The 46722-nt window shown below is 70.5% G+C and carries 42 protein-coding genes, 1 tRNA gene and 6 pseudogenes; 31 read left to right on the plus strand and 18 right to left on the minus strand.

The genetic code is table 11. The features are described from left to right. Positions 1-59: transfer RNA gene (locus tag AB0M76_RS39640), tRNA-Met, on the minus strand. A 358-nt stretch (positions 60-417) separates the two neighbouring features. On the opposite strand from AB0M76_RS39640, the gene AB0M76_RS39645 reads away from it, so the two are divergent. Further along, complete coding sequence (locus AB0M76_RS39645; protein ID WP_365957597.1) at positions 418-807, plus strand: hypothetical protein; 390 nt, start codon at positions 418-420, stop codon at positions 805-807. Positions 808-978: 171 nt separating this feature from the next. Here the strand turns inward: AB0M76_RS39645 and AB0M76_RS39650 are convergent, their stop codons facing one another. From AB0M76_RS39650 to AB0M76_RS39665, 4 genes are all read right to left on the minus strand, one after another. Then, a complete protein-coding gene (locus AB0M76_RS39650; RefSeq protein WP_365957598.1) occupies positions 979-1665 on the minus strand; it encodes a peptidoglycan recognition family protein in 687 nt (228 codons plus the stop codon). Positions 1666-2833: 1168 nt separating this feature from the next. Beyond that, positions 2834-3706, minus strand: coding sequence for a xanthine dehydrogenase accessory protein XdhC (gene xdhC / locus AB0M76_RS39655; protein ID WP_365957599.1), 873 nt, complete (start codon positions 3704-3706; stop codon positions 2834-2836). A 1-nt stretch (position 3707) separates the two neighbouring features. Next, a complete protein-coding gene (gene xdhB / locus AB0M76_RS39660) occupies positions 3708-6107 on the minus strand; it encodes a xanthine dehydrogenase molybdopterin binding subunit (protein WP_365957600.1) in 2400 nt (799 codons plus the stop codon). Continuing rightward, positions 6104-7597 (minus strand): FAD binding domain-containing protein, encoded by a 1494-nt coding sequence (locus AB0M76_RS39665; RefSeq protein ID WP_365957636.1) that lies wholly within the window; start codon positions 7595-7597, stop codon positions 6104-6106. Before AB0M76_RS39665 ends, xdhB begins: the two co-directional genes overlap by 4 nt. Positions 7598-8168: 571 nt before the next feature. Here AB0M76_RS39665 and AB0M76_RS39670 point away from each other — a divergent pair. Beyond that, positions 8169-8345 (plus strand): annotated as a pseudogene (locus AB0M76_RS39670) (hypothetical protein); the annotation flags it as partial. Between the two features lie 181 nt (positions 8346-8526). On the opposite strand, the gene AB0M76_RS39675 reads toward AB0M76_RS39670, so the two are convergent. Next, the gene (locus tag AB0M76_RS39675) at positions 8527-8799 is read right to left on the minus strand and encodes a hypothetical protein (RefSeq protein ID WP_365957601.1); all 273 of its coding nucleotides are present in this window, start codon (positions 8797-8799) and stop codon (positions 8527-8529) included. A gap of 659 nt (positions 8800-9458) precedes the next feature. Here AB0M76_RS39675 and AB0M76_RS39680 point away from each other — a divergent pair. Continuing rightward, positions 9459-10052, plus strand: coding sequence for a ribosome-inactivating family protein (locus AB0M76_RS39680; RefSeq protein ID WP_365957637.1), 594 nt, complete (start codon positions 9459-9461; stop codon positions 10050-10052). Positions 10053-10403: 351 nt separating this feature from the next. Further along, a pseudogene (locus AB0M76_RS39685) lies at positions 10404-10514 on the plus strand (IS5/IS1182 family transposase); the annotation flags it as partial. A gap of 176 nt (positions 10515-10690) precedes the next feature. Here AB0M76_RS39685 and AB0M76_RS39690 read toward each other — a convergent pair. Beyond that, positions 10691-11170: an SRPBCC family protein gene (locus AB0M76_RS39690; protein WP_365957602.1), complete on the minus strand. Its 480-nt coding sequence runs from the start codon at positions 11168-11170 to the stop codon at positions 10691-10693. 57 nt (positions 11171-11227) lie between these two features. On the opposite strand from AB0M76_RS39690, the gene AB0M76_RS39695 reads away from it, so the two are divergent. Beyond that, positions 11228-11809 (plus strand): TetR/AcrR family transcriptional regulator, encoded by a 582-nt coding sequence (locus AB0M76_RS39695; protein WP_365957603.1) that lies wholly within the window; start codon positions 11228-11230, stop codon positions 11807-11809. Positions 11810-12109: 300 nt separating this feature from the next. Here the strand turns inward: AB0M76_RS39695 and AB0M76_RS39700 are convergent, their stop codons facing one another. After that, positions 12110-12805, minus strand: coding sequence for a helix-turn-helix domain-containing protein (locus AB0M76_RS39700; RefSeq protein ID WP_365957604.1), 696 nt, complete (start codon positions 12803-12805; stop codon positions 12110-12112). Between the two features lie 128 nt (positions 12806-12933). Here AB0M76_RS39700 and AB0M76_RS39705 point away from each other — a divergent pair, with 128 nt between their 5' ends. From AB0M76_RS39705 to AB0M76_RS39750, 10 genes are all read left to right on the plus strand, one after another. Continuing rightward, the gene (locus tag AB0M76_RS39705) at positions 12934-14670 is read left to right on the plus strand and encodes an amidohydrolase (protein WP_365957605.1); all 1737 of its coding nucleotides are present in this window, start codon (positions 12934-12936) and stop codon (positions 14668-14670) included. Positions 14671-14718: 48 nt separating this feature from the next. Beyond that, positions 14719-16383 (plus strand): ABC transporter substrate-binding protein, encoded by a 1665-nt coding sequence (locus AB0M76_RS39710; RefSeq protein ID WP_365957606.1) that lies wholly within the window; start codon positions 14719-14721, stop codon positions 16381-16383. Continuing rightward, a complete protein-coding gene (locus tag AB0M76_RS39715) occupies positions 16380-17354 on the plus strand; it encodes an ABC transporter permease (RefSeq protein WP_365957607.1) in 975 nt (324 codons plus the stop codon). The genes AB0M76_RS39710 and AB0M76_RS39715 overlap by 4 nt, the downstream gene beginning before the upstream one ends. Beyond that, entirely contained in the window at positions 17351-18268 is a 918-nt protein-coding gene (locus tag AB0M76_RS39720; RefSeq protein ID WP_365957608.1) for an ABC transporter permease, read from the plus strand. The genes AB0M76_RS39715 and AB0M76_RS39720 overlap by 4 nt, the downstream gene beginning before the upstream one ends. Further along, the gene (locus tag AB0M76_RS39725; RefSeq protein WP_365957610.1) at positions 18268-19329 is read left to right on the plus strand and encodes an ABC transporter ATP-binding protein; all 1062 of its coding nucleotides are present in this window, start codon (positions 18268-18270) and stop codon (positions 19327-19329) included. The genes AB0M76_RS39720 and AB0M76_RS39725 overlap by 1 nt, the downstream gene beginning before the upstream one ends. Further along, positions 19326-20177 (plus strand): ATP-binding cassette domain-containing protein, encoded by an 852-nt coding sequence (locus AB0M76_RS39730; protein WP_365957611.1) that lies wholly within the window; start codon positions 19326-19328, stop codon positions 20175-20177. The genes AB0M76_RS39725 and AB0M76_RS39730 overlap by 4 nt, the downstream gene beginning before the upstream one ends. A 416-nt stretch (positions 20178-20593) precedes the next feature. Further along, entirely contained in the window at positions 20594-20800 is a 207-nt protein-coding gene (locus tag AB0M76_RS39735; RefSeq protein ID WP_365957612.1) for a hypothetical protein, read from the plus strand. Between the two features lie 159 nt (positions 20801-20959). Then, complete coding sequence (locus AB0M76_RS39740; RefSeq protein WP_365957613.1) at positions 20960-21418, plus strand: DUF5133 domain-containing protein; 459 nt, start codon at positions 20960-20962, stop codon at positions 21416-21418. A 376-nt stretch (positions 21419-21794) separates the two neighbouring features. Continuing rightward, positions 21795-22118 (plus strand): plasmid stabilization protein, encoded by a 324-nt coding sequence (locus tag AB0M76_RS39745; RefSeq protein WP_365957614.1) that lies wholly within the window; start codon positions 21795-21797, stop codon positions 22116-22118. A 34-nt stretch (positions 22119-22152) separates the two neighbouring features. Beyond that, entirely contained in the window at positions 22153-22506 is a 354-nt protein-coding gene (locus AB0M76_RS39750) for a PRC-barrel domain-containing protein (RefSeq protein ID WP_365957615.1), read from the plus strand. 70 nt (positions 22507-22576) lie between these two features. On the opposite strand, the gene AB0M76_RS39755 is transcribed toward AB0M76_RS39750, so the two are convergent. Then, the gene (locus tag AB0M76_RS39755; RefSeq protein ID WP_365957616.1) at positions 22577-22864 is read right to left on the minus strand and encodes a hypothetical protein; all 288 of its coding nucleotides are present in this window, start codon (positions 22862-22864) and stop codon (positions 22577-22579) included. A gap of 387 nt (positions 22865-23251) precedes the next feature. On the opposite strand from AB0M76_RS39755, the gene AB0M76_RS39760 reads away from it, so the two are divergent. Next, positions 23252-23476 carry a hypothetical protein gene (locus AB0M76_RS39760; RefSeq protein WP_365957617.1) on the plus strand — a complete coding sequence of 75 codons (225 nt, stop codon included), beginning with the start codon at positions 23252-23254 and terminating at the stop codon, positions 23474-23476. A 291-nt stretch (positions 23477-23767) separates the two neighbouring features. Here AB0M76_RS39760 and AB0M76_RS39765 read toward each other — a convergent pair whose 3' ends face one another. Together AB0M76_RS39765 and AB0M76_RS39770 are read right to left on the minus strand one after the other, a co-directional pair. After that, the gene (locus AB0M76_RS39765) at positions 23768-24304 is read right to left on the minus strand and encodes a hypothetical protein (protein ID WP_365957618.1); all 537 of its coding nucleotides are present in this window, start codon (positions 24302-24304) and stop codon (positions 23768-23770) included. A 369-nt stretch (positions 24305-24673) separates the two neighbouring features. Beyond that, positions 24674-25837, minus strand: a complete 1164-nt coding sequence (locus AB0M76_RS39770) for a cytochrome P450 (RefSeq protein ID WP_365957619.1) — start codon at positions 25835-25837, stop codon at positions 24674-24676. Between AB0M76_RS39770 and AB0M76_RS39775 the strand changes: the two are divergent. The 6 genes and pseudogenes from AB0M76_RS39775 to AB0M76_RS39800 form a co-directional block, all read left to right on the plus strand. After that, positions 25784-26014: pseudogene (locus AB0M76_RS39775) on the plus strand (aldehyde dehydrogenase); the annotation flags it as partial. The gene AB0M76_RS39770 and the pseudogene AB0M76_RS39775 overlap by 54 nt on opposite strands. A gap of 106 nt (positions 26015-26120) precedes the next feature. After that, on the plus strand, positions 26121-26672 hold the full coding sequence (locus AB0M76_RS39780; RefSeq protein WP_365957620.1) for an isochorismatase family cysteine hydrolase: 552 nt from the start codon (positions 26121-26123) through the stop codon (positions 26670-26672). Positions 26673-26771: 99 nt separating this feature from the next. Continuing rightward, positions 26772-27401, plus strand: coding sequence for a DNA polymerase ligase N-terminal domain-containing protein (locus tag AB0M76_RS39785; RefSeq protein WP_365957621.1), 630 nt, complete (start codon positions 26772-26774; stop codon positions 27399-27401). A gap of 11 nt (positions 27402-27412) precedes the next feature. Then, a complete protein-coding gene (gene ligD / locus AB0M76_RS39790; protein WP_365957638.1) occupies positions 27413-28417 on the plus strand; it encodes a non-homologous end-joining DNA ligase in 1005 nt (334 codons plus the stop codon). Positions 28418-28449: 32 nt separating this feature from the next. Further along, a pseudogene (gene ligD, locus AB0M76_RS39795) lies at positions 28450-29348 on the plus strand (non-homologous end-joining DNA ligase). Positions 29349-29364: 16 nt separating this feature from the next. Continuing rightward, on the plus strand, positions 29365-29973 hold the full coding sequence (locus AB0M76_RS39800; protein ID WP_365957622.1) for an endonuclease: 609 nt from the start codon (positions 29365-29367) through the stop codon (positions 29971-29973). Positions 29974-30336: 363 nt separating this feature from the next. Here the strand turns inward: AB0M76_RS39800 and AB0M76_RS39805 are convergent, their stop codons facing one another. After that, entirely contained in the window at positions 30337-30558 is a 222-nt protein-coding gene (locus AB0M76_RS39805) for a hypothetical protein (protein ID WP_365957623.1), read from the minus strand. Positions 30559-31231: 673 nt separating this feature from the next. Between AB0M76_RS39805 and AB0M76_RS39810 the strand changes: the two genes are divergently transcribed. Beyond that, complete coding sequence (locus AB0M76_RS39810) at positions 31232-34183, plus strand: HAMP domain-containing protein (RefSeq protein WP_365957625.1); 2952 nt, start codon at positions 31232-31234, stop codon at positions 34181-34183. Positions 34184-34216: 33 nt separating this feature from the next. Here AB0M76_RS39810 and AB0M76_RS39815 read toward each other — a convergent pair whose 3' ends face one another. From AB0M76_RS39815 to AB0M76_RS39825, 3 genes are all read right to left on the minus strand, one after another. Continuing rightward, the gene (locus AB0M76_RS39815) at positions 34217-36484 is read right to left on the minus strand and encodes a SpoIIE family protein phosphatase (RefSeq protein ID WP_365957626.1); all 2268 of its coding nucleotides are present in this window, start codon (positions 36482-36484) and stop codon (positions 34217-34219) included. A gap of 75 nt (positions 36485-36559) precedes the next feature. After that, complete coding sequence (locus tag AB0M76_RS39820) at positions 36560-36976, minus strand: hypothetical protein (protein WP_365957627.1); 417 nt, start codon at positions 36974-36976, stop codon at positions 36560-36562. Next, positions 36969-37373 carry an STAS domain-containing protein gene (locus AB0M76_RS39825; RefSeq protein ID WP_365957628.1) on the minus strand — a complete coding sequence of 135 codons (405 nt, stop codon included), beginning with the start codon at positions 37371-37373 and terminating at the stop codon, positions 36969-36971. The genes AB0M76_RS39820 and AB0M76_RS39825 overlap by 8 nt, the downstream gene beginning before the upstream one ends. 149 nt (positions 37374-37522) lie before the next feature. On the opposite strand from AB0M76_RS39825, the gene AB0M76_RS39830 reads away from it, so the two are divergent. Beyond that, positions 37523-37861, plus strand: a complete 339-nt coding sequence (locus tag AB0M76_RS39830; protein WP_365957629.1) for a helix-turn-helix domain-containing protein — start codon at positions 37523-37525, stop codon at positions 37859-37861. Positions 37862-38190: 329 nt separating this feature from the next. On the opposite strand, the gene AB0M76_RS39835 is transcribed toward AB0M76_RS39830, so the two are convergent. Then, complete coding sequence (locus tag AB0M76_RS39835; RefSeq protein WP_365957630.1) at positions 38191-38397, minus strand: hypothetical protein; 207 nt, start codon at positions 38395-38397, stop codon at positions 38191-38193. 3 nt (positions 38398-38400) lie between these two features. After that, on the minus strand, positions 38401-40191 hold the full coding sequence (locus AB0M76_RS39840; protein WP_365957631.1) for a thiamine pyrophosphate-requiring protein: 1791 nt from the start codon (positions 40189-40191) through the stop codon (positions 38401-38403). 984 nt (positions 40192-41175) lie between these two features. On the opposite strand from AB0M76_RS39840, the gene AB0M76_RS39845 reads away from it, so the two are divergent. The 4 genes from AB0M76_RS39845 (at position 41176) to AB0M76_RS39860 (ending at position 44688) form a co-directional block, all read left to right on the plus strand. Continuing rightward, positions 41176-41706 carry an SRPBCC family protein gene (locus tag AB0M76_RS39845; RefSeq protein WP_365957632.1) on the plus strand — a complete coding sequence of 177 codons (531 nt, stop codon included), beginning with the start codon at positions 41176-41178 and terminating at the stop codon, positions 41704-41706. Positions 41707-41801: 95 nt separating this feature from the next. Next, positions 41802-42788, plus strand: coding sequence for an LLM class F420-dependent oxidoreductase (locus tag AB0M76_RS39850; RefSeq protein WP_365957639.1), 987 nt, complete (start codon positions 41802-41804; stop codon positions 42786-42788). A gap of 13 nt (positions 42789-42801) precedes the next feature. After that, the gene (locus AB0M76_RS39855; protein ID WP_365957633.1) at positions 42802-43473 is read left to right on the plus strand and encodes an HAD family hydrolase; all 672 of its coding nucleotides are present in this window, start codon (positions 42802-42804) and stop codon (positions 43471-43473) included. Positions 43474-44442: 969 nt separating this feature from the next. Then, on the plus strand, positions 44443-44688 hold the full coding sequence (locus AB0M76_RS39860; RefSeq protein ID WP_365957640.1) for a DUF6479 family protein: 246 nt from the start codon (positions 44443-44445) through the stop codon (positions 44686-44688). 54 nt (positions 44689-44742) lie between these two features. On the opposite strand, the pseudogene AB0M76_RS39865 reads toward AB0M76_RS39860, so the two are convergent. Beyond that, positions 44743-45123 (minus strand): annotated as a pseudogene (locus AB0M76_RS39865) (hemerythrin domain-containing protein); the annotation flags it as partial. A 363-nt stretch (positions 45124-45486) separates the two neighbouring features. Here AB0M76_RS39865 and AB0M76_RS39870 point away from each other — a divergent pair. From AB0M76_RS39870 to AB0M76_RS39880, 3 genes and pseudogenes are all read left to right on the plus strand, one after another. After that, a pseudogene (locus AB0M76_RS39870) lies at positions 45487-45543 on the plus strand (hypothetical protein); the annotation flags it as partial. Between the two features lie 127 nt (positions 45544-45670). Then, a complete protein-coding gene (locus AB0M76_RS39875; RefSeq protein ID WP_365957634.1) occupies positions 45671-45904 on the plus strand; it encodes a hypothetical protein in 234 nt (77 codons plus the stop codon). Positions 45905-46481: 577 nt separating this feature from the next. Then, positions 46482-46722, plus strand: a 241-nt coding sequence (locus tag AB0M76_RS39880; RefSeq protein WP_365957635.1) for a hypothetical protein, incomplete at its 3' end; no start/stop codon positions are given.

Consider the following 46722-nt stretch of genomic DNA (forward strand, 5'->3'; position numbering starts at 1 on the left):
GACAGGATTTGAACCTGCGACCTCTGGGTTATGAGCCCAGCGAGCTACCGAGCTGCTCCACCCCGCGTCGGTGAACCCCACCCTACGGCACCGCCCGGCATGGTTCGACCAGATTTCGCGCAGGGTGAGGTTCCCCCGAGGTGCGGCTCCGTGCCAGGGCAAGGCGCACGCCGCGCGATGGTGATCGTCGCCTGGGTCTGCCTGTGGAGTGGTGCGTCGGGAGGGCCAGCCGTCGAGGTGCGTCCTGCGGGTGCGCTCATGCCCCAGACGCTCTCGGCCCGCATTCGGTCCACTGTGCTGGCTCGGCTGCGCATGGGTGAGGGGGTTCAGGCGGTGACGGGGGACTTGGGGGTAGCGGTCCGTGCAGTGTTTCGTGCGGCCCGGACGGATACGGGGCCGGCGCTTGCACTGGCGGGTGTGGACCCGGACGGTGTCGAGGCGGTGGGTATCGCTGGGCGGACTACCTGCGGCTCCTGGTTCCTGGGTGCCTCGCCCAGCCTGGTCTCCCAGATTCTCTTCGACGGCTCCGGTCAGGCCAACGCCTGGCGCAGCGAAGAGCCGGCGTTCGCGGCCGCATGTGACGCGGTGGCGGCCGCAACCGTCCAACCTGCGGAGCACCGTCCCTCCCGCTTCACGCCGGAGCGGCGTCGGCAGTTCCTCGGGTACCTGCGGGCCGGGACGGCAACGGCGAAGGCCGCGGCGGAGGTCGGCATCACGACCGCGACGGTCTATCAGCGCCGCCGCCGCGATGCCGGCTTCGCCGAAGCCATGGAGCGGGCCACCGCCACCCGCATCACCCCGGAATAGCCGACGGCCACCAGCAGCCCCGGTCGGCCAGCGGCAGATACCATGGCCAGCCCCCGGGCGCTTGGTACTGGTTGCCGTCTTGTCGTAGCCGGTGGCCAGTCCACGCCACGCGTCCCGGCGGGGTCGCGTCGCTCGACGGTCAGCTTGGCCCCCCCGCCAACACTGCGACGCCTACCGGGGGAACCTCACACGGACCGCGCTGAGTATCGCCCCCGTCTGGGCGGACCGGAGAGGGCCGGGGCATGAGTGGCCGCCCCAGTCCCGGCCGCCCATGCTGTGGATGCCGAACCCCTGGCCCAGCGGTGTGGAGGCGGGCTCGAGGGGCCACCCGTGCTGCGCCATGCCCCAGGCGTAGATCCGGGCGACGGCGTCCACCTGCTGCGCGGTGAGCGGCCGAGTCGCGAATCCCGAGGTCTCCACCGAGAGCCACGACGGGTTCCCGGCGCCCTGCGCCCAGGCCCGGTCGTGCGCGGAGACGTACTGTTCGATCTCGCCGGACTGCGAGACCCAGAAGTGCGAGGAACACTCCACCGCCGGGTCGCTGAAGCGATCGTGGAGCGAGTTCTCGCCCTCCTGCACATGCAGGACCAGACCCCGCATCTCTCGGATCCCGCCCGGAGTGAAGTTCACCGCCAGCGGCCTGTGGGTGACGTCCGGCATCCACGCCTGCCCCCGTTCGGGAGTCGTTTCGGCGGGTGGCCCTGCCCCACCCTCGTCCTGGGTTTCCGCTCGGCCGGTCCCGGGGCCCCTGCTGAAGTCGACGGCGGCGCCGAGAGCGGTGGCGATGAGTCCACCGCCGGTGCAGGCCAGGGCGGTGCGGCGCGACACCAGTCGCGGCTTCGGTTTGCGGTGGGTCACGCGAGCGGCTCCGTACGTACGGGGCAGGGATCGGAGGTCTCGCCGCGAGGCCCGGATGCGAACGCCGGTCGGTACGGCCCGGCAGGCCGGTTCGGCTCCCTGACCCTGGCGCGTCGGGAACGGAGCATCGGTAGATCCTTTGCTGGGCTGAACGTTCTCCACCGGAATACTTGCCGACCTTTGGTGTCGGAATGGGACCGGATGATGACCGTTTCGTGACAGCCGAACGGGTGCGCGCTCCGCTCGACGTGCGGCCGCAGCGAACCTTCGGTACGTCGGAGCGCAAGTTTCGGTACAGAGGAGAACGACGTCCTGTTGACGGAGTCGCTTGACGCCGGGGCGACTGGAACTACCTGGTGGGCAAAGGGCTGTTCGGAACGCCCAGGAGAGGTTGTCGTCGAAGACGCCCAGTCGATGGGCATCGAAAAGTATCGACTTCGGCTTCTCTTCGGCGTTCGCTTGGGCTGCGATGCCGACTCCGTTACGCTCGATCGTCCCGGATGAGGCCGTCCACCACCTTGTGGTCGAACCTGCTGATCCGGCGGGTCCCGAGTGCGGGGAAGTGGTGCTGGAACAGCGAGTCCAGGTGGCTGAGTGACACCGCGGCGAGATGGCGCCGGCGGGGCTTCCACTCGACGGCGTAGTCCCGGAACCGCTTGGGACCGTTCTTCTCGACGCGCGTACTTCGCCTGCTTCGCCGGGGCGGCCTTCTTCGCTTTGAAGACACCGGTCAGTCTGTCGATGGCTTCGTCCTGCCTCACGAAGCCCGACTCTTCGACCTGCTTTCCGCCGGGGCCGCTGTATCGGACCTTGTAGCAGTGCCGGCATCGCGCCCAGCGGGCTGCGGAATGTCAGCAGTCCTTGTCGTACGCGGCCAGGAGGGGGTCGAACAATTCTGCGAGGACTGGACGAACGGCACCGCGCTACGGCGCATTCAAGGGTTACGACGGCCCTCAGATCCCTGCCTCAGAACTCCCGCCAACCCGCCCGAAGCCCCGGGGGAGTGCGCGCTGAATCGGTGGTGCGCGCGGCCGGGGGCCGGGCGGGCAGGACACCTCCGATTCTCCGCTGCCCGGGGTGGCTCAGGAACGGTGCCGGGCAATCAGGGGCAGCGTTCTCATATCCGGGCCTGGCGAGGGTCGCCCAGGTGCCGCGGGTCCGTGCTGTCTCACGCGCTGCCGGCGACCGGAGCGTACGGCACCGCGGCAACCGGATTCGGCACTGCCCGGTGGCGGTCCTGTTCGAAGGACCGGAGCAGGTCCGCCGCGACGCTCACCGCGATCGTGGCGGGTTCCTTGCCGGTGATCTCGGCGATTCCGATCGGGGTCTTGATCCGGTCGATGGTGGCGGCGTCGTGGCCGCCCTCGGTGGCCAGGCGTTGCCGGAACCGCGCCCATTTGGCGGACGAGCCGATCAATCCGATGGAGCCGAGACCGGCGGTGCGCAAGGCGGCGTCGCACAGTGCGGCGTCCTCGGCGTGATCGTGGGTCATGATCAGGACGTGGGTGCCGGGTGGTAGCTCCGTGAGCACCTCCTCCGGAAGCAGTGGGGTGTGGTGCACGTGGATCTGCGCCACCGCATCCGCGAGCACGCCGAGTCGTTCGTCGGTGAGCATGTCGGGGCGGGTGTCGATCAGGTGCAGGTCGAGGTGGTGGCGGGCCAGGATGCGTGCCAGTTCCAGTCCGACGTGCCCGACGCCGAAGACCGCCACCGCTTGGACCACCGGCAGCGGTTCGAGCAGTACGGTGACGGCTCCGCCGCAGCACTGCACACCGTGCGGGCCGGTGACTTTGTCGTTGAGGGCGAATTCCATCAGCTCCGGCTCCGGCTCCGGACCGGCCGTGCCGTTCAGCTCGCGCGCCCGATCGATGGCCACGGCTTCGATGTTGCCGCCGCCGATAGAACCCCAGGTCTCGGTCCGTCCCACGACGAGTTTGGCACCGGCCCGGCGGGGTGCGTGGCCGCGCACGGTCGCGACGGTCACGAGCACGCCGGGTTCCCGGCCTGCCCGCAACCGTGCGACCGCGGCCACCCAGCTCATGTCAGGCATTGCTCAAAGAGCTTGCGTCGGCGGGGACCTCGCTGCCGTCGGGGACGCGACCGTCGTGCCGCACGCCCCCCTTGCGGGCTGCTTCGATCGCCCAGTACACCGCCTCCGGTGTCGCGGGGGAGGCGAGTTCCACACTGACTCCGGAGGGCCCGAACTCCCCGGCCGCCTGCCGCAGCGCTTCTCGCACCGAGAAGGCCAGCATCAGCGGAGGCTCACCCACCGCCTTGGACCCGTACACCGCACCCTCCTCGGTGGCGTTCTCCAGCAGCCTGACGTTGAACTCCTCGGGCATCTCCGAGAAACTCGGCAGCTTGTAGGTGCTCGCCGCCTGGGTCAGCAGCCGACCGCGGTTCGGCCCGTCGCCGGCGTCCCACCTCAGGTCCTCAAGCGTGAGCCAGCCCGCGCCCTGCACGAAACCGCCCTCGACCTGACCGATGTCGATCATCGGCGAGAGGCTGTCGCCGACGTCGTGCACGATGTCCACCCGCCGGATCCGGTACGCGCCGGTGAAGCCGTCCACCTCCACCTCGGTCGCGGCGGCGCCGTAGGAGAAGTACTTGAACGGCGAGCCCTGGAAGGCCTTCGCGTCCCAGTGCAGCCCCTCGGTCCGGTAGAAGCCGGCCGCCGACAACTGGACCCGCTGGAAGTACGCGGTGCGCACCAGGTCGTCCCAGGCGAGCTCCTTGTCGTTGCCGAGGACCCGTGCGACGCCCTCGACGATGCGCACGTCCGAGGCGTTCGCGCCCAGCTGGGTGCCGGCGACCTGCCGCAGCCGCTCGCGCAACTGCTCGCAGGCGTTCTTCACCGCCGCACCGTTGAGGTCCGCCCCGGCACTGGCGGCGGTGGCAGAGGTGTTGGGCACCTTGTCCGTGCGCGTCGGGGCGAGGCGCACCTTGTGCAGCGGGATGCCCAGCGTGGTCGCGGCCACCTGCAGCATCTTGGTGTGCAGGCCCTGGCCCATCTCGGTGCCGCCGTGGTTGATCAGGACCGAGCCGTCCTTGTAGATCAGCACGAGTGCGCCGGCCTGGTTGAAGGCGGTGAGGTTGAACGAGATGCCGAACTTGATCCCGGTGAGTGCGAGGGCCCGCTTGGCGTGCGGGTGCGCGGCGTTGAAGGCCGCGATCTCGCGCTTGCGATCGGCGATGCCGGCGTCGTTCTGAACCTGCTGCCAGACGGTGGAGATCCGTTCGGGGTGGGGGACCGGCTGTCCGTACGGCGTCGATTGGCCCTGCCGGTAGAAGTTGCGTTCGCGCAACTCCATCGGATCCAGGCCGAGCAGCGGCGCGCACCGGCCCATGATGTCCTCGATCACCAGCATGCCCTGCGGTCCGCCGAAGCCGCGGAAGGCGGTGTTGGAGACCTTGTTGGTCTTGGCGATGCGACCGGCGATGCGCGCGTGGGGAATCCAGTAGGTGTTGTCGATGTGGCACAGCGCGCGGGCCACCACGGGCTCGGACAGGTCCAGGCTCCAGCCGCCGTCCGCGGTCAGGGTCGCGTCCAGGGCCTGGATGCGGCCCTCGGCGTCGAAGCCGATCTTCCACGTGGCGTGGAAGCCGTGGCGCTTGCCGGACATGGTCAGATCCTGGGTCCGGTTGAGGCGCACCCGAACCGGCCGACCGGTCAGCTTGGCGCCGAGCGCGGCGACAGCCGCGAACCCGTGCGGCTGCATCTCCTTGCCGCCGAAGCCGCCACCCATCCGCAGGCACTGCACGGTCACCTCGTGGCTGTGCAGGCCGAGCACGTGCGCGACGATCTCCTGCGTCTCCGAGGGATGCTGGGTGCTGCTCTGGACGAACATCTGCCCGCCCTCGTCGACGTGGGCCAGCGCCGCGTGCGTCTCGAGGTAGAAGTGTTCCTGATCGGAGAACTGGAACTCGCCGGTGAACACGTGCGCGGAGTCGTCGAAGCCGGCATCGACGTCGCCGGTCAGCATCAAGGGCCGGGCCCCGTGAAAACTGTTCGCCGCGATCGCTTCCTGCAACGTGATCACGGAGGGCTGTTCGTCGAGTTCCACCTCGACGGCCGCCGCACCGAGCCGGCCCGCCTCCAGGGTTTCGGCGATCACCCAAGCGACGGCGTGGCCGTGGAACATGACCTCTTCGGGGAACAGCGGTTCGTCGTGCTTCATACCGGCATCGTTGACGCCGGGAACGTCGGCACCGGTCAGCACGCGGACCACACCGGGTACGGCGAACGCGGGCTCGGTGCGCAGCGCGGTGATCCTGCCATGGGCCTTCATGACCTGGACCGGGTAGGCGTGCAGTACGTCCTTGGTGCGATGGACCAGGTCGTCGGTGTAGAGCGCGGTGCCGGTGACGTGCAGGTTGGCGCTCTCGTGTGGCATGGAAACGCCGACGACGGGCATTTCGGGGCGCTCGGACAGATGACTCATGACGACACCGCCTCGGTGGTTTGCGCGTACAGCTTCAGCAGGCTCTGGCCGAGCATCGCGGAGCGGTATCCGGCGCTGGCGCGGTGATCGTCCATGGGTGTGCCCTGGGCCTGCAGCACCCGGGACGCGGCCTCGACGGTCTCCGCCGCCCACGGCTTGCCCTCCAGGGCTGCCTCGGTGGCGAGGGCGCGGATCGGGGTGGCGGCCACGCCGCCCAGGCCGATGCGTGCCTTGCGCACGATCCCGTCCTCGATGTCGAGCGCGAAAGCGACCGCCACGCTGGAGATGTCGTCGAAGCGCCGTTTGGCGATCTTGTGGAAGGCCGCGACGGGCGAGAGCGGCAGCGGGATGCGTACCGCGCGGATCAGCTCGCCGGGACGGCGCACGCTCTGCCGATAGCCGGTGAAATAGTCGGAGAGGGGGACTTCGCGCTCACCGTCGGTGTCGGTGAGTACCACGGATGCCTCCAGCGCGAGCAGCACCGGTGGGCTGTCACCGATGGGTGACCCGGTGCCCAGATTGCCGCCGAGGGTCGCACTGTTGCGGATGAGCCGGGATGCGAACTGCGGGAACAGCTCTGCCAGCAGCGGGACGCTGCCGTCGAGGCGGCGTTCGATCTCTGTGAGCGTCTGCGCCGCCCCGATCTCGATGTGGTCGGATTCGACTCGCATCTCCCGCAGTTCGGGCAGGCGGTCGACCGCGACCGCGCAATTCGCCCGGCGGGAACGGATGTTCACCTCCACACCCCAGTCGGTACTTCCGGCGACGACCACCGCGTCGCTCCGCTCGCGCAGTAGCTGCAGCGCATCGGCCAGGGTGCTCGGCCGCAGGAACGCGCTGTCGTCCCGGGTGTATTCGGTGGAGACTGCTTCGGGCGGGGACTGCTCGCGACGCTGCGCCAAGGGGTCGTTCTCGGCGGGTGTACCGACGGCGAACGCGGCATCGCGAATCGGGCGGTAGCCGGTGCAGCGGCACAGGTTTCCGCTCAGCGCGTGCAGATCGAAACCGTTCGGACCGTGCTCGGTGCCGGTGCCGGTGCCGGTGCCGGTGCCGGCGCCGGCGCCGTCGGCCGAGTCCGGGTGCGCGCAGCGGCCGGGTCGGTAGTACTCGGAGGCCATGCTGCAGATGAATCCCGGTGTGCAGTAACCACATTGGGAACCGCCGCGGACGGCCATCTCCTCCTGCACGGGGTGCAACGCGGCCGGCATGCCGGACTCGCCGGCGGTGGCGAGACCTTCGGAGGTGATGACCTCCTGACCGTCGAGCGCCGCGACCGGGACCAGGCAGGCGTTGACCGCCACCCAGTCAGTGGGCTTGTTTACCCCGGGACGGGCCACCAGGACGGAACAGGCGCCGCATTCACCCTCGGCGCAGCCCTCCTTGGTGCCGGTGAGACCACGCTCACGCAGAAAATCCAGCACTGTGGTGTGGGGCGCAGCCGGTGAAATCGGTGTTTCTTTCCAGTTGACCGTGATCCGCGCCGCTACCATGGCGCACTCGCATTTCGGCGCGCGGTCGATGTGACTGTCCAAGTCGCCATTTCAGGAGCTTTCTCTTTCGATGGTCGCAGCTCGATAACCCCGAGCGCAACAAATCGGCACGCAAGGACGTGCCGTAGATGGTGACAGAGATGGGAAGGTGCCGGGGCCGCAATCAGGCACGCCGGGAAGGGGGCTGCTCAGCAGCCGTGTGCAACACGACCGGGAGCCCAGGCGATCTGGTGTGCGAGGCGAAGCAGTTCGGAGATGGTCGACATCCGGCTTCGCCTCCTTCCAGTAGTAGCTCGCGAGTCGGTGCGGTCGAAGTTACGTTGCCGCAGGTTCATCGGTCAAGCGGATGTAGGTCGATTCCATGAACGCAGGCCACTTCGTGCGGCGGATATTCGTACGCGAAACCAGTCGTGTCCAGACCTGATCCGTTGGTCTACTGACGTCCACCCGGGCCGGGTATCGGATCCAGCGGGTCAGGGCCGCTCCTGTCCGCACGCCGTCGGAGGTGCAGGGCTTCAGATTCGTCTTCCCCACCCCAGGTCCTGTCGATGTCCGGGGCGGCCTGGTGGACCGCCGAGAGGCGGGCTTCGGCCGCATTCTCGCCGTGTACGGCGGGATCTTTGTCGCCGGGTCGATCGCCTGGGGCATGGTCGCCGACGGCTACCGCCCCGGCAGCTGGGTCGTCATCGGCGCCTCGGTCCGCCTCGAGGGCATACCGGTGATCATGTACGCGCCCCGCGGGAACTGACCCTGCCCGGTCGCCTCGGACCGGCCAACTGGAGTCCGTGGTCAGCTCTGGTCGGTCGGAGGCTCACTCAACTGGCAAGTAGATCAGACCCTGGACGAGCTCGGGCAGGCTGTCGTGCTGCGTCACCTGAGGTGCGTTGGGTCAGGACTTCAGGGTCTCGGCAATTGGGATGCGGCTTTGGTCAGTCGTCGCGTTCATCGCGTTCGTCGCTTCCGGCCACGTAGGCGACGAGCGTGCCGGCGAGCACGGCCCAGGCCGTTGCGACGGGTCCTTCTGTGGTCCAGGCGAGGAGGCCCAGCAGCAGGGCGGTGAGGGCTCCGGTAGCGAGGGCTCGTGGGTTGGTGAGGAACCTCCAGTGCTTGCGTCCGCTGCCGGGTTGGCGGACTTCGGCGACTGCCGTCCTGATGACGAGGGCAGCCACCACTATGGCGATGCTGAGCAGGGTGATCGCCATGGCGTCTCCGATGCGGTCAGTTGTGCGGTGTGGCGGCTTGTTCTGCCTCGTTGCGTTGGTAGATGTCGGGGGACGCCGTCGGCATCCGCGTCGACGTTCTCTTCCTCGTAGGGATGACTGTATTGACATGGAGTGACGTTTGGCCTTGACGGGCGCTGCCACGACATCGGCACTTCGCAGTTGACACCGGCCCCTTCACTCACCTGATGTTTCCCCTGATCACGACCGGCCACCTGACGCGGGCCGACGGGCGGCGAGCCGGACCGCCGGCGGGCGGGCGAGTGCGCCGTGTACCCGACGGACAGGCCGCTGGCCGTCGCGTCGGACAACCTCGACACCGACCCTGCTGTTCCTGCCCTGTGGCCTGGCAGTCCGGCTCACCTGCACCTGGCAGCGGCCCCGGGTCCCGGGAGCAGACATCAGGCAGCTTCGTGTCCGGGGCGGGGTCCGGCCACCGGAATCACGCGCTCAATTCTTAGCATCAGAGGCCAACTATTTGCTCGGCCGCCACCAGGACGACTACAAAGGACGGGACCGATCCGAACCCTGCAATGGGGATTATGACGAAGGCGGTGGATACGCATGCGTGAATGCAGCAGGATCGAACCGATCGGGGTCAGATTACTTCAGGGAAGGCATATTTCTGGCGGCCTCCCCTGATGTGGGCAGCCGTGCTGAAACCTGTGTCGTTTTCTCCGGCGCACGCATCAGCGGACGAGTATCGGCTCCTGACGTCGACCATCCGGTCGAGGGCAGAGGATGCTCAGGGATTTTTCGGCGGGGCCTCGCGACGGCCGGGAGAAATTGCTTACCTGCCCCTGCACATTCAGCTTCGAGGTTTGTCCATCGAGCTGTACATTGAGCTCCGCCTACACAACACAGGCATGCGCATCGTCGGATTCCGCAACACTTTCGAGAACGGACAGGTCCCGCCGGAAGCGTTCGTCCGCCACGTGCGGGACTCCATTGCGCCACCGGGGATCCGCCGAACCGAAGTCCTGCCGTTCGGTGGAGGCCGCTCCGACCTGGAGACGGCCGCCGCCGTGCGGCGTTTGGGGATCTTCCTGGGGCGCCGGCCCCTGGGCGACGCGGTGATCTGGCTGCACCGGAACCGCGATCCGAAGTGCACCGCACATGGAATGCTCGTGCTCTCGGAAATGATCTGTGAGGCCGCCCGATTCCCCGCCCTGGCCGATGCGATGTCGCGTATCTGGCTGACCGGCGGCAGGCTGTCGGCCGCGGCACCCGCCTGAAATTTCTTACGCGGGCGCCAATCCACAGGCAGGCACCGAAGAAGGAGCAAGCCCCTCGCCAGGAGTTCGTTTCAATCCCGTACGATCCGCGATTCCGGTCCTGGGGATCCACGGAACAGGATCGAATGTGATAGCCAAGCGCACCGGTCGCCTCGTGTTTATCGCCGCCGTACCAGCTGCCGTGGCCCTGCTCGGCCTTTCCGGAACAGCTCTTGCGGAGGGCGGAAGTCGTACCAGATCGAGGAGTACCTGAGACATCAGGATCGCATGACGGACGGAAGGCGGCCCTTTGATGCGGAACCCTTCATCGCCATGCCCGGAGACGGGAGACATCGTATAGGCGGCCCGATCATGCCGAAGCTGTGGGAAGTCGAAGACGAGTTGTGGGCGGTGATCGAGCCGCTGGTGCCCAAAGTTGAGCGTCGGGCCCGGCATCCGGGACGGAAGCGGCATCCGGACCGGCTGGTCAAGGTCGGTCCGGGCGCCATCCGTCGCGCTGCGCGCCGCGCGGCCGGGCCGGGTGGCAACACCTCGCGTCCTCCGAGCGGGGAACCGCCCGGACGTCCCCCGGTGCGTTGCCGGTCGCAGCAACGGGTCGTGTCTCTCGGACCTTGCCGGGAGCGAGGGTCCGGGCCCCGTCAGTGTTCCTTGGGGGCGATGGCCATGAGCAGCCGGACATACGGGGACCAGCGGGCGCGCCGGGCCGGGTGCTCGGCACGGTCGAGGCTGTCCTCCAACAGTGCGTCGTGCAGCCAGCGGTAGGCCAGCGGCCAGCTCAGCCGGGCGATCCCGGTGACCCGCATGGACAGGGTGTGCCGCAGCACCGTGCGCTCGTCGTCGACCGGCAGTACGGCGTACTCGTGAAAGCCGTGGAAGCCGCGAGGACCGCTGAAGGTGAAGCGGACCCAGGTTCCCGGGACGTACGCGGCGACCGTGTAGCGGACCGGGCCGTGCCCGCCTTTCGCGCCCGCGGACAGCGGGCGGTCGAACTCCATGGGAGACCAGGTCCGGTGCGGCCAGAGCCGGTCGGCCGGCCCGTCGGAGAGGGAGTCGAGGAGGGCGCCGGCCTCGGCCGCCTTCATGGGCAGCAGGCGTTCGTGGACGTTGTGGACGGGCATGGAGCTCCTTCAATTGGAGAGCAACCTCTAATTGAATTGGAGAGTACTCTCTGATTCATGCCGAGACCACCCCGCTTCGACGCCGACGAGCTCCTCGACGCCGCCGTCCTCCTCGCGGCCGCTGGCGGCCCGGCCGCAGTCACCATGTCCGCCGTCGCCCAGGCCGTCGGTGCGCCCAGCGGATCCGTGTACCACCGGTTCCCGGGGCGCTCTGCGCTCCTCGCCGAGGTGTGGCTGCGTACCGTCGAGGACTTCCAAGAGGGCTACCTCGCCGCCCTCGACGGCGACCCCGACCCCCGCAGGGCCGCCCGCGCCGGCGCCCGACACGTCGTGGCCTGGAGCCGGGCCCACCCGCGGGAGGCGGCGCTGCTCCTGTACGGCGCCGAGGAGTTCGGCCGGGCCGGCTGGTCAGAGGAGCGCCGGGAACGCGCGGACCGAGGCAACGAGCGGGTGTTCGCCCGCCTCGGCATGGTCGGCGCGGCCTTCGGCCTGACCGGGCCCGAGGGCCGGGACCGGATCGCCCTGGCCCTGATCGACCTGCCGCTCGGGGTGGTCCGCCGCCCCCTGCGGGCAGGCCGCCCGCTGCCCCCGTACGCCGAGGACCTCGCCGAGGAGTCCGCGGCCGCCCTGCTCGGCTGAACGGCGTTGCAGAAGGCTCGGTTCGGGGCATTTGCCGGTATGGGTGGGGTGTTGCGTGCGGGCACGCCAAACTCACCCCTGCCGAGCGCAGCGCCTACGGCCACGACCCCGACGGTGAGGCGTCCATCCGGACCGCAGTCACCAAGTGGCAGCAGCACATCCACGACCGTCTGAAGGCCGTGCCCCGGAACATGGTTGTCAACAGTGTTGCGCCCATGGCTGCGTGTGGACCGAAAGGCGGGGCGAGGGCGACGGCACCGCCACCCCCGACCCGCCCCCGAGGGGCCTGCGGGCACGCGCCTACGCGCCGCGGAGTGCTTCGACCCGCTTCTCGATGGCGGTGATCAGCGCCTCGACCCTGGCCGCGAAGATCTGCTCGTCCGTCACCTCGGCCAGCTCCGTGCTCAGTCGGGTGATGTTCGGGAATCCCTCGGCGTCGACCAGCCGGTACTCCCGGCTCCACGAAGACTCGTCGGCCTCCCGGATGTCCGGGTCGAACAGCAGGTAGGCGGCGCGCTGCCCCACGTAGGCGAGCAGCGAGTCACCCACCATGCGGTAGTGGACGGCCGCCTCGGCGCCGTCGAGCCCGGCCTCCCTGACGGCTCCGATGATGAGCTCGACGACACGGAACTCGTTGGGCCGGCGGGTGGTGCGGCTGGCCATGGTCGAGCCGACCACCGGATAGCGCAGCGCGACCTCCAGGGAGGCGTCGGCGAGCGCCCGCAGCCGCCCTTTCCAGTCGAGGCCCTCGGGAATGCTGTCGACCACCTCGCCGAGCGTGCGGTCGGCGACGGAGAGCAGCAGCTCGTCCTTGTCGCGGAAGTGCCGGTAGATCGCTGTGGGGTCGGCGCCGAGCTCCTCGCCGAGGCGTCGGACGGTGAAGGCGTCCGCGCTGCCGCGAGCCGCGATGCGCAGGCTCGCCTCGATGATGGCGTCGGGCGTGAGCTGGCTGCCCGCGCGCTTGGTCCGGGCGGATGTGTCGGATGACTTCGGCATGGTGCGGCCAGTGTAACGATGTGGAACGGAGGGAGCGCAACATCGTTGACAACAATGTTGCGCTCCCGTTCACTCCTCCTCAACAACAAGCCGAGCGGGTCCGCCCGCCGATGGGGAGGGGTGCGTCGATGGCCGTCAGCAAGGAGCCGATCGTGCAGCGGGCCGACACCGTTTTCGTGGGAGGACGGGTCTTCACCGGCACCGGCACCGGCACCGCCACCGGCACCGGCACGGGGACCGGGGCCGCCGCCGGACCCGTCGACGCCGCCGTCGCCGTCGGAGGTGGCCGGATCCTCGCCGTCGCCGACGAGGCCGCCGTCCGCTCGCTCGCCGACGAGTCCACCGAGGTCGTGGACCTGGCGGGCGGACTGCTCGTCCCCGGCTTCCAGGACGCGCACGTCCACCCCGTGGTGGCCGGCGTCCTGATGCTCGGCTGCGACCTGTCCGAGGAGCGCACCATCGAGGGCTATCTGGCCGTCGTGGCCGCGTATGCCAAGGAGCATCCGGATGCCGCGTGGATCCGCGGCGGCGGATGGTCGATGGACGTCTTCCCCGGCGGCACGCCCACCCGCGGCATGCTCGACGCCGTGGTCCCGGACCGGCCGGTCATGCTCACCAATCGGGACGGTCACGGAGCCTGGGTCAACACCCACGCGCTCCGGCTCGCGGGCGTGGACCGCGGCACCCAGGATCCGGCCGACGGCCGGATCGAGCGGGAGGCGGACGGCACCCCGGCGGGCACGCTCCAGGAGGGTGCCGTGGATCTGGTCGCCCGGCACGTGCCCATCGCGACGCCGGACGAGGCGCTCGCCGGCCTGCTGGCCGCGCAGGAGCACCTGTTCAGCCTCGGTGTGACCAGCTGGCAGGACGCCATGATCGGCGCCTTCCCCGGCAACCCCGACAATTTCGGCGTCTACCTGCGTGCCGCGAGCGAAGGTTCCCTGCGGGCGCGTGTCGTCGGCGCGCTGTGGTGGGACCGCGAGCGCGGACTGGAGCAGATTCCCGAGCTGGAGGAGCGGCGCCGCACCGGCCGGGCGGGCCGCTTCCACGCCACCTCCGTGAAGATCATGCAGGACGGCATCGCCGAGAACTTCACCGCCGGAATGCTGGAGCCGTACCTCGACGGCTGCGGCTGCGCCACCGGGAACTCCGGGCTCAGTTTCATCGACCCGGAGCTGCTCACCGAAGCGGTCGCCCGCCTCGACCGCTCGGGCTTCCAGCTCCACTTCCACGCGCTCGGGGACCGCGCCGTACGGGAGGTCCTCGACGCGCTGGACGCAGCGCGTGCCGTCAACGGCGCCAATGACAACCGGCACCACCTCGCCCACCTCCAGGTCGTCCACCCCGATGACATCGGGCGTTTCGCGCGACTTGGAGCGGCCGCGAACATCCAGGCGCTGTGGGCCGCGCACGAACCCCAGATGGACGAGCTGACCATCCCCTTCCTGGGGCCGGAACGAGCGGCCCTCCAATACCCGTTCGGGGATCTCCAGCGCGCCGGCGCCCGGCTCGTCGCGGGCAGCGACTGGTCCGTCAGCAGCCCCAACCCGCTCTGGGGCATCCACGTCGCCGTCAACCGCGCCGTACCCGACGAGGCGCCGAACACGACCGGGACCCGCGAGGCCTTGCCTCCCTTCTTCCCCGAGCAGGCCCTGACCCTGTCCCAGGCCCTGACCGCCTACACCGCCGGCAGCGCCTGGGCGAACCACCTGGACGAGGTCACCGGCACCGTCGAGGTGGGCAAGTACGCCGACCTCGTCGTCCTCGACCGGGATCCCTTCGCGCACCCCAGCGAGGAGATCGCCGAGACCCGGGTGCTGCGGACCTACCTCGACGGCGAACTCGTCTACGCCGCCTCGCTCTGAACCGACGGACCTCCCCCTCCCCCCGCTCACCCCTCTCGGAGGCAGCAGATGCCCTCAGCCCGACCGAGCTCGCGCCGGCCCCGACGGCTTCGCCACACCGCGGCGGCCGCCCTCGCCACGGCCGCCGTGCTCGTCACGAGCGCGTGCGGCGGCCCCGCACACCGGCCCGACGACACCACCAGCGGATACCGGCTCACGGACAGGACGCCCGCCGCCTCGGGCGACCTGGACTCCTTCACCTGGTCCGTCTACGCCGAGCCGACCACCATCGACTACGCGCACTCCTTCGACTTCCCGCCCAACCAGATCCTCGCCAACGTCTGCGAGAGCCTGCTGCGCTGGAACCCCGACCTGACCACCTCGCCGAACCTCGCGGCCTCGTACAGCAATCCCACACCCACCACCTGGGTGTACCAGATCCGCCCGGGCGTGCGCTTCCACGACGGCACGGAACTCACCGCGGACGACGTCGTCGCCTCCCTGCGCCGCAACCTCGACCCCGCGACCGCCAGCGTGTGGGCGTACCCCTTCCGCAACGTTCAGGCGGTCGAGCGCACCGGTCCGCTGGAGGTCACCGTCACCCTGGCGAAGCCGGACTCCACCTTCAACGAGTACCTCGCCGCCGGCCCCGGCACCGTGGAATCCGCCGCCACGCTGGCCAAGGCCGGCAAGGACTACGGCAACGCGCAGACCGGCGTGAACTGCACCGGCCCGTTCTCCTTCGAGTCCTGGACCTCCGGCCAGTCCCTCGGCCTCAAGCGGTTCGACGGATACTGGAACGCCGACCTCAAGGCCAAGTCCGGCCGGGCGAAGTTCGTCTTCCTGGCCGACCCCACCACCCGCGTCAACGCCTTCCGCAGCGGCGAGGTCGACGGCGGCTGGATGGTCCCGCCGAACGCCTACAAGCAGTTGGGTGCCACCGAGGCCGGAACGCTCTACTTCGGCCGGAGCACCACGGTCGTCGACGAGGTGGTGAGCAGCCTCAAGGGCCCCCTCGGCGACGCCCGGGTCCGCCAGGCGCTGCTGATGGCCATCGACCGCAAGGGCATCGTCAAGGCCGGAGCGGGCGGAGTCGGAGAGGTCGCCCATTCGCTGACCACCGACAACCTGTGGGACGACGCACCCGCCGCCGCACGCGAGGGCATCCTCAAGGACGTACCGACGTACCCGTACGACCCGGCGAAGGCCAAGGCGCTCGCCGCAGAGGCCGGGGTGGACGGCCAGAAGATCGTGATCGCGACCAGCCCGCTGGACTCCCAGACGACGATCATCACCCAGGCCGTCGCGCAGGCCGCCACGGCCATCGGCCTGAAGCCGCAGATCGATTCCCTCTCCGCCGAGAAGTACACGACCCTCTTCACCGATCCGGCCGCACGCGAGGGCATCGACCTGTTCCTCACCTTCTGGTACACGTCGATCACCGACCCGCTGGACGTGTACGGCTCGCTCCAGACGGGCTCCTTCAGCAACTACGGCAACTGGTCCGATCCGGCCTTCGACGCCGCCGTCGACAAGGCCGTCGCGGCCCACGATCCCGCCGAACACGCCGCGGCCAACGCCGAGGCCCAGCGAACGGCACTGCGCGAACTGCCGTGGCTGCCCCTGTACACGCAGCCCGTCAGCGTCTTCATGGGCAAGCGGATCACCGGCGTCCAGCCCTCGATCGCCTACCTCTACTACCCGTGGGCCGCCGAGATCGGAGCGAAGCGATGACGCCCGCACCGGTACTGGCCCGGGTCGGCCGGGTGCTGCGCCGGCTGGCCGCCATGGCGGCGACCTTGCTCGTCACCTCCTTCCTGGTGTTCTCCTCGCTCTTCCTCGTCCCGGGGGACCCGGCCGCCTTCCTGGTCAAGGGACGCAGCCCGAGCCCGCAGGAACTCGCCGCGATCCGGCACCAGTACGGCTTCGACGAGCCGTTCCCGGTCCGGTACGGGAAGTGGCTCGACGGTGTCCTGCACGGCGACTTCGGCCGCTCCTACCTCTTCCACCAGGACGTCGGCTCGGTCATCTGGTCGCGCCTGCCCGCCTCCCTGTTGCTGGTCGGCGTATCGGCCCTCATGATCGTCGTCGTGGGGGTCGGAGCCGGCATCGTCGGAGCGCTGCGCCGTGGCACGCGCACCGACCGGACCCTGATGCTGCTCGTGACGGTGGGCGCCGCCGCCCCCGCCTTCGTCGCCGCCCTCCTGTTCCGGTCGGTGCTGGGCGTGCGACTGGGCTGGTTCCCGACCATCGGCAACGGCACCGGCCTGCTCGACCGGCTCCACCACGTCGTGCTCCCGGCAGCGGCCCTGTCGGTGACCTTCATGGCGCTGGTGACCCGGGTGACCCGGTCGGCGATGCTGGACGAACTGCGCCGTGAGCACGTCGAGGTCGCACTCAGCCGGGGAACGCCGCGGCGGACGGTGATCAGGCGGCACGTGCTGCGCAACGCGCTGGGCCCGATCGTGACGGTCTCCGCACTCCTGGTCTCGGGGATGCTGGTGAGCACGGCGATCGTGGAGACCGCCTTCGGCATGGCCGGGGTCGGTTCGCTGCTGGTGCAGTCGGTGGACCAGATGGACTTCCAGGTCGTGCAGGCCATCGTGCTGCTAGTCGTCGGCGCGTTCGTCGTGGTCAACGCCCTGGTGGACCTGGTGCATCCGCTGATCGATCCGCGGGTCGCGGCCGGGGGGAGTGCGCGATGAGCCTACGGACCTCACCCCCGGCGGGCACCCCGGCCATCCCGGCCGGCGCCGCGGCCGCGCCCCCCGGCGGGATGCTCCGCGCGACGTTCACCCGGATCCGGAGACTCGGCGGCGGCCCGCTGCACGCCGGCTGCATGCTGCTCCTGGCCCTGTTCCTGGTGCTCTCCCTGTTCGGCCCCTGGCTGGCGCCGTACGACCCGACCTTCGGCTCGCTCGGCGACACCCTCGTCGGGCCGAGCGCCCAGCACTGGCTGGGGACCGACCAGGGCGGCCACGACACCTTCTCGGCGCTGATCGTCGGCACCCGGTCCAGCCTCGCCGGACCCCTCGCGGTAGTGCTCTTCTCCACCGCGGCGGGCATCGCCGTCGGCCTGTTCACCGCCTGGCGCGGCGGGTGGACCGACACCCTGGTCGGGCGTGTGCTCGACGTCCTCTTCGCCTTCCCCGCGCTGCTGCTGGCGATCCTCGCGGTGGCTCTCTTCGGCAAGGGGATGACGGCGCCGGTCATCGCGATGGCGATCGCGTACATGCCGTACACCGCACGCGTCGTACGGGGTCTGGCGGTGCAGGAGAAGGCCCGGCCCTACATCGCGGCCTATCGGGTGCAGGGGCACTCCGCGGTGTTCGTCGCGGTCCGCGCCCTGCTGCCCAACATCGCCCCCACCCTGCTCGCCCAGTCGACCGTGAACTTCGGCTACGCCCTCCTCGACCTCGCCGCCCTGTCGTTCCTGGGGCTGGGCGTCCAGCCGCCGACACCCGACTGGGGCGCCATGATCAATCAGGGGCAGACCGCCGTCCTCCAGGGACAGCCGCTGTCCGCGATCGTGCCGGCCGTCGCGGTCGTCCTGGTGGTCGTCGCCTTCAACGTCGTCGGGGAGACCCTCGGCGACCGGCTCGCCGGGAGGGACTCCTGATGGCACTGCTCGAGTACGAGAACCTGCACATCGCGCTGCCCACGACGGCCCGCCCGGTCCTGGACGGCATCACCCTGACCGTCGCAGCCGGGGAGGTCGTCGCCCTGGTCGGCGAATCCGGCTCCGGGAAGTCGGTCACCGCTCGCGCCGCGCTCGGGCTGTTCCCCCCGGGGTGCGCGACCCGTGGCCGGGTCCGGGTCGACGGCATCGACCTCGTCGGAGCCGACGAGGCCGGCCTGCACGAGGTACGGACCGCCAAGGCTGCGATGATCTTCCAGGACCCCAGGGCGGCCATCAACCCGGTACGCCGCGTCGGTGACTTCCTGACCGAATCGCTGCGGATCGGCCAGGGCTGGCCGAAGGACCGGGCGAACGCCCGCGCCGTCGAACTGCTCACCGCCGTCGGCCTCCCCGATCCCGCCCGGCACCTGGACCAGTACCCGCACGAGCTCTCCGGCGGCATGCTCCAGCGTGTCGTGATCGCCGCGGCCCTCACCACCGAGTCCCGTCTGCTGCTGTGCGACGAACCCACCACCGCACTCGACGTCAGCACCCAGGCCGAGACCATGGCCATCCTCGGGCGGCTCCAGCGCGAGAGGGGCCTCGGCATGCTCCTCATCACCCACGACGTCGAACTCGCGGCCGCCTCCAGCGACCGGATCTACGTGATGTACGCGGGGCGGATCGTCGAGACGGCCCCCGTGGCCGACCTGTTCGCCACCCCGGCTCACCCCTACACCGCCGGCCTGCTCGGCTCGTCCCCACCCCTGAGCGGACCGGCGGGACCGTACGGCCGCCTCGTCCCCATCCCCGGAGCCCCGATGGGCCTCATGGAGTCCGCACCCGGCTGCGCCTTCGCACCGCGCTGCCGCTTCGCCGAGCCCGGCCGCTGCGACCAGTCGCCGCCGCCCCTGCGGCCGCACGGCCCGGGCGAAGTCGCCTGCCACCGCGCGGACGAACTCGCCGGCGAGCTCTCCGGCACACACCCCGACATGGCGGCGACGGCCGCGACGATCCCGGCTCCGGCCCGCACCGGCGCTCCGGACGAGGAGGACCGTTGACCACCACCGAGCCGATCCCGGCGCTGCTCCGGGCGAGCGGCCTGCACAAGACGTACCGGACCCGGGGGACCGAGGTCGTCGCGGTCGACGGCCTGTCGTTCTCCGTACCGCCGGGCGGGGCGCTCGGCATCGTCGGGGAGTCGGGTTCCGGCAAGACCACCACTGCCCGGATGCTGGTCGGCCTGGAATCCCCCGACGCGGGGGAGATCCTCGTGCAGGGCGAGCCGTTGGCGAAGGCCGCACGGGGGAAGGCGGCCCGGCTGGCCCGGGCCAAGGCCGTCCAGATCGTCTTCCAGGACCCCTACCTGTCGCTCGACGGCCGCATCAGCATCGGCGCGACCCTGGACGGTGTCCTGCGGCTGCACGGAGCCCACGACCGTACGGCGCGGGCCGCCCGGGTCAGGGAACTGCTGGCACAGGTCGGCCTCGGCGACCGCGAGGCGGCGGCCCTGCCCCGCAGCCTGTCCGGCGGGCAGCGCCAACGTGCGGCCATCGCCCGGGCGCTGGCCGTCGAACCGGCCGTGCTGGTGCTCGACGAGGCCGTGTCCGCCCTTGACGTCTCGGTCCAGGCACAGGTGCTCAACCTGCTCGCGGACATCCGCCGCGACACCGGCATCGGCCTGGTCTTCGTCAGCCACGACCTGGCGGTCGTCCGATACGTCTGTGACGAGGCACTGGTCATGTACCGGGGCCGGACGATGGAGCACCGGCCCGTGGCGGAACTCCTCACCACGCCCCGCCACCCCTACACCCGGCTGCTGCTGGCGTCCGTCCCGCACCCCGGCTGGGACCCCGACTCCATCAGCCGCCGCCGACGCGGGCTCGACCGCGTGACTGCGACCTCGTGACGGTGACCTCGGGACACCGACGTCGTGACTCCGACCGCGGACGTCCTGGCCGCCGGCATTCGCGACTCGGCTCCTGCACCACTGCGATGTGACCTTCATCAACGGAGCCCGCTACCGCTCGAGAGACGACTCAAGGCCATCGTGCGGGACACGGACGTGGCCTCACATCTGGGCGCGTTCACCCATACGCAGCGCCGCCGACCCGGGTGCGGCCCTGGCGCGGCGTGCGTTCCAGCATGGGTGGGCTCCTGGCGGTAGCGGGCTCCATCGTCGGGGCCACGCACCCCGCCTCCACCCCGCCACCGCCGCCAACGCCCTGCTCACTCCTACTGGTCACCCATATGATGCGAAAGGTAACTGTGCGTGCCAGGGTGGAGGAGAAGCCTTCAGCCACGTGTCGCAGAGGAGTCGCGGTCATGGGCGGTAAGCAGGACAAGCGCCAGGAGCCGGGCAAGGGCCGCGAGGAGCAGGAGCGCATGCGTCCTGTAGGTCAGGACCCCGTGCACCCCGGTACCCGCGAGGAGCGGTCCGGCAAGACGAGTCCCGAGGAGATCGCGCAGCGCCGCCTGGAGGAGATGCGGCGTGAGCGCGGAGATGACGAAATGCGCGAAGACGAGTTCTGACCGCATCAGATCGTTCTTCGCCCATGCACGCAGGACCCGGCCGGGCCCGTGGTCACCATCACCCCGGCCGGGTCCTGTCATGTGGCCGGTCCAAGGACCGACGCAGGCGTCGGCCGCCGCTGCCCACGCAGGTATCCATCACGAAAGCAAGTGATCTCCATGGACCCACCCGCGTCACCCGAGCGGACGCTCGCTTGGGCGGTGGGCACGCTGATGGCGACGATCCCGGCCCCGGCCCGCGAGGCCGAGCGCATCTTGTCCGCGGCGGCAGCCCGAGCGGGCCTGCCCGAGACCGCCCTCGCCGAGGCGATGCTTGCTGCCTCCCGGGGCATGCCCGTCCCGGCCCGCGCTGAGCGGGTCCTGCGCCAGGGCGTCCACGCCGCCCGCACCCCGACCGCCGCAGCCTCGGCCTCCGGCCCGTATCTGCTGCCGCTCCGGGCGGACGCCGAGCGGGCACTCGGCCGGTTTTTCGAAGCCCGCCTGCGCCTGATCGCAGCACCCGCCGACCCGGACGCACGCCGGGCATTCGAGGACTCCCTGTTCACCCTGTGCGTCCTCATGGGCCGGCCCTCCGCCCCCGAGGCGATGCACGAGGCTCTCCAGTACACCGAGGGCTGACCCCGCAATTCGTGCCGCTCGGCCCGGCCCGCACCCCATCTGAAACGACGGAGGCGGTGGATCATGCGCGGCAGGAAGAAGGACCCGCGCCCGGAGTTGCTCCCCGATGAGGGAGCCGCTGTGGACGAGCACGGTCGGCCTGCGGGAGTCCCGTACCGGACCGGCCCGGGCAGCGGCAAGCCCGTCGACCGGGAACGGGTGGACCGTGCCCGCAGGGAGGTGACACATAGGAAGGCCGGTGAGGAGCCGTCGGCGGACGGGGCAAAGAGGCCGCGTGAGCCTTCTGAATGAGATGGCCCTGGGCGGGAAGGCGCAGGACGGGCCTGGTGGCACAGCCACCGTGCAGAGACCACAACACGAGCTGAGGAGAGTCATCATGCCTCGCGGTTCCAGCCCCAAGCGGGAACGTCAGTACGAGCACATCAAGGAGAGTGCCGAGCAGCGCGGCGAGAGTACGAAGCGCGCCAAGGAGATCGCGGCCCGCACCGTGAACAAGGAACGTGCCCGCTCCGGCGAGTCGACGACAGCGAGCCGGTCCTCGATCCAGGACATGTCGTCCTCCAAGCGGGGTGGGCAGCGCTCGCACAGCGGTTCGCAGGGCCCCACCAAGGAGCAGCTGTACAACGAGGCGAAGCAGCGGGGTATCGAGGGTCGTTCGAAGATGGACAAGGCAGAGCTGAAGCGGGCGCTGGGCCACTGAACGGGCACGGTCCGCGTGATGAAAGGGGTCTGCTGTGACGGAGTTCGACATCTGGGGTTACCGTCCGGATACGGGTTACCAGCGGGGCACCGACATCGTCGGCTACAAGGTCGAGGCCACGGACGGCAGCATCGGCAAGATCAGCAAGCATTCCGAGGAGGTTGGTGCCTCCTACGTCGTCGTGGACACCGGGGTGTGGATCTTCGGCAAGCACGTGCTGCTGCCCGCCGGGACGATCAAGATAATCGACATGGTGGAGGAGAAGGTCCACGTCGACCGGACCAAGGACCAGATCAAGGACGCTCCCGAGTTCGACGAGTCCAAGCGCGGCGGCGAGCCGTCCTACCTGGAGCAGTTCGGCCGGTACTACAACCAGCCGCACATGTAGCGCGGGCGCACGTGCCGCGGGGCCCGGCCGTTCGGCGGGGCCCCGCGGAGCCGGCCGAGCCCGTGCACCGTCAGAGGGTCGGGGACCCCCCCACCAGTCCAGGGCTTCGGGCCCCGGTGTTTCCGGGTCGTGGGGCTCGTCGTGATGGGCGTGGGCGGTCGGGGTGTGCCTGGGCCAGTTCGGTGGTGACCTCGCTGACCAGGCGGGGTTCCGCGGCCTGGACGAGGAGGGCCGGGACGAGTTCGCTCAGCGGGGGCTCCGCGGCCTTGTTCGCCTTCGTTTCGGTGGTCTGCTTCACGGTGGTTGCGGCGGTCTTGCCTGCGGCGGTGTTGGCCTGCGTGGCCAGGGTCCGTTGCACGGGCGGCGGTACGAGCGCCGGCGCCGGGGGTTGGCCGGGCGGCCCCCGGGTTCCCGGCCGGGGAGGTGGCCGGGAACCCGGGGCGTCCGGCTTCCGTACGGATCCGGGCGGCAGCCCGTCGTTCGGGCGAGCCGGCTGCATGACGCCGGGAGGTCGCCATGCGGCTGAGGCCCGCTCCGGAAGCACCCATCCGTGGGTGGCAGCTTCCGGTATCCACGCGTGTATTCCGGTCGCCTTCCCCCAGAACACTCTCCCCCCAGGAGTTCTGAGAAGAGGTCAAGAGCTGCTGTGCTCTCGCCCACTCGCGGTCGGAGCCACTGCATTGCCGTTCGGCGGGCAGGGTGAACCCCGGATGCCTTACTGGCCGCTCTGCCGCACTCTGGTTGCATGGCGGACCAGACGGAGATCGTTATCCACCCCGTGTCGCCGCAAGGCGGGCGCAAGGTCACCGTGCACGCGCTCGGCGTTGACGCGGACCTTGGCCGGGCGTTCACACCCGCAGACGTGTCGGAGTTCCTGCGCCGGGCCGGGCTGGAGGATGTGGACCTGTCCGAGGACGGGCCGATCCAGTGGGAAGGGGGCGGCCCCGAGGTGTGGACCAGCGACATCTGACGCCGTCGAGCACCCCGTCGCAAGCGAACTACAGGGCCGCGCTCAGACCAGGGGGCGGCGCTCGATCATCCGCCCAGTGCCCTGGTGCCGCCGCGGATGGGCGACATGTGGGGTGCGGCTTTGTACGTCCGGGTGCCGTGCACCGGCGTTTTCGCCGAGGTGGAAACATCGGGGGACTCATGGGGCCGACGTCCCGTGCGCGCCAGGCGGGGACCCCGTGATGGTGAGCTCGAGCCTCGCGCGCAGGGGGGGGAGCCAGCGCGCCGACGCGTTGGCTCGGCAAAGGGCCTCTTATGCTGGCCGGACCCTCACCGCGGTTTCCGCCGTGAGGACCTCGGCCGCGCGGCGGCGGCGCAGGTCGTCCAGGGTGCGGGTCTGTGTGTCCGCCCGGGCGAGCAGCCGGTCGAGGTCGGGGGCGTCGAGGCGGGTGTCGGTCTCGGCGAGGTCGCGCAGGGCCCGCCAGCAGGCGGCCTTGCCGTACACCCCCAGGAGCATGGTCTCGAGTTCGGTGACGTCGCTGAGCGGGGACCGGGAGAAGAGCCTGCCGTTCGGCTTGAGCCGTCCCGCGGTCTCGCCGATCCGGCCCGCCGCCTCGCGCAGTCGCCGTACGGGTACGTCGAGGTCACGCATCATGCGGCGCAGGCTCTGCTGGTCCGCTTCGACCTGCGCCGCCAGCACCGCCAGTTGGGGGCCCTCGTCCGTGTGGCGGTGCCGGTCCGCGATCCGTTGGATCAGACGTACGCCGGCACCCGAGCCGGTGAGGTGGTCGTTCAGATAGACAGTGAGGAGGGATGGTCCCGACGAAGTCAATGATGTGGTGTCGTGCATGGCGGAACCTCCGATCCAGAACGCTTCCCGTACGCTCCGGCGCCTACCCGCCCGGGCCGAGGTGAACCGGCGGTGGACCGATGGGCTGGCCGCCGAGGCGGGGGACCGTTGGGGCGCCTGCGGCGTTCCCGGGCCGTGTCCGCTTGGGGGCCAGGTGCCGGGTGGGCGCCGTGCCCTGGTGCGCGGCCCCGTCCTCAGGGGGTGCGACGGCCGCAAGTGCCGTCGCCGGTGGCTGACCTCGCGGCCGGTGAACTGCTTCCCCATCACTTCGACGGCTTCCTCCGGCATCTCGGCGCGCTCGTCGAACGCCGACAGGGTCGCCGAGGCGCCCCGGGAGACACACCTGGGAACGCTCCCTTCCCGCGATCCCTACGGCCGAAGGATCAGCTCGAAACCGCTGCGGGGCAGGGTCGGAATGCGGGACAGGGGGATGGTCAGATCCTGTTCGGGGACGTCGAAGTCGAGCCGGGCCAGTTCTGTCGCGATGACCGCGAGGGCCGTCACGGTGATGTCCTCTCCGGGACAGCGGTGGCCGCGTGCCGGGTCGCCGCCGCCCTGGGCGACCAGGGCGTCCAGCGGGCTGTGCGGGCCGGTGAAGCGGTTCGGGTCGAACCGGTACGGGTTCGTCCACAGAGCCGGATCGTGGTTCTGGCCGTACAGGTCGAGCAGCACCAGGGTGCCCTGCGCGATCTCCTCGCCCCGCCACTCCAGGTCTCGCGCCGCCAGGCCTCCCACGAAGGGCGCGAAGGGGTGGAAGCGCCGCACCTCGTCGGCGAACGCGACGGCGTGGCCGCCTCCCCCTCCGGAGCGCAGCAGGTCGAGGTGGTGGGGCCAGCGGTGCAGGGCGTGAGCGGCGAACGTGGCGAACCAAGCGATCGCGATCGTGGGGCGGATCACGTTCAGCAGCTCCACGGCGGCGACCCGCGGATCGAGGAGGTTGCCGTCGACGTCACGGTGCCGGGCCACCGTGCCGAGTGTGGAACCCGAGGTGACCGCGTCGGCCCGCGTCGCGCGGACGTCGGTGACCAGTTCCGCGAGGGCCCGCTCCTGCCGGGCCCGGGCCCGGCAGGAGCGCACGTGGCGAGGGCCGGGAGAGGCGAAGCCGTCGACCATGGCCGTGCAGTCGCGGGCCATGTCCGAAACCGCCGTGTCGGCGAGCGGGAGGCCCGCCCACTCGCACACGGCCAGGGCGAGGGCATCGGCGGTGGCGTCGAAGAGGACCAGCCGTTCCCGCCGCCGGCTGGTCACCGCCGCTAGGAACCGTGCCCGGATGAGCTCGGCCAGTGCCGCCACACCCTCGGCGTTCTTCAGCAGCGACAGGAACATCGCCTTGCGGATGCGGTGTGCCTCACCGTCGAGGGTGTGGACGGCGCCGTGCCCGAAGAGGGTGTCCAGGACGGGGTCCGGCAGGGCGGTGGCCCGAACGACGTGGTGTCGTTTGCCGATGGTATGCGGGGTAGGCGGGACATAGGGCGGCCGAAGGAGGCGACCCTCGGGCTCGGCGCGGACAACGGCTGCGAATGCGTCGGCCACCAGGCCCACGGCCTCAAGGCCAGGAGGACGCCGCCCTCACCATGAACAGCCTCATTGATGCCGTTCGCTTCACCGGCAGCCTCGGTGTCGTCAAGCGTGTTCGTACCCGAAGCCCCTGGAGCAGCCGAAACCCAGGGAGAACTGGAAGCACGAGCCAAGATCCCGATCCACTTCGGAAGGCGCTCGGACCCTGACCATCGGAGGGGCCGACCGACCGCCGACACCACGCCGGCCAGGCCGGCGTGGTGTCGGGCCGGGGCGTCGGCATGTGAGGTGCAGGACCATGGCGGCGACCGCACTCGTCATCATCGACATGCTCAACACGTACGACCACAAGGACGCCGATGTCCTGGTCCCGTCCGTCTCACGGGTCCTGCCCGCCGTGGTCGACCTTCTGGAACAGGCGCGGGAGCGGAACGTTCCGGTGATCTACGCCAACGACAACTTCGGGAAGTGGCGCTCCCATCACGGCGAACTCCTGGAGGCGGTCCTGGCGGGCCCGCACGCCGACCTCGTGGAGCCACTACGTCCCGACGAGGCCGCATATTTCGTCGTCAAGGCGCGCCATTCCATCTTCTATGAGACGCCGCTGGCCTATCTCCTGCGCTCGCTCGACGTGAGCCGGCTCGTCCTGTGCGGGCAGGTCACGGAGCAGTGCGTGCTCTACTCCGCCCTCGACGCGCACATCCGCCACCTCTCGGTCACGGTCGCGGCGGATGCCGTCGCGCACATCCACAAGGACCTGGCCGAGGCCGCTCTGCGCATGATGGAGATCAACATGTCTGCCCGCATCGTGCCCGCGGCCGAAGCCTTCCGGTGGTGCGCCCCGGCCTGACAGGTTCGACGCCCCGTTCCCGCAGGCGACGACTGGCGCGCCCGGTCCCGGGTAGCCGCCTGATAGAGGCTGCTGCCACGAGGGTGCGAGGAGGAGGCCATGACGGACAAGGGGAAGCTGGCCCGATACCACCGACGGCGGGACTTCTCGAAGACGGCCGAGCCGGAGGGCGGCTCCGGGGGGCGGTCGGCGGGCGGTCCGCCGTCGTACGTCGTGCAGATCCACGACGCGCGCAGCATGCACTTCGACTTCCGGCTCGAAGCCGACGGCGTCCTGAAGTCCTTCGCCGTGCCCAAGGGCCCCTCCAAGGATCCGCACGACAAGCGTTTCGCCACGCCCACGGAAGACCACCCGCTGGCCTATCGCGACTTCGAGGGCGTCATCCCGCAGGGCGAGTACGGCGGTGGCACGGTCATCGTGTGGGACGAGGGCACCTACCGCAACGCCACGTCGGACCGGGACGGCCCTGAGGTTCCTCTCGCCGAGGCACTGCAGCGGGGCCACGCCTCGTTCCGGCTCGACGGCCGCAAACTGCACGGCGGCTACGCGCTCACCCGGATCCGCAGCGCCGGGGAAGGGGAGCGGGAGGCGTCGCTCCTGGTCAGGCAAGCGGACGAGCAGGCCGCGCCCGCCGGCACACCCGACCCCCGGCGGGCGCGATCGGCCCGTACCGGCCGCACGCTCGGGCAGGTCGCCGCAGCCGCGCGATCGGGGGGTGAGCGAGGGTGAACACGTCATCCATGGAACGGCTGCCGGAGGAGCACCGGAGTCTCCTGCGTCCGGCGCCGACAGCACCCGGCACCCCGATGCTCGCCACGCTCACCGCGCGCCGCGCCTCCGGCGAAGGCTGGCTCTTCGAGAGGAAGCTGGACGGCGTCCGGGTCCTCGCTACCCGCCATCACGACGTGCTGCAGCTGCTCTCCCGCGGCGGTAAGCCCTTGGAGGCCACCTATCCGGAGGTCGCCCAGGCGCTGGCCGCCCAGGAATGCGACGACTTCACCGTGGACGGGGAAGTCGTCGCCCTGCGCCGGGGACGCACCGAATTCGCGCTCCTCCAGCAGCGCATGCAGCTCACCGGCCCCGAAGCGGTCCGAGCCGCGGGCCGCATCCGTGTCATGTACTACGTCTTCGACCTGCTGCGCCTGGACGGACACGACACCACCCGGCTCCCCTTGCGCACCCGCAAAGCACTGCTGCGCGACACCTTCGGCTTCCGCCCACCCCTGCGTTTCACCCCGCACCGCAATCGCTTTGACCCCGCCCTCCTCGACCGGGCCTGCGCCCACGGCTGGGAAGGCCTGATCGCCAAACGTGCCGTCGCGCCCTATGCCCACCGCCGGACCGCCGACTGGCTCAAGCTCAAGTGTTCGGGCGGCCAGGAGTTCGTCATCTGCGGATTCACCGAGCCGGCGGGCCTGCGGGTCGGCTTCGGCGCCCTGCTCCTGGGCTACCACCAAGGCGGACGGCTGCGTTACGCCGGCAAGGTGGGCACGGGCTACGACACCGCCACCCTGCGCGCCCTGCGCCGACGACTCGACGACCTCGCACAGGAGCAGCCCCCGTTCCCGGCCGGCGCCGTGCGGGACCGGGCCGCGCACTGGGTGCGCCCCGAGCTGGTCGCGCAGGTCGCCTTCACCGAGTGGACCACGGCCGGACTGCTGCGCCACCCCCGCTTCCTGGGGCTCCGCGACGACAAGCCCGCCCGCGAGGTGGTCCGCGAACGACCAGAGGTACGAGGTTCATGACAGCCAAGCAGCGGACGACCGCGCTCCGGCGCATACGGGCCGGCGGCCGCAGCGTCGAGATCGGCCACCCGGCAAGATCCTGTTCCCCGGGGACGGCATCACCAAGGCCGACCTCGCCGAGTACTACCTCACCGTGGCCCGCAGGATGCTGCCCCACCTGCGCGGACGCCCCCTGATGCTGGAACGGCACCCTGACGGGACGCAGGGCACCTCCTTCATGCAGGAGGAGGTGCCGGACCACTTCCCGGACTGGATCCACCGCGCCGAGCTGCCCAAGCAGGACGGCACCGTCACGTACGCCGTCTGCGACGACACCGCGACCCTGGTCTACCTCGCCGACCAGGCGTGCATCACCCCGCACCGCTTCCTGTCCCGGGCGGACCGCCCTGACCACCCGGACCGGCTGGTGTTCGACCTGGACCCGCCCGGAGACGACTTCGCCCTGGTACGGAAAGCCGCGCACGGCCTCCACGAGCTGCTGGACGAGCTGGAGTTGCCGTCCCTGGTCATGACCACCGGATCGCGTGGCCTCCACGTGATCGTGCCCCTCGACCGCCGGGCACCCGTCGACGGCGCACGGTCCTTCGCCCACGCCGCGGCCGACGTCCTCGCGGCCCGCCACCCCGACCGCTTCACCACCGAGCCGCGCAAGAAGGCCCGCCACGGCCGCCTCTACCTCGACGTCCAGCGCAACTCCTACGCCCAGACCGTCGTCGCCCCCTACGCCGTGCGCGCCCTCGCCGGTGCTCCCGTCGCGGCGCCGCTGGCCTGGGGCGATCTCGACGTACTCGGTCTCACCGCCCGCCGCTGGGCCCTCTCCGACGCCGACCGGCTCCTGGCCGAGAACCCCTGGCACGACCCCCCGCGACCCCGCTCCCTCACCAAGTCCCGGCAACGCCTCACCACACTGATCACCCGAACCGACCCCTGACGGAGGGCGGCCCGAGATGACACAGCGCACCACGGTCCGGGACCTGCTGGACGAGCACGGGCGGACCCACGCCGAGGAAGCGGGCATCCGGCTGCGGACCACACCCGCTCCGCTGTACCAACTCCTGACCCTCTGCGTGCTCTTCTCGGTGCGCATCAAGGCCGACATCGCGGTGGCCGCGGCCCGCGAGCTGTTCGCGGCGGGGATGCGCACGCCCCGGGCGATGGCCGCCGCGTCCTGGCAGGACCGGGTGGACGCCCTCGGCCGCGCCCACTACCGCCGCTACGACGAGAGCACCGCCACCGCGCTGGGGGAGGGGGCGGAGTTCCTCCTGGCCCGGTACCGCGGGGACCTTCGCCGGCTCCGCGACGCCGCCGACGGGGATCCCGGCCGGATCCGTGAGCTCCTCCAGGAGGTCCCGCGGATCGGACCGGTCGGAGCGGACATCTTCTGCCGCGAGGCCCAGGGCGTGTGGCCCGAACTGCGCCCCGCCTTCGACGGCCGCGCCCGCGATGCCGCCGCCACGCTGGGGCTCCCAAAGACGCCGGCCGGCCTCGCCCGCCTCGTCACCGCCGAGGACCTGCCGCGGCTCGCGGCCGCCCTGGTACGGGCCGAACTCTCCTGAGGAACCGGACCCGCATGCCGACGGCCTACGGGGGAAGACACCCCGGCACGGCGCCGACCGGGCCGGAGGGCGCGGGAACCGAGGTTCGTCCGGCCGGGTCCACGTGAGGGAACTGTCCTGCCCGGTCGGCGTTGATCGCCGTTTTGCCGGCCGGCCGACGGCCGACAGGGTGGAACCCCGGGCCCCTGATGCGAATGGCGCGGTCCGGCAGGGGCCAACGGCTGGCAGCCGGGTGCTCACGTCCTCGAACCGTGACCAGGCGACGCCGTCGATGGCCACGACGGCTTGGCCGCCACGTCGCCGCTGCGGTCGATCACGCGCTTGACCCCATGCCCACGGAGGGCGGACCGACACGGCGTCTGATCACCACTCGGGGTGGACGTCATGGCTGTCGTAGCGGACGCCGGATGAGGTGACCCAGGGACGGAAGCGGCCGGGACCGGTTCCGTCGTGGGCGTACGCGACCGGTTCGAGGGTCTCATCGGTGACGATCACGGCCCCGGCCTTCTGAGCACTGCGCAGGGCGTGGGTCCAGTGCCGGCCGCGGTGGCCGCTGCGGTAGTCGGGCGTCTTGCACTGGGACATCGGGTCTCACCGCCTTGACACGGCCTGGTCCGGCTGCTGCCGGAGGAGTCATATACCCCGATATGCGCCTGCCGAACATGTGACCGATCGCGTCGTGACGATTCTGGCACGGCGTGACGCCTGTGTCCGCGACGGAAGCCCGTCCGTCGCGGGCTGCCGGGCCACCCAGTGCGTCCCGTCACCACGCCGTCGGCGGTCCCGGAGGGCGATGGGTGCGAGCGACGAGGTGGCGGGCCGTCTCGCCGATGCCCAGTGCACCCTGGGTACGGCCACTGCGCAACGAGGTCAGCGACGCGAGCCACGCGCTGCCGCAGCTCCGGCCGGGGACTGCCCTGGGCCTTCCCGGCGGGCACGGCCTGATGGTGATGAACCGGCTCGCCCGGCGCTGGGGAGTGATGCCCCGGAGGGGCGGGAAGTCAGTGTCTGGCTTGAGGTGGCGGCTCCCATCCCGGTCCGTGCCGTGCGCGCGCCCGGTGGCTCACCGGTGTCGTCCACCGGTTGGCCGGACACACATACGCCGGGTCCGTGGCGGTCCGGCGAGGGGTCCCACCCCGACGGGCCGCCGGAATCCGCGCGGGGGCGCTGACCGCCAGTGCCGAGCGGGCGGGCCGGGCGTTGCCGCCGGGATGTCCGTCCCCGCGACGCGTGCCACAGTGGAGGCGGAGGTCCGTCCATGAACGAAGTACGGCAACGGTCCGAGCTCGACGAGGAGCTGCGGCGGCTGCTGGACGGACTCAAGGCCGTAAGGGACGGAGACTTCACCACCCGCCTGCCGGAGGGGTCCGAAGGCCCCCTCGGCGAGATCGCGACGGTCTACAACGGCATGGTCGACCAGCTGTCGCTGGTCACCTCCGAGGTGACCCGGGTCGCCCGGGAGGTCGGTGCCCAGGGGCTCCTCGGCGGGCATGCCCGGGTCCACCGGGTGAGCGGCATCTGGCAGGAGCTGGCCACCGGTGTCAACACCATGGCCGACAACCTCACCTCGCAGGTCCGCTCGATCGCTCAGGTCGCGACAGCCGTTGCCAGCGGTGACCTCACCCGCAAGATCCGCGTGGACGCGAGCGGAGAGATCCTGGAGCTGAAGGAGACCATCAACACGATGGTCGACCGCCTCTCCTCCTTCGCCGAAGAGGTGACCCGGGTCGCCCGCGAGGTCGGCACCGAAGGCAAACTCGGTGGTCAGGCCACAGTGCAGGGAGTCTCCGGCACGTGGAAGGATCTGACCGACAACGTCAACTCGATGGCCGACAACCTGACGAACCAGGTACGCAACATCGCCCAGGTGACCACGGCGGTCGCCAAGGGCGACCTCACCCGCAAGATCGACGTTTCCGCCCGCGGCGAGATCCTGGAGCTCAAGACCACCATCAACACGATGGTCGACCAGCTCTCCTCCTTCGCCGCCGAGGTCACCCGCGTCGCCCGCGAGGTCGGAACCGAAGGCAAACTCGGCGGCCAGGCCGAGGTGGAGGGGGTCTCCGGCACCTGGAAACGCCTCACCGAGAACGTCAACGGGCTCGCCGGCAACCTGACCCGCCAGGTACGTGCTATCGCCGCCGTGACCAGCGCCGTTGCGGAGGGCGACCTCACGCAGTCGATCACCGTTGAGGCCCCGGGCGAGGTCGGAGACCTGAAGGACAACATCAACGCGATGGTCGAGTCGCTGCGCATGACCACACGGGCCAACCAGGAGCAGGACTGGCTCAAGACCAACCTCGCGCGGGTGTCCGGCCTGATGCAGGGCACCCGCGATCTGACCGATCTCGCCCAGCTCATGATGAACGAGGTGCCGCGGCTGGTGGCCGCCCAGTACGGCGCCTTCTTCCTCGCCGAGGAGGACGCCGAGGGCCCGTGCCTGGTCATGCGGGCCTCCTTCGGCTCGCCCGACGATCCCACCGCGCCCCCCCGCAGGTTCCGCTTCGGCCAGTCGCTCGTCGGGCAGGCCGCGGGCGCGCGCCGCACCCTCTCCGTGGAGCAGCTGCCACCCGGGTACGCCACCATCGCCTCCGGCGCCGGAGCCGCCGAACCGGGCGCCCTGATCGTCCTGCCGATCGTGGTGGAGGACCAGGTGCTCGGAGCAGTCGAACTGGCTTCCCTCGCCCCCTTCACTGCCATCCACCGGGACTTCCTCGACCAGTTCATCGAAGCCATCGGCGTGAGCGTCACCGCGCTGATCGCCACCGCCCGTACCGACGAGCTGCTGGAACGGTCGCAGAGTCTGACCGCCGAACTCAGCGCGCGTTCGCAGGAACTCCAAGCCAGGCAGAAGGAGTTGCAGCGATCCAATGCCGAGCTGGAGGAGAAGGCCGCCCTGCTTGCTGACCGCAACCGCGACATCGAGCGCAAGAACCTGGAGATCGAGCAGGCCAGGCGCGAGCTCGAAGTGCGAGCCCAACAGCTGTCGCGCACGTCCATGTACAAGTCGGAGTTCCTGGCCAACATGAGCCACGAGCTGCGCACCCCGCTCAACAGCCTCCTGATCCTTGCCCAGTTGCTTGCCCAGAACGTGGAGGGGAACCTCACCGACAAGCAGGTCGACTACGCCGAGGTGATCCACTCCGCGGGCTCCGACCTGCTTCAGCTGATCAACGACATCCTCGACCTCTCCAAGGTCGAGGCGGGAAAGATGGACCTGCACCCCGAACTCTTCCCGGTGCGGCAGCTGCTGGAGTACTTCGACGCGACGTTCCAGCCGGTGGCGGCCGCCCGCGGACTGGAGTTCCGCATCCTCACCCGACCGGGACTGCCCGACGGGCTGCTCACCGACCAGGCACGGCTGCGCCAGGTGCTGCGCAACCTCGTGGCCAACGCCCTCAAGTTCACCGAGCAGGGACACGTGGAACTGCGGGTGGGCCTGGCAGCGGCGCACGAGATCCCCGCCGACGTGGGCCGCGGGGAGCATGACGTGGTTGCCTTCCGGGTGTCGGACACGGGCATCGGCATCGCCGAGGACCGGCTGGAGACCGTCTTCGGCGCCTTTCAGCAGGGTGACGGCACCACGAGCCGCCGCTACGGGGGAACCGGACTGGGCCTGTCCATCAGCCGTGAGGTGGCCCACCTGCTGGGCGGGGCGATCGAGGCCAGCTCCACGCCCGGCGAAGGCAGTGTCTTCACCCTCTACCTGCCGGTCCGGGCGCCGGCGCGGGCCGCTGCGGCCGGGCGTCCCCAAGCCATCGGCCGACCCGCTCCCGCGCATGACGCCACTTCGACGGGCCTCGTCCCGGACGCCGCCGAACGGGGCGAAGGCCCCGCCGCGCCCGGCCGCACCGTACTCGTCGTGGACGACGACACGCGCAACGTGTTCGCCCTGACCGAGATCCTCCGGCGCGAGGGGATGCGGGTGCTGCAGGCCGAGAACGGCCGCTCCGGCCTGGAACTGCTCGCCGCCCACGACGACATCGACCTCGTCCTGATGGACGTGATGATGGCGGGCATGGACGGGTACGCCACCACCGCGGCCATCCGTGCGATGCCGGCCTACGCCCACGTCCCGATCGTCGCCGTCACCGCCCAGGCGATGCCCGGCGACCGGGACAAGGCCCTGGCCGCCGGAGCCGACGACTACGTCACCAAACCCGTCGACGCCGACGACCTGGCCGCGCGCATCCGCGTCTGGCTGCACTGACGGTCGCCGCCCAACCCATGGCCCCCGACTGCGCTACGCCACCTGGATGAGCACCATGCTCGTATCGTCGTCCGTGTCCCCGCGCACCTCCGTGAGCAGCCGGTCGGCCAGATCGCTGATGTCCAGGTCCGCAAGCCGCTCCACCACCCCAGCCAGGAGCGCCAGCCCCTCATCCAAGGCGCCGTGTCGGCGCTCGACGAGCCCATCGGTGTAGAAGATCAGCAGGTCACCGGGGTGCAGCGCCGTGACCGACTCGGTGTACGCCACCGACGGCACCGCCCCCAAAAGGATGTCGCGCGGCGGATCCAGCAGCGACGCCCGGCCCTCACGCAGCAGGAGCAGCGGTAGGTGCCCTGCGCTGGCCCAGCGCAGCAGCCGGGGCCGCGGCTCGTACAGTGCGCAGACGGCGGTAGCCGTGGGATGGCCGGAGGTGGCCAGGGCGACCTCGTTGAGCCAGCCCATCAGGTGCCCGGGAGGATTCCCGGTGAACGCCAGACCACGCAGCGCGTTGCGCAGCGCCACCATGGCGGTAGCCGACTCGATGCCGTGGCCGGCGATGTCGCCGACAGCCAGCATCACCCGGTCCTCGGACAGCGGCAGGACGTCGTACCAGTCGCCGCCCACTCGGTAGTCCTCCGCGGCCGGCCGGTAGCGGGCGGTGACAAGCAGCCCGGGCAGCCGGGCCTCCTTCGGCACCTCGGGAACGATCGCCTCTTGTAGCTCGAGCACCAGTTGGTGCCGCACCGCGGCCTGCGCCTGCACCGCGGTCAGCTGATCGTAGGTGGCGCCGAGCGCCACCTCGGTCCGGTGCAGGGCCGACACGTCCTGGTAGATGCCGGTCACCGCAACGGTGGTGGCCTCCTTCACCTGAGGCTCCGCGGCGATCCGGACATGGCGCATCCCACCGTCCTCGCGGAACACCCGGACCACGGCCTGCGCACCCTCCTGGCGTCCCGTCAGGGACTCGATCAGGGCGGCCAGTTCAGCCGTGTCGCCGGGATGCAGCCGCGGAGCCAGCTCGCGCAGCGAGATCGCCGCGGCATCGCGGCGCACTCCGAAGACGGTGTACGCGCGTTCGCTCCAATGGGAGTGCCCCGAGACGAGGTCGTCCTCGAACAGCGCCATGTGGTCGAGCCGGTCGAGCACCCGGGGAAGCAGCAGTGCCGACTCGTCCGCCGGGTTCCACAGCAGCACGGCCCGTACCGGTCCGAGCGGCAGCACCAGTACGTCGTTCAGCGCGCTGCCGTCGCGGTCTGCGAGTCGGTCCGCCTGTCCCGGAGCCGCGTCCGCGCGCGCCTGTTCCAGCATCCGCACCAGCTCCGCGCAGTGGCCTGGCAGCACCTCGGCCAGTGCGCGTCCGGCAGGCTCCGGCAGCGCGCAGAGCTGCTGGGCGGCCACCGGGTTGGCGTGCTCGATCCGCCAAGCGGACGTGCCCTCGTCGAAAGAGAGCGCGAGAGCCGCGTGGACCAGGCAGTCCAACAGGGTGCCGAGCAGTCCGGGATGGCCGAAACCATCCGGATCCGGCGCGGCGTCGAGCACCCGCGCCGCGCTGTCGCAGATCCCCTCCACGGCGCGCCGCATCGGCGCGTCGAAAGCCGTAGGCCCGGGCCAGGCCGCGAGCAGCACACCGGTGACCGCCCCTTGGTGGCGCAGGGGCAGGACCGCCCGCGCGCAATCGGATGCGGGTCCGGGCAGCGGTTGCCCATCCTCGGTGCCGGCAGGCAGCCAAACGGGGCGGCCGTCGACGAGCGCCGTGCGCAGGGGGCCGCCGACATGCGCCGGCAGCCACTGCCAGTGCGTGGACTGCAGCGCGTTTCCGCCGGCCTGGGCGGCCAGCTGGAGACAGTCGGTGGTGGTCCGCCGCCACAGCCATACGGCTCTCGCGCCCAGGGGGCGAAGGCCGCCTTCGAGCAAGGACGCGGCGGCTTCCTTCGCGACGTCGGCCGACGCAATGGCCGCGTCGGTGCGCCGTACCCTTCGCGCGGCGCCGCGGTCCTCTTCCGCAGGCGCGCGGACTGGCGCCGCGGAGGCGGATCCGGCGGCGGCGTTGACGATGTCGGCGGCGACGTCCGACGGGTCCACACGCGCTTGTGTGGCCAAGCGGCGCAGATGGTCCGCGGCATCGGCGGGGGGCACAGACAGCTGGACGACCAGGATTCCGGTCGCGAGGTCGAGCAGATGGCGGTCGGCCCGGCCCGCCCGGAGCTCCGCGATCTCCTCGGTCAGCGCGCGAACGGAGCGCACGAGCTCGTTTTGGGCGGAAGCGGGGTCGGGGCCCGGCGCGCGGACGGGCTCGTTCATGTCGACTCCGGGAGCTGTGCAAAGTACGCCGGCATCGGTCCGAAAATGCCTCGATAGTGATTCTACTCGGGCATGTCACACAGCGTGCGGCGTGCGCCGCACGCCATCTCCTGCGGGTTCGGGTTCGGGCGATGCCTCAGCGGCCGGGCGGCGGGTGACGAGCAGCAGCCCGCCCTCGTACGCCGCGACCTCGAACCCCGCGGCCCGCAGTGTCTCGGTCAGGGCCATGAACATGGACCGGCGGATGCCGTCCAGCTCGGTGATCTCCTTCAGGTCGGCCTGGTCCCGATGCATCCTGAGCGTGGGGCCTATGACGGCCCCGGGCAGCCAATCGAGCAGGAGCCCCTCGCCGCAGCGGCGGAGTTGCAGCCCGGTACCCCGTGCCGGCCGGTCGAATCCGGCCTCGGCAAGGATCCGGTGCACCGCGTCGAGCAGGTCGTCCCGCCCGCCGGTCACGGGATGCCGATGCGGAGGCGAGCCGTGGTCAGTCATGGCCCGCGCCCCCCACGGCCGGATGCAAGCCGGGCCCGGAGTCGTTCGGGAAGTAGTCGAGGGTGCCGGTCAGCGCCAGCAGCCGGGCGACCCGGGGGCTCATGCTGCGGATCCTGAAGCGCCGGGCGCGATCGGCGCCTGCGTCCAGTCGGGCCTGCAGGAGGGCGTTGAGCCCGGAGCAGTCGCAGAAGGTCACGGCCGTCAGGTCGAGCACCAATCCTTGGGGGTAGGCGCTCAGGGCGCAGACCAGGACCTCGCGGAGTTCCGCGGCACAGTCCTGATCCATTTCTCCGGCGAGGACGACCACCGCGCCGCCCACGCCATCCGGTTCCACACGCACGGTCGAACATGTCTCGTCGGTCTGCGTCGTCGCTTCGAGTTCCTGAGCGGGGGCCATCTCCGACTCCCTTGGACCAGTCGGATCGCTGTCAGATCGATCGTGCGCCGCATACCGTCATACGTCAAGAATTACGGGAAAAGAATTTCGCGTCTTGTCTTACGTGTCTCGGATTGCGCGAGTCGCCTTACACGACTTGTCTCACGCGAATGGAACAGCGCATGATGGAAGGCATGGCAAGCAGCTCAGAACGTCGCCCCGCGTGGACGTTCCTGACCAATCACGCACGGGTCCTGGTGGTGATCTCCCGGGACCCCGGGGTTCGGCTGCGTGATGTCGCGGCCATGTGCGAACTCACCGAGCGGACGGTTCAGGGGATCGTCGCCGACCTCGAAGCGGACGGGTACCTGACGCGCTCGCGCGACGGTAGACGCAACCGATACGAAATCGCCGAGGGGGCGATGTTCCGGCACCCAGCCGAAGCCGGCCACGAGGTCGCAGGCCTTCTCGCCCTGCTCGCCGAGGACGACCCTTCGCTGAGGCGGTGACAGCGCGGGGGCACGAGTGCGGCGCTGGGGCGGTGAAGCGGGACGAGTGGTGTGGCAGCCGTGACACCGCCGTGGGGCCGCAGCATTTCCATGCCGTCCACCCCGACGACCACCCGACCGGCGCCGCCGCCTCGTCCGCGTGGTGCCTCATCCGCCGAGGGCGGGCAGCGCGTTCTTCGCGGTAGCCCGCTAAAAACGCCTCGCCATCGGGGCCGATCTGCCCGATGTACACCTCTTCGAAGCCCCCCGTCCACGCAGGCGGGCACGGCCGCCAAGTGCTCCTCGACGTCGCCGCCGCAGGGGACGTTCTCCGACACCTGACGGCGTTATCACCCGGCAACTGCTCCGTGGGCCAGAGCCGGTGCGCGGTGTACACGGTGCGAGGGACCCACCACGCCGAGTGGGACCTGCCGGTAGTTCGACGCATCGGTCGAGTAGGCCCCGAGGCTGCCCGCGTCGAAGCGGACCTCGCCGTCCACCTCGGCCCGCAACGCGCGTTCCAGGCCGGCGAGGTCGATGTCAGAGGCTGCGGCCACCGCTCAGTCCTTTCCTCCGCCCCCGGGAAGGAACTCCTGGACCTTCGCCTTGAACCCCTGGCGGACAACGGCTGCGCGGTCGCTGTCCCCACGCAGCACCGCCTCGGCGGCGGCCTTGATCTGGTCCCAGGTGGCGTGCGGCGGAATCGGAGGTACGGCCGGGTCCGTCCGGAAGTCGATGACGTACGGCCGGTCCGCGGCCAGCGCCCGGCGCCAGGCCGCTGTCACGTCGTCAGGGTTCTCCACCCGCTCGCCGCCGAGTCCGAACAGGGCGGCGACGTCGGCGTAGGGCACATCCGGGATGCTCTGCGAGGGTTCGAACTGCGGGGCTCCCTGCAGGGCGCGCATCTCCCAGGTCACCTGGTTGAGGTCCCCGTTGTTGAGTACGGCGACGACCAGCCGGGGGTCGGACCACTCGCCGTAGTACTTCGCCGCGGTGAGGAGTTCGGCCAGGCCGTTCATCTGCATCGCGCCGTCGCCGACGAGCGCGATGGCCGGACGGTCGGGGTGGGCGAACTTCGCACCGATCGCGTACGGCACGCCGGGGCCCATTGTGGCGAGGGTGCCCGACAGGGAGCCGCGCATGCCGTCGCGCAAACGCAGGTGCCGTGCGTACCAGTTGGCCGCCGATCCGGAGTCCGCCGTGACGATCGCGTCCTGAGGCAGCAGCTCGTCCAGCGCGTGGACCACGTACTCGGGATTGACCGGGTCGGCCGGCACCTCGGCGCGCCGCTGCATCACCTCCCACCAGCGCGCCGTGCCCTGCTCGATCGTGTCGCGCCAGGCGCCGTCCGTACGGCCCTCCAGCAGCGGTGCGAGGCGGCGCAGCGTCTCGGCCGCGTCACCGACGAGGTTGAGCTCGAAGGGGTAGCGCAGGCCCACCAGGGTGGGGTCGATGTCGATCTGCACCGCACGGGCCTGGCCGAATTCCGGCAGGAACTGTGTGTAGGGGAAGCTGGAGCCGACCACGAGCAGGGTGTCGCAATCGCGCATCATCTCGTACGACGGGCGGGTACCGAGCAGCCCGATCGAGCCGGTGACGTACGGCAGGGTGTCGGGCAGCGCGTCCTTGCCGAGCAGGGCCTTCGCGACCCCCGCGCCGAGGAGCTCGGCGACCAGTTCGACCTCGGCGCGGGCGTGCCGGGCGCCCTGCCCGATGAGCATCGCCGGCTTCTCACCGGCGTTGAGGATCTCCGCCGCCCGCGCGAGGTCGTCGTCGGCCGGAACGGGGGCGTAGCGGCCGAGGCCCAGGCTGGAGGGCACCTGCTTGAAGACGTGGGCGGGCGCCTGGTAGTCGAGTTCCTGCACGTCGGCGGGGATGATCAGCGCGGTGGGGGCCCGGCGGGCGGCGGCGATGCGCAGGGCCCGGTCCAGGACGTTGGGCAGCTGCTCGGGGACGGTGACCATCTCGCAGAAGTCGGAGGCGACGTCCTTGAAGAGGGACAGCAGGTCGACCTCCTGCTGGTACGAGCCGCCCATGGCGCTGCGGTCGGTCTGCCCGACGATCGCCACGACGGGCACGTGGTCGAGCTTCGCGTCGTACAGGCCGTTCAGCAGGTGGATCGCACCGGGGCCGGACGTGGCCGCGCAGACGCCGGTGCGGCCGGAGAACTTGGCGTATCCGACGGCCTGGAAGGCGGCCATCTCCTCGTGCCGGGCCTGGATGAACCGTGGCTGGTTCTTGGCCCGACCCCACGCGGCGAGGAGGCCGTTGATGCCGTCCCCCGGGTAGGCGAAGACGTGTTCGACGTCCCATTCCCGCAGGCGCTGCAACAGGTGGTCGGCGACCTTCATTGTGCTGCTCCTTTTCGGTCCGATTCGGCTCCGCTTCCGTCGCCTGCCCGGCAAAGTCCGACCCAATCGCGTCGCCGCGGTCAGGCACCGGAGCGCGGAGACGCGGGTGGTGAATGCGGCGATCCAGGCAGCCGAGTCGGTGGCGATCCTCAGGGTGGGCAGCACCGGGCCGGGAAGGAGCGCGGCGAGCAGCAGACGGCCGACCTGGGTCCGAGCCGTATGCGGCAGGGCAGGCTGCCCCTGATGGGGTGCGCGGAGGGCGGCGCCGATGATCGGATTGTCCGGCACGGCTCCAGGCCCCACTGGCCACGGCCGGCCTCCCTCGGGGCATTGTCGCCGCGCTCCGGGCGATCCTGTGCCCGCCGCTTCGAAGGCGGCGGCACCAGTCCCGATGACCAGGCCCTGCCCGGTCGTCCCCGGGCCCCTCAGGACTGCGTCCCGGGTTTAGGCGGCCGCGGCTCGGGGCGGTGGAAGGTCAGGCATGGAGTCTGCTGTAGGGGCAGTCCCCGGCGGCCAGGTAGCGGAAGGAGCAGGCGCTTTCGTTGGCCGGCTCGACGGTGACGGAGGGTTCTGCCGTCCGTGGGAGGCCGCGCAGATCCGGTCGATGACACGCCGTCCGTCAGCGCCGGCGTCCCATGCCCGCTGCGGCCCGTGCGTGGGCAGCCGGGCGTCGGGGCGAGGGGACGTAGGGCGGGTTGGCGATGACCAGGGTCGAATCGGCGCCCCTGGATGCGCAGGGGCAGCCGCTGCCGCAAGCCGTTCAGGCGGGCCGCCGGCGGCAGGGCTCCTGCCCACGTCAGGGACGGGAAACCGGGCGCCGCGAGCGGAATGAACGGATCACGGGCTGCGCCTACCCGGTATCGGTGCATCTGACGGCCCCGGGTGCCCCGGCCGGTGCCACGTGCCGGGATTGAAGCAGGGTGTGCCGGGCAGGCGCCGCGTAGCCGGCAGGCAGTCGGCCTGATCGCAGGGAGGAGAAACCTCGTGAGCATGGTGAAGGAATCCGTCGACATCGACGTTCCTGTGGGCAGCGTCTACAACCAGTGGACGCAGTTCGAGGAGTTCCCGCGTTTCATGGAAGGCGTCGAGGAAGTTCGCCAGATCGACGACCGACACTGCCACTGGAGGACCAAGGTGGCCGGTGCCGAGCGTGAATTCGACACGGAGATCGTGGACCAGCTGCCCGACGAACGGATCTCGTGGCGGTCGGTGAGCGGCGACGTCGAGCAGAAGGGCGTAGTGACGTTCCAGCGCCTGGACGACGCCCACACCCGGGTCAGCTTGGCGATGGACTTCGAGCCCCAGGGCGTGGCGGAGAAGGCCGGGGACGCGCTCGGGGTCCTGGACCGTCGGGTCAAGGGCGACCTCAAGCGGTTCAAGGGCTTCATCGAGGAACGCGGCCAGGAAAGCCGCGGCTGGCGTGGGCGGATCGCTCCCACGGACGCCGCTCCGTCTACCTCCACCGGCAGCGGACCGCTCGGCAGTACCTCGCCGGACGACATGCGGCGCAGCTGACCGCTTCGGCGCCCCGGGGCAGTCGTCTGCCCCGGGGCAGGGCAGACGATTCTTCGCGCAGGGACCCCAGGGGGCGACGGTCCCTTCACGAGCGACTGGAAGGACACGTCTTCATGCCGGTACGAATCGGGTACACGATGATGACCGAGCAGGCCGGAGCGCGTGAGCTGGTGTCCCACGTGGTGGGAGCGGAGAAGGCGGGGTTCGACTTCTCGGTCATCTCCGACCACTCCTTCCCCTGGCTGGAGTCGCAGGGACACTGCCCGTACGCCTGGAGCGTTCTGGGGGCGGCCGCGCAGGCCACCTCCCGGATCCCGCTCATGACGTACGTGACCTGCCCGACATTCCGCTACCACCCAGCGGTCGTCGCGCAGAAGGCGGCGACGATGCAGACCCTGTCCCAGGGCCGGTTCCGGCTGGGGCTGGGCTCGGGCGAGAACCTGAACGAGCACATCGTCGGCGCCGGCTGGCCAGCCGCCCACGTACGCCTGGAGATGCTCGAGGAAGCCGCCGACATCATCCGGAGGATGTTCACGGGCGAGTACGTGAGCCACCACGGTGCCCACTACGACGTCGAGAACGCCAGAGTCTGGGACCTGCCCGAAGAGCCGCCTCCGCTCGGGATCGCCGTGTCCGGCCCCCGCTCGTGCGAGCTCGCCGGCCGGCACGGCGACCTCGTGATCGCCACGGAACCGAAACAGGAGCTGCTGGAGCAGTTCGATGCCCACGGCGGAGCGGGAAAACCCCGCGTCGGACAACTCCCCGTCTGCTACGACACCGACCGCGACGCCGCCGTGGCCCGGGCGCACGACCAGTTCCGCTGGGCCCTCGGAGGCTGGAAGGTCAACGCCGAACTCCCCGGCCCCGCCAGTTTCGAGCAGGCCTCGCAGCACACCCGCCCCGAAGACGTGGCCGAGGCCATCCCCTGCGGCGACGACGTGGACGCCTTCGTCGAGGCCGTACGACCGTACGCGGAGGCGGGATTCACCGAGGTCGCCCTCGTCCAGATCGGCGGCGACCAGCAGGAGGCCTTCCTGAAATGGGCCGAGGCCAAACTGCTGCCAGCCCTCCGGAACCTGTGAGGAAGCCGCCGCCATGAACCGCGCTGCTCTCTTCGATGTCGACGGCACCCTCACGGACACCAACCACCTCCACGTCACCTCCTGGTGGGAGGCACTGCGCCAGGGCGGGCACCGGGTGTCCATGCATGACATCCACCGGGCGATCGGCCTGCCCGGCGAAGACCTCCTGGACCACCTCCTCGGAGAGGACCGCGACCGCGGCGACGACGACCGGATGAGCTCTGCCCACGACACCCTGTACGCCACGTACTTCGATCGGCTCCCCGCCTTGGACTCGGCGGCCGACCTCCTGCGAGCGCTGTCGCAGGCAGGCTGGAAGGTCCTGCTGGTCACCTCCGCGAAGGACAGCGAACTGGGGGCCCTGCGCCGGGCCATCGACGCCGACGACGCCATCACCGACACCGCGACCTCCGACGACGTCGAACAGGGCAAGCCGGCGCCCGACCCCGTGCACCACGCCCTCGAACTGGCCGGGGTGCCGCCCGAGCGCGCGGTGTTTGTGGGCGACACCGTCTGGGACATGAAGGCCGCCGACCGGGCCGGGGTGGCCAGTGTCGGCCTGCTGTGCGGTGGGATTCCTCGCGCCGACCTGAAAGAGGCGGGAGCCGCCGCCGTGTACCGGGACCCGGCCGACCTCCTGGCGGGCCTGGGCGACAGCCCGTTCTCCGAGGTGCCGGCCGCGTGAACCTCGCCCCGAAGGCTCGTCAGAGTTGAATTGCTCCGTCGAGCCGCCCGGGCCCACCGCAAGGGCCCTCTCGGGCCCTCCCTGGGGGCGCTCGCCGAGGAAGTGGCCGCGGACCGGGAGACTCTGCGTGAAGTGATGACCGACCTCGATGTCCCTGTCATGCGCACCAGAGTGGCCCTCGGCTGGTTTGCCGAGGGCTTGGTGATGGACCTCATCAGCCGGCCCGGCTCGACAACCAGGGAAGGCGGCATACCCGCCAGCCTGGCTCCCCGGCCGTGACCGTGCGCGCGGAACGGTCTGTACGGATGCCGTGGACCTGCCGGGCCCGGCTTGCGGCCGGATTCCAGGTGGGTCCGGTATCGAAACGGGCCATCACCCGGCCCCGGCGGGACCGGGCGGGCGTCTTCCACGGCACGATCGCCGTGGCCGCGATCCGGCTGCGGCTCCGCCCTTGAGCCGCAGCCAGGGAGGCCGGGCTGCCGACGCCTGTCTTCGGCGGCCGGAGCCTGTTTATGGAATTACCATTGGAGTCCGCAATTGGGGAGGTAGGGCTTCTTCTCGCATACCGGGGGCGACGGGTATATCGGTGTCTTAATCGTGTGGGGGCTGTGGTAAGTCATCTTACGCGGAAGATTACCGGAATCATCGTCGGAGACCACGGTGACCGCCGAGGAGGGGGCGGTAATGGTGGCGGAAGCAGAGGTCGCGAGCATGGCACCGGATGCCAGGGCGGTCAGGGCCAGGCCCATCGTGATCCCGAATTTCTTGCCGAAGTTGTGATTCATAGGAGTGGTCCTTCGTAGTGCAGGCGGGGCGGGGCTCGGCCTGCAGATGTGAAGGCGAGGTCCGGGGCTCGGCCTCGCGGTGTGCCACGCGAACTGGAAATGGGCACCTCTTCAGTAGGCCGGAGTGGACGACTTTGGTCATGTCCCGAGAAAACGTGTCTCGACAAAGACGGATGCGTGAGCTATGAGCCGCAGGAAGGGCGCAGGCACGGCGCTGTTCACCGCATCCCCGGCGGGCCGCCCAGTCTTCCTGATCGTGGTCGGCGTGGTCATCGTTGCGCTCTTGATCGCGGCGTTCTGGTACGGCGCACGGCGTGCCGCAGCCCGTAGGGACCTCTGTGCGCAGCCGACGGACCAGAGCCCTCGTGCGCGCGCCCGGCAAAAGTCCTGGCAGACCCCAGACGACCGTGAACAGGATTCCCGCCCCTGACCGCTCGTGGAGCCGGTCAATGGCCAGCCCTGCGGCGGACCCCACGTGGTGGCGCACGTTCTCTGCCAGGACGCTCATCTTGGCCTTGAAGCGCTCGTCGGAGGGGTCCATGTCCTTGAGTTCGGAGAGCATCCACACCACGGCATGGTGCTCCTCGATGCTCTCGAGAATGTGATCGGTGGTCTCAGGCGCGGCCTCTCGGGCGGCGGGGCAGAAGACCTGCTCCTCGATCCAGGCGTGCACGGTGAGCTCTTTGATCACCTCGTCGGCGATCGCCCGCCGCTCGGTGAGATCGTCGTCCCCGGTCTTCTCGAACCGTTTGAACAGCTTCTCGACTGTTTTGTGGTCCTCGCGCAGCAGCACGATCGCGTCCATGTCCGTCTCCTCCATCGTGATGCGCGGGCATCGGTGCCGGGCGGGCACCAACGCCACCATCGCTCCGCAGGCGCCGAGGACCCCTGTTTCCGGCGCTGGACACACAGGAGACCGCTCGCCCGGACCAGCGCCTCCCGCATGCCGATGGTTGAAGGGGGAGAGCCATCGTGCCGCCTTGGCGGGGCGCCGATCCGGGCACACGAACGACACGCCGCACACGAGATCACCTGAGCCGGTGCGACATCGCGAGTGGCCTGCCGCAGCCTCAGGCGGGCGGTAACGGGCTGATGGTGAAGACCTGGCCGGTCGTGGCGGCCAGGAGACGGCGGAACCGGCGGCTGGGAGCAGGCGAGGCCGAGCTGTGACCGGTCGCCGAACTCGCCGAGACCTTGGAACGGCACGTTCACCGACGTCCAGGTCAACATGTATGCGTCGTGGACCCCGGCCGAGGGTTTCGGCGTCCACCGGGACGACCACGACACGGTGGGCTTCCAGCTCGAGGGCTCCAAGCGGTGGCGCCTGTACGGGGCCACCCGCCCGCCCGGACCTGCTCTGCGACGACGTCGAAGCCCCCTCACCGCCCGACGGGGAGCCGGTCGCCGAGATCATGCTGCGCGCCGGCAACATGCTGTACGTCCCTCGATGCTGGTGGCACGCGGTCGCCGCGACCGAGGGCCGGTTCCTGCACCTCTTCGGCACCCCAGCCGTACCCGTCGCCGAACTCCTCGTGTGCGCCCAAGCCTTCCAGGCCGCTGACCGGACTCCCTTCTACGCCACGCTCGCCGACTCGGTCCGGAGCTACCTTCAAGCCCTCGCAAGCAGGCAACTACCCGCGGCCTGACCACAACGACCACTGCGGGAACCTTCGCTCTCAAGTCCTCTCAAGGGTTCCCCAGGGGCTATCGGTGGGTTGAATGCTCCAGCCAGTCGGCCAGCGGCGGTGCTGCGGAGCGCCTTCCGGCGTCGTCAAGCGAGCCCGTGCGTCTTCGAACCGGGCGTCGCTGGTGAAGGTCGCGTCCTCGAACCAGGCGGGGGCGCACGACGTCGATGCACTTGGCTCTGTACACGCCGAAGAGCAGCGTTTCGACAGCGGTTCGGGAGTTACCTTGGCCGTCCGCGCCGAGCCGTTGTTCATGACGCTGGGAGGCACCGCCCACCGCCGGGCAGTCGGGCCGCCGGTCTGGGCGCCCTCGGAAGCCGGCTAGCCGCTATGCAGTTGACATTTGGCCAAGGCCGTCCGGGGAGGGAGCGAGGGCCTAGAGTCGCGCCCGTGAACATACCCGTGGCGGTCCGTTGGGCCCTGCTCGCCTGCGCCGGCCTGAACCTCTTCTTCGCGCTGAGGGCGCTACACCGCATGCGCCGGGCCGGGCCACCGGTCCGGCCCCGGTCTCGACGCCCTCGACCATGCGCTTGGCACGGTGCTGATCGGCGCCCTCGCCGCGGGCGGCGACCACCCGGCCGTCGTCTTCGCCGCCCTGACCCTGCTCGGCCCGGTGATGCTCTGGAAGGCCGTCCGCGAAGCCCGTGCGCCGCGAGTCGAAGGCCCGAACCCCCGCCGAGGCCGGCTAGTGCCGCGTCAGGCAGCGTTTGCCCTTCAAGGAGCGGCGTCCGGTGCGTGCTCTCGGCGTGCCGGCCGCAAGCGCTCGTACTGGACGTACT

The sequence above is a fragment of the Streptomyces sp. NPDC051364 genome (genome assembly GCF_040682115.1).
GTDB lineage: Bacteria > Actinomycetota > Actinomycetes > Streptomycetales > Streptomycetaceae > Streptomyces.

Bases quoted from the DNA above. Each gene is read 5' to 3' on its own strand.
- AB0M76_RS39820 (WP_365957627.1), bottom strand. From the start codon at position 36,976: ATGACTGACCACGGCTCGCCTCCGCATCGGCATCCCGTGACCGGCGGG.
- AB0M76_RS39675 (WP_365957601.1), bottom strand. From the start codon at position 8,799: ATGGCGATCACCCTGCTCAGCATCGCCATAGTGGTGGCTGCCCTCGTC.
- AB0M76_RS39860 (WP_365957640.1), top strand. From the start codon at position 44,443: ATGAGCCGCAGGAAGGGCGCAGGCACGGCGCTGTTCACCGCATCCCCG.
- AB0M76_RS39720 (WP_365957608.1), top strand. From the start codon at position 17,351: ATGAGCCTACGGACCTCACCCCCGGCGGGCACCCCGGCCATCCCGGCC.
- ligD (WP_365957638.1), top strand. From the start codon at position 27,413: ATGGAACGGCTGCCGGAGGAGCACCGGAGTCTCCTGCGTCCGGCGCCG.
- AB0M76_RS39740 (WP_365957613.1), top strand. From the start codon at position 20,960: ATGGACCCACCCGCGTCACCCGAGCGGACGCTCGCTTGGGCGGTGGGC.
- AB0M76_RS39735 (WP_365957612.1), top strand. From the start codon at position 20,594: ATGGGCGGTAAGCAGGACAAGCGCCAGGAGCCGGGCAAGGGCCGCGAG.
- AB0M76_RS39705 (WP_365957605.1), top strand. From the start codon at position 12,934: ATGGCCGTCAGCAAGGAGCCGATCGTGCAGCGGGCCGACACCGTTTTC.
- AB0M76_RS39765 (WP_365957618.1), bottom strand. From the start codon at position 24,304: ATGCACGACACCACATCATTGACTTCGTCGGGACCATCCCTCCTCACT.
- AB0M76_RS39725 (WP_365957610.1), top strand. From the start codon at position 18,268: ATGGCACTGCTCGAGTACGAGAACCTGCACATCGCGCTGCCCACGACG.
- AB0M76_RS39785 (WP_365957621.1), top strand. From the start codon at position 26,772: ATGACGGACAAGGGGAAGCTGGCCCGATACCACCGACGGCGGGACTTC.
- AB0M76_RS39760 (WP_365957617.1), top strand. From the start codon at position 23,252: ATGGCGGACCAGACGGAGATCGTTATCCACCCCGTGTCGCCGCAAGGC.
- AB0M76_RS39665 (WP_365957636.1), bottom strand. From the start codon at position 7,597: ATGGTAGCGGCGCGGATCACGGTCAACTGGAAAGAAACACCGATTTCA.
- AB0M76_RS39700 (WP_365957604.1), bottom strand. From the start codon at position 12,805: ATGCCGAAGTCATCCGACACATCCGCCCGGACCAAGCGCGCGGGCAGC.
- AB0M76_RS39815 (WP_365957626.1), bottom strand. From the start codon at position 36,484: ATGAACGAGCCCGTCCGCGCGCCGGGCCCCGACCCCGCTTCCGCCCAA.
- AB0M76_RS39715 (WP_365957607.1), top strand. From the start codon at position 16,380: ATGACGCCCGCACCGGTACTGGCCCGGGTCGGCCGGGTGCTGCGCCGG.
- AB0M76_RS39780 (WP_365957620.1), top strand. From the start codon at position 26,121: ATGGCGGCGACCGCACTCGTCATCATCGACATGCTCAACACGTACGAC.
- AB0M76_RS39680 (WP_365957637.1), top strand. From the start codon at position 9,459: ATGTGGGCAGCCGTGCTGAAACCTGTGTCGTTTTCTCCGGCGCACGCA.
- AB0M76_RS39855 (WP_365957633.1), top strand. From the start codon at position 42,802: ATGAACCGCGCTGCTCTCTTCGATGTCGACGGCACCCTCACGGACACC.
- xdhB (WP_365957600.1), bottom strand. From the start codon at position 6,107: ATGAGTCATCTGTCCGAGCGCCCCGAAATGCCCGTCGTCGGCGTTTCC.
- AB0M76_RS39810 (WP_365957625.1), top strand. From the start codon at position 31,232: ATGAACGAAGTACGGCAACGGTCCGAGCTCGACGAGGAGCTGCGGCGG.
- AB0M76_RS39690 (WP_365957602.1), bottom strand. From the start codon at position 11,170: ATGCCCGTCCACAACGTCCACGAACGCCTGCTGCCCATGAAGGCGGCC.
- AB0M76_RS39875 (WP_365957634.1), top strand. From the start codon at position 45,671: ATGCTGCGCGCCGGCAACATGCTGTACGTCCCTCGATGCTGGTGGCAC.
- AB0M76_RS39745 (WP_365957614.1), top strand. From the start codon at position 21,795: ATGCCTCGCGGTTCCAGCCCCAAGCGGGAACGTCAGTACGAGCACATC.
- AB0M76_RS39840 (WP_365957631.1), bottom strand. From the start codon at position 40,191: ATGAAGGTCGCCGACCACCTGTTGCAGCGCCTGCGGGAATGGGACGTC.
- AB0M76_RS39825 (WP_365957628.1), bottom strand. From the start codon at position 37,373: ATGGCCCCCGCTCAGGAACTCGAAGCGACGACGCAGACCGACGAGACA.
- AB0M76_RS39830 (WP_365957629.1), top strand. From the start codon at position 37,523: ATGGAACAGCGCATGATGGAAGGCATGGCAAGCAGCTCAGAACGTCGC.
- xdhC (WP_365957599.1), bottom strand. From the start codon at position 3,706: ATGAGCTGGGTGGCCGCGGTCGCACGGTTGCGGGCAGGCCGGGAACCC.
- AB0M76_RS39710 (WP_365957606.1), top strand. From the start codon at position 14,719: ATGCCCTCAGCCCGACCGAGCTCGCGCCGGCCCCGACGGCTTCGCCAC.
- AB0M76_RS39800 (WP_365957622.1), top strand. From the start codon at position 29,365: ATGACACAGCGCACCACGGTCCGGGACCTGCTGGACGAGCACGGGCGG.
- AB0M76_RS39805 (WP_365957623.1), bottom strand. From the start codon at position 30,558: ATGTCCCAGTGCAAGACGCCCGACTACCGCAGCGGCCACCGCGGCCGG.
- AB0M76_RS39695 (WP_365957603.1), top strand. From the start codon at position 11,228: ATGCCGAGACCACCCCGCTTCGACGCCGACGAGCTCCTCGACGCCGCC.